This window comes from Gottfriedia sp. ABJ_BB2_2, assembly GCF_055484705.1.
The window spans coordinates 115,344-162,405 of sequence record NZ_JBVFKR010000007.1 but is presented as its reverse complement, the minus strand read 5'-3'; the positions used below and the strand labels follow the sequence as shown (position 1 = coordinate 162,405).

Genomic DNA, 47,062 nt, shown 5'->3' with positions numbered 1-47,062 from the left:
ATCAAGTTTTTTGTTTTTTATTAGAAGTTGAATAAAAGCAAAATTGAAAGTGCTTCATTTAAGTAGTTAAATAAAGCCTTTTAGAGATGATTCGATGTTTTAAAAAAGTAGTATGGAACGGAAGGTTACTCGACTCCTATGGGAAATGCTGGACAGCTGAGACCCCACAGGAGCGTACGTGACGAGGAGGCTCAGCGCCAGCCCCATGGAAAGTGAGCATCCTGCAGTGGAATTCAACACACTTCTTTTTCCAAAACACTATCAAGTTTTTTGTTTTTTATTAGAAGTTGAATAAAAGCAAAATTGAAAGTGCTTCATTTAAGTAGTTAAATAAAGCCTTTTAGAGATGATTCGATGTTTTAAAAAAGTAGTATGGAACGGAAGGTTGCTCGACTCCTATGGGAAATGCTGGACAGCTGAGACCCCACAGGAACGTAAGTGACGAGGAGGCTCAGCGCCAGCCCCATGGAAAGCGAGCATCCTGCAGTGGAAATTCCACACACTTCTTTTTCACCACGTTAAAAAAACAAAAAATGTGCCCACAAATTGTAGGCACATTCATCTATTTATACGTTATGAGCATTGACTCTTTGATTTAACCACACAATTAATTTAGGGAATAATACTAAAGTAAGAATCATAATTAATAATCCTTTTAAAGCATTAAATGGCATAATCGCAGTCACAATAACTTCATTCGGAAGACTAAAGTTCATAAAATACGCATATGCAGGTAGTAAAACAAAATAATTTAAAACACTTAAGATCCCTGTCATCACTACAGTTCCAACGACTAATCCTAATGTTAATCCTTTTATTGAACGATATTTTCTAAAGAAATACGACGCAGGTAAAATATATAATACCCCTGCACAGAAGTTTGCAAATTCACCAATTGGTACACCTGTCATACTTCCAACAATAATATAATGAAGGATGTTTTTAATTAATTCCACTAATACGCCTGCTACAGGTCCAAAAATAATTGCTCCAATTAAAGCTGGTACCTCACTGAAATCAATTTGTAACCATACTGGAAATGCTGGAAGTGGAAAATCTAACAGCATCAATAAATATGAAATACTGCTCAGCATTGCCACCACTACCATTTTTAAAACTTTGTTGTTACGTTGTTGCATAATTACCTCTCTCCTTTTTCCCGATCATACCAAGAAAAATGAAAGGTTCGCTTACTTAGACAAGTGTGATTTTGCGTATTTATTTAATTGTTAATAAAATAAGAATCAATAAAAGTTACATGCCGGCAAAAATCACTTAGAAATTCAAAATCCCCTATACATTTAAATATAGGGGAGAAATTTCAGCACGCCAAATAAGCGTTCAAAAAGGTAAATTTTTTGAACTTGCGAACCTCCATCTTCTCCCATCCAGACTATACTGTCGGCTCTAGAATCGCACTAGATCCTGCCCAAAATACAGGCTCGCGGGCTTATAAGCTAAGCTTAATCACCGCCGGTGGGGAATTTCACCCCGCCCCGAAGATAGATCGAATATTAAATTACAACTTAATGTTACTAAAATAAATACAGTTTGTAAATAAAAAAAGATTTCCCTTTTTTTTCAAATTTTAACTTATCGCATTGGTCAAGTTTTCTTGACAAAATCGTACTAAGTCATCGTCATGATGTTCTTTTGAGAACAATAATAAAATGACAGTTGTGTAGATGGATTTAAATTGTGCAAGCAACTTTGACTCATCTGATATCTGTCCATAAATCTCATAAAAGCACTCTCTTTTGTCACTAGGAATGATACTAAATACAATAGACAAATCTAGTTCACGGTGACCAATATGAGCATCACCCCAATCAATGATACCTTCTAATAGATATTCATTATTCACAATTATGTTTTTAACATGCAAATCACCGTGTACCAAAACCAATGGAGTTTTGGGAATGACTTCTTGTAAATTTTCAATATATTGCTTGATTTTTAATTCAGCCGGGATCAGATTTAGTTTGATTGCTTCTTCTACATATTTTAAAAATTGAGGTTTTCTATATTTAATATCTAGCCGTTTTAACTCATCACCTGGTAAGTTTAAATGAGAAAATGTTGAAAGAGGAATTGAATGTAGTTGTTTTAGTATGTTCGCTAATGGTTCGATCATGTTTATACGTTCTTCCCTGTTTAAACAAATCGGTGGTTTACCTTTTATGAAATTATATCCTAAAAATGGCCAGGTGTATTTTTCAGATGGTCGCCCGAATAAGAACGGGATGGTCGTTTGAAAGCTAATATAATCTTTTAGGAAAGGTAGCAGCTTTTTTTCAGTCTTTAATATTGTTACTGCCACCTCTCTTCTAGGAAATCTTAATAAGATTTCCTTGTTTAGGATAAATACTGTATTATCAAAGCCTTCGCCAATTTGTTCAATACTTTCGATTGATATGTTAGGAAATTGTTCATTTAGTATTTGTATAACAGTATCTTTTTGAATTACTTTTGTTGGATCCCAAATGTTTGCCACATAAATCACCTTCTAATTTTAGTTATTATCATTTTTAAATAATGGCTGATTTTCCCTCAACATAAAAATAGAACTTTTCATATCATACCACTTCTACTAATAATAGCTAAGTGAATGATTCTATGAAAAGTTCCTATAAATAGGCATTTAATTTGAGAATTGTAAATGTGGTTTAAAGTTTTCGAGTTGTAGTTTATAACCAATACCCCAAACAGTTTTTATACTTAAATTCATTTCATATTGCTTTAATTTCTTTCTTAAACGGTTTAAATGAGTATCAACCATTCGATCATCGTCAACATGTTCATAGCTCCAAACAATTTTTACTAATTCAGAACGTGTTACAACAATATCCTGTCTACTAACAAGTAGCCATAATATTGAAAATTCTTTACGCGTAAAACTAAGCTCTCGCTCCTCATAATGAATTTTGTATGTAAGTTTATTCATGACCAAGTTTCCGAATCGAATTGTATCAGCTTCTTTAAATTCATTCACAATATGATGCTTTAAGTGAACTTGTAATTTGCATTTCAGGATGTCCAAATTCATCGGAAAATCAACGATATCATCTGCGCCAGAGGAATAATAATTTATCTTTTGATGATCACTTAGATCCGATGAACAAATAATTAATATTGTGTTCAAACTTTCTCGTAATTGTCTACAAAGTTCAACACTATCTACATTTTGTAATGAAGCACTAAGAATGATAATATTAGGTTTCCAATCAATCGCCTTTACTAAACCTTGTAATCCATTTGGATAGGATTGAATAGTAAACATCTCTTGGAAGTAATTCATAATTTCGATGCTTAATTCATGATTCTCATGAACAACTAACATTCTTTTTTCCACTTCGAACTCCTCCGTCAAATTCAAATGTTCGAATCTACAACGAACATTCTATGCGCAATTTTTAATTTAATTTTAACTTAATTTAACGGATAATGACAAGCCACGTATTGACCTTCTCCCGATTTTGTAAAGATTGGTTCTACTTCTTTACATTTTGCTTGTACGTAAGGACATCTTGTATGGAAACGACAGCCACTTGGTGGATTAATTGGACTAGGTACGTCTCCTTCAAGAATAATCTTTTCTTTATCACGCATTCTTGGGTTTGGAATAGGATTTGCTGATATTAGTGCTTTCGTATATGGATGTTTAGGATTTTCAAAAAGTGTGTCAGCGTCTGCCAACTCTACCATTTTCCCTAAATACATAACTCCAACTCGATTACTAATATGACGAACTATATTTAATCCGTGTGATACGAATAAATAGGTTAATCCAAATTCCTCTTGTAGCTCTTCTAGTAGGTTTACAACCTGCGATTGAATCGAAACATCGAGTGCTGAAACCGGTTCATCTAAAACAATTAATTTTGGATTTAACGCTAGTGCCCTTGCAATTCCGATACGTTGTCTTTGCCCTCCACTAAATTCATGAGGATATCTTCTCATGTGGAATGCACTCAGACCAACTAATTCTAATAATTCTTTTACCCTTTTTTCACGAGCTGCTGCATCATTCATTCCATGGATTTTTAATACTCGAGCAATTGTTTCACCAACACTTAATCTTGGATTTAATGACGAGAATGGATCCTGGAAAATTAATTGCATGTCTCGCCGTTTCTCTCTTAGCTCTTGAGAATTTAGAGAAAATAGGTCAATTCCATCAAATTCTACTGAACCACTAGTAGCTTCGAGTAATCTTAATAAGATTCTACCAGTAGTTGATTTTCCACAACCACTTTCCCCTACTAGGCCAAATGTTTCACCTTTATAAATATCAAACGAAACGCCATCAACCGCTTTAACATGAGCCTGTACTTTACCAAACAATCCACCTTTAATTGGGAAGTGCATTTTGATGTCATCGACTTTTAAAAGAATTTCTTGATCAGTTTTCACATTTGTTTCTTCGATTGTTTCAGTTTTTTCTAAAAAACTATTCACCATTTTTACGCCTCCCAACGATCAGTGTATTTCCAGCAACGTACAACTTCATCGTCACTAAGTGATTGAATATCAGGCATTTCCTCACGACATAAATCCGTTGCGTATTCGCAGCGAGGTGCAAATCGACATCCTTTAGGTAGATTAAGTGGATTTGGAACGACTCCATCAATTGCATATAGCTTTCCACTACGTTTTTCTACACTTGGCATTGATTTTAGTAAACCTTCTGTATATGGATGTTTTGGATTTTCAAATATTGTAAAAATATCACCTTGTTCGACTACTTGACCTGAATACATAACAACAACTCGGTCTGCCATTTCAGCCACTACACCTAAATCATGCGTTATTAACATAATCGACATATTTGTTTCATTTTTTAATTTTTTCATTAATGCTAGTATTTGGTTTTGAATTGTTACATCTAATGCAGTAGTTGGTTCATCCGCAATCAATACTTCTGGATTACATGCAAGTGCAATAGCAATCATTACACGTTGTCTCATCCCACCACTTAGTTCATGTGGATATTGATTAATTCTTCTTTCGGGTTCAGGAATCCCAACTAAATTTAACAAACGAACAACTTCTTTTTTTGCTTCATTTTTTGTAAGCTTTTGATGAAGAATGATTGATTCCATAATTTGATCGCCAATTTTATAAACTGGATTAAGAGAAGTCATTGGCTCTTGGAAAATCATCGAAATTTGATTTCCTCGAATTTGTCGCATTTCTTTTTCAGTTTTTTCTAACAGGCTTTCATTATGAAAGTGAATATCACCATCTTCAATTCTACCTGGAGGACTTGGAATTAATCCCATTATTGATAATGATGTAACGCTTTTTCCACTACCAGATTCTCCTACGATTGCAAGTGTTTCGCCTTTCCTAATTTCAAAGCTTACTCCATCTATTGCTGGTACGACACCATCTTCAGTGTAAAAATATGTTTTTAAATTCTCTACAGATACGATTGTTTCGGTTTTTAAAGTAGTTGTCATCTTGTAATCCTCCTATTGCTTCATGCGTGGATCAAGAGCGTCACGTAATCCATCACCAATAAAATTCACACATAAAACAGTTACAATGATAAAGAATGCTGGTGGAATAATCGTCCAAGTTTGATCAACGATTGATGTTAAATCTTGCGCCGAAGTTAACATATTACCCCAACTTGGTTTTGGTTGTTGAATTCCTAAACCTAGAAAGCTAAGAGATGCTTCAGCTAATATATTTGCAGCAATATCTAATGTTGCAATAACAATAATCGGTGCAACTGCATTCGGAAGAATATGATAAAAGATAATACTGGAGCTATTTTCCCCAGTCGCTCTGGCAGCCTCAATATAATCTCGCCTTTTTAACGATAAAATTTCACCCCGAACAATCCTTGCCATACTAGTCCAACCGACAATACTTAAAACAAATACAGTCGACCATAATGATGGAACTACTAATGAAGCAACAATTAATAGTAGGAAGAAAGTAGGAATCGACTGGATCGCATCAATAATACGCATCATTGTATTATCTACAAATCCGCCAAAAAATCCAGCTATCGCTCCATAAATGACACCTATAGAAACAGTACAAATCATTGCTAAAATTGCAACCGATAATGAGATTCTAGCCCCATAGAATGAGCGAGTCATAACATCCCCACCCATCGCATCTGTACCAAAAGGATATTTCTTACTAGGCTTTAAGCTTGAATCTAAAATATCAAAAACTTCAGGTTTATGTGGAGATAGTAACGGAGCAAATATCGCCATTAAAACAATTAATACAAAAACGATTAAACCGAATACTGCTAATCTATTTTTCTTATATCGTTTCCAGATGACAGCTGCTCTACTTTCAATTTTCATTTCTTTTTCAATATTCTGATTATTTAATGTTGGTTCTATCGCTGGATTTGGTATACTCATCGTCTGCTACTCCTCTCTATTTCTTACCAAAAGTAATTCTTGGATCAATGATTGCATATAGAATGTCTGCTATTAAATTAGCAATTACGACTAATACGGCAGCAATTAAAGTAGTACCCATGATTACTTGATAATCACGAATAAAGATGGCATTAATCGATAATCTACCCATTCCAGGCCAAGCAAATAATTGTTCAATAAACAGTGCTCCACCAAATAAGTTTGGTAGCTGTAAAGCAATGATTGTAATAATCGGAATTAATGCATTACGCAGCGCATGTTTAAAAATTACTTTTCTCTCTGATAGTCCTTTTGCTCTTGCAGTTCGAACATAATCTTGCTTTATAACCTCTAGCATACTAGAACGCATAAATCTCGATTTTGTTGCAATGAGTCCAAAAGCTAAAGTGATCGCTGGTAGTGCTAAGTGATGTAAACGGTCTTTCAAATCAAAATGTTCATACACTTCTCTCATACCAGATACCGGGAACCATCCAAGTTTAATAGAGAAAAATAATATAACTAGAATTGCGATGAAAAATTGCGGTATGGCGATCCCCAAGAAAGCATAAGACGTAAAGAAATAATCTAGCTTAGAATATTGTTTTACTGCCGAATAAACACCAATCGGAATAGCAATCAAAATTGAAAGTACAATTGCTGTACTCATTAAGGTTAGTGTTGCAGGAATTTTATCTACTATTTTCTTTGTTACTGGTTGACCATCTTCAAATGAATAGCCAAGATCACCCTCTGTAACAAATAATTTTAACCATTTATAATATTGGACATATATTGGTTGATCTAGACCTAACTTCTCTTTAATCAATTCTTTTTGAACATTTGACCCAGCATCTGAGGCTTCTGGATTTTCATACATAGCCGTAGGATCTCCTGGAGCTAATGTCATAAGGGCAAAAGAAATTACTGTAATGATAAACAACAAAGGTACTGATTGAAGCGTTCTTTTTACAATATATTGAAACATGTTTACCCCCCTAAAATAACAAAGTAGTTTACTAGAAAGATAGCCGCAAGCGACAGTTAGACGCAAACGGCCATCTCAATTTGAATTTTACTATCTATTATTTACGTTTTTTAGCGTCTTTCCAGTACCAATCGATTAAGCTGAACTTATCGTTAGAGATTGATGGCTCAACTCCACCTAAATCTTCATCATAACCCATTGTTAATTTTGGATGGTAAGTCCAAATTAAGATTTCATGGTCAGACATGTATTTGTGTAATTCTTGGTAAATTTTAATACGTTTCTCACGGTTTTCTTCTTGCTTATATTGCTCTAATAATCTATCAATTGTTTTATCGTCTACACGGTTACGATTTGATAATCCAGGATTCGCTTTTGTTGGAATACCTGAAGAATGGAAGAATTGATAGTGGTCAACGTTTGCATCATATCCAGACCATCCTAATGCGAAGCAATCTAATTCCCCAGCAGCATACTTATCTAAGAAAATAGACCACTCGTAAGCACGTGGCGTTACTTTAATTCCTAATTTAGCCCAGTTTTGTTGAGCTAATAAAGCTACAGCTTCACGAGTTTTATTACCATTGTTATAAGCAAACTCGATTTTTACTGCTTTACCATCTTTATCGTATAATGTATTTCCACGTTTTTCATAACCAATTTCTTTTAACAATGCAGCAGCTTTTTTCACATCATAAGGAAGTGCTTTTACACTGTCATTATTTTGTGGAATTTTTGGATGCATTGGACCACTACCTTGGTAAGCACGGCCTAATTGAATCTTAGAAACAATTGACTTACGATCTAAACCATAAGCTAATGCTTCACGGAATTTTTCGTTATTCCATGGTTTAACTGCTTCGTTAAATCCGATAAAGTCAAAACGACCTTGGTCATAAGACTTAGTTGTTGTATCTTTATCCTTCTTAACTTGTGCTAATAATTTTGGAGTAAGAGACTCTACGTAGTCTACATCCCCTTTAATTAAGTTAAGTGCTTCAACGTTAGCGTCAGGTAAAACTTTTGTAATTACTTCATTTAAATATGGGCGTCCTTCAAAATAGTTTTTGTTAGCCGTAACTACAATACGCTCATTTGATTTCCACTCTTTAAATTTGAATGGGCCTGTACCGATTGGGTTACGATGGATTTTATTATTTTTGTTGTAATCATCTACACCTTTAGGGAATTGGTGTTTAGGCATAATTGGTGCTGATGCCACTGTATTTTCTAAGAATAATACATCCTTTTCCTTTAAAGTAATTTGGAACGAATAATCGTTTACTAGTTTTGTAGATTTTACTGCATCAAATAATGATGCGTAATGGTTCTCAGCTTTTGGATTCATGAACATATCATATGAGAACTTAACATCTTTTGCAGTGAAAGGCTTGCCATCATGCCACTTTACACCTTTACGAATTGTGAAAGTATATGTTAAGCCGCTTTTTTTCCAGCTAGTTGCTAATGCTGGAACTACTGCACCACTCTTATTTAATGTAAGTAGGCCATCAAACACCATACTTGTAATATCAATTGAAGCAGAGTCAGACGAATTAAGTGGCGTTAAACTTACTGCATCAGCGAAAGTTGAAATGACAACTTTCCCACCAACTTTTTTCGAATCGAAACCTTTACGTACAGATGCTGCGTCTGAATGTAATGCCGGTAAGCCAGCTAATACTACTGATGCAGCAAGAGCTGTTGATACGAATTTACTTTTTACGTTTTTCATACCTATTTTCCTCCTCTTATTCGATTAAATTAGTTAATTTGCTGCAGGTTTTTCTGCTTTTACATTTGCAACTGTGATCTTGCCTTCTGGAGAAACTTCAACAGAAGCAGTTAATTTATAACCGTCTGCAATTAGTTTAACTAGATCTGAAGTTGATGAAACGGCAGTTTTACCATCCTTCGTCACATTTACAACAACTGCTTCATCAGCAGTTAATGTTAAGTTTTCAAGTGCACTTTCAGAGAAATCAAATACATAGTCACCAGTTGCAGTAACTGTTAAGCCTTTATCTGTAAGTTTTGCAATTGAAGCATTTAATGCAGTTACTTGGTCATTCGTATAGTTTGTATAAACTGAACCAAAATAACTTACACCAGCAGCTGAATAGCCAGTAAATTCACGGAAAGTGAAATCTTTATCTGGATGACTTGGTAAGTTACTTACAACAAAGTTAAGATCAACTTCTAATGTTGTTGTTCCAACAGTAATTTTACCGTTTGAATAACCAAGATTACCTTCAAAAGAATCAAGACCAGCACCACTTACGAAAGCAACTTTTCCTGTTTTATCAAAAATTACTTCCACTGCAGTTCCAAGTCCTAATGCATCTGTATCAGTAGCTTGATCATCAATGAATAATGAAGCATTAGATGAAATTTTGTAAGTTTTTACACCGCTATCACTTTTTAAAGTAATTGATGTTGGAGTTGAACCTACAACCACTCCATTTAAATCTTTATATACATCTTTAGCTTGTAAGAACTTGTCTACTGCAACTGCAGCAGCTTCTTTCGTTACAACAGCGTTAAGATTTGTATCAATTGATAGTACCCCTTTACGTTCTAAGAAGAATAAGAAATCAACAGGACGGTTTGACCAGCTAGTTTTAAATCCAAGACCACTTGCTAGTACTTTCGATAATTCAGCGTAAGTTAAGCCCTTCTTAGGTAAGAATTCACCTTTTTTTGTTAGTTTGAAGTAACCTTTACTTACTAGCTTTGCAGCATTTGCATTTTTTGTATCTTTAACTTTTACTGATTTAGAAGGAGCTTTTCCAAGATATACTAACTTAGCTGCTAAATCAGCAAATTCTCCTCTTGTAAAACCTTTTTCTGGATTAAAATCAGAACCCTTGTTAACTAAATAACCTAAGGAAACTAATTTCGTAATTGACATTTCACTATCTAAGCCTGAAACATCATCAAACGATGCTGCATATGTAGACACACTACCTAATAAAAGTGTAGAAGCTACCACGCCTGAAACAACCAGTTTGCGTAAATCCTTCATTCTAAATACCTCCCCATTCTCTTAACGATACCGATCATATTGGAACTATAATTATTTGTATATTAGTAGTTTACATACCCCCTCAAGCAGAATAGAAAGAAATATCAGAAAATATAAATATTTCTAACAAATTTATAACACAAAAACAGTATTATGAAACTGACAAAAAACTAACATATTTTTAACAAAATTCAAAATATTATAAAAATAGTCGTTTTTTTCATATTTTTCTACTAATTTTTATAAATTTTTTGTGACAAATAGGTTAATAGTCATAAAAAAAATATGAAAAAAATTACAAAAGTCAGTAATTTCTTTCATATTTCTTAATATTAAATATTAAATTTTAAGATGTTTTTAGGAAAAATAACCAATAAAATATTATATTAAACTAATGATTTAAAGCAGTTTTTATCTCTTTTATACTTTTACCTGCCACAAACTCTTCAAATTTTTCCTTATTGCCACCAATAAACAAAAGTCCAATTGTTAACACAAATACAACAACTAACAAACATCTTCTAAACAAATCCAACATAAAATGTAATCCTCCTAATATAAAAAGTGACGCGCTTCGATACTACCAGATAGTCATCAGAATAAGAAGAACTGGATGCTATCCTTACTTTCAAATGATCAAGTTGCATATATTTTTATGTCAATGACTTATCTTTAGCTTAATCCACGATTTGCAACTTACTAATTTTTGGAACATATAAATAGAATTGCCTCTTTCTAAAGAAATCTTTTCATATGTAATCCTTCAAATTTACATCATACTCAACCATTCTATGTTAGAAAAAAATATTTAATACAAAAAAATAGTTATTAATTAGCGAAACTTTTCTAATTAATAACCATTTTTTCAAACATTATTTTTTATCTGTCCGAAAGACGATTGCGCCTCTTTCATATTCTATATCTTTTATATTCAATCGCGTGTTGATTACTCTAGCTAATGCAAAGAAGTAATCAGATAGGCGATTTAAATATAGGAAAACTGGCACATGAATTGTTTCTTCTTTCATTAATGAAACGACATTACGTTCAGCGCGCCTTGTTACTGCTCTAGCCTGATGAATAATTGCCGCTGCTTTAGAACCACCTGGTAAAATAAATTTTTCAAGTGGTGGCGTTGCATCCATATATTCATCTATCAGTTTTTCAAGATCCTCAACCATTTTTTCAGTTGTTTTGAATGGGATGCCTTCCTTCACAACCGCCAAATCTCCACCACAATCGAATAATTCGTGTTGTATTTTTTGTAAGCTTTCGAACAGGTCTTTTGTATCTTCTGAGTCTAAATAAGTCATAGCATATCCCACGATTGTATTAACCTCATCAATCGTGCCATAAGATTCCACTCTCAAATGATCTTTATCTACTCGTTTTCCTACTAAGCTTGTTTGGCCTTTATCACCCGTTTTTGTATAAATCTTCATGAAAATTTCCTCCTTATCTTATATATTGTTCTTTAATAGAATTTGACTATGTAGCTACTTAATAAGCTTTTCAAATCAATTAGTCTAGTTATTTATTAATCAAAATAAGAAAGCAAAAAATTTAAGTAAAATTACTTTTATAAACAATCACTTTTTTATTCGTATTTGGATTGTTCATAATTTGAAAAGAAGTTCCATAAAGATCTTCAAGTATTTCTTCAGTTAAAACGTCTTCCGTGTTGCCTTCACAGAAAATTGTTCCATCTTTAAGCGCTAATATTCTATCACAATATAAACTCGCTAAATTTAAATCATGAAAAACAGTAATGACTGTTTTTTCTTCTTTTTGTTGTAATTCTTTTAATAAATCTAATATTTTAATCGTATGCATTAAATCTAAATGATTGCTTGGTTCGTCTAAAAATATATAAGGCGTTTCTTGAGCAAAAGCTTGTGCTAAAAATACTCTTTGTCGCTCACCACCGCTTATCTCACTAATAAATTTTTGTTTCATATTGTGTGTACTAGTCATTAATAACGCATTATTAACTGCGTTTTCATCTTGAGTTGTCCAGTTTGGAAATAGTGAGGAAGAATATGCAATTCGTCCAAGTTTAATCGTTTCGTTTACTTCATAAGAAAAAGTATAAGAATTTTGTTGCGATAAGACGGCGATTTTTTTTGCAATGTCTTTATTAGACATCTTTGTTATATATTCTCCGTCGATCATTACATCACCTGTTAACGGTTTCAAGAGTCCGCACAAAATATGTATAAATGTAGACTTTCCGCTTCCGTTCGGTCCGATAATACCTAACCATTCACCTTCATTGACGGAATAAGAAAGATCCTTAATATCTTTTTGAATCCCATTATATGAATAAGAGATTTGATGACAATTGATCATAGTTTCCCTCTATTCCTTTTCATTTGAAGTAAAATAATTGCAAAAATAGGTGCACCAATTAAAGATGTAATCACACCTATTGGTAATTCTCTTGGAGCTAGTATGACTCTAGAAAAAATATCTGAAGCTATTAAAAAGATTGCGCCGTTTATCATTGATAATGGTAGTAGCTTTCTATGTAATGGTCCTACGATTGCTCTCGTAAAGTGTGGAACAACTAATCCAACAAATCCAATTGTGCCAGATACTGCTACAGCTGCACCTGATAAAATACTACCAGTAAATAAAATTAAATAAGTAACCTTTTTTACATCAATCCCTATATGCTTTGCATTTGTACTCCCAAATGTCATTGCATCTAATTGTCTATGTTGGCCATATAGAATGAGAAAGGAAAAAATTAAAAATGGTAATAGTGTGATAGAATACTGTATCCCTCTTCCTCCAATATTCCCCATTAACCACCCGATTACAGATCTCAATTCATTATCAGAAAATGTTATAAATAAAGATAATAAAGCCGAACAAAATGAACTAATAATGATTCCGCCTAATATTAATGTTTCAACATTCAAAGAACGATCTATTTTTCGTACAAATAAAATCAATAGTAAAAGTGTAAAAAATCCAAAAATTATACTGACAACGGGTAATGTAAAATAAGTAACGATTGGTAAGCTAATCTGAAAAAACAAAACAAATACAGCCCCCACAGATGCCCCTGAAGAAACACCTAAAGTAAAAGGATCAGCTAAAGGATTCTTTAATATACCTTGAAAGGCAACTCCTGCTAATGCGAGGCAAGCACCAACTAAACCCGCTAATATTACACGAGGTACTCGTATATTCATGACAATTGTTTGAATATCATCTGGGACAAAATTAGTTTTAAAAAACGCATCTGAAAAGCTTTGAATAATAGAATAAAAGGGGATCGATGTTGATCCTATCGAAACCCCTAAAATAAATAATAACAATAATACAAAAGATGGAATAATAAATATATTCTTATTTAAAAATCTCTGGATAAACCGCCTTTGCAATTTCTTCTACTCCTTCAACAAGTCTTGGACCAGGTCTAGATGTTGTATCAGCATTAATATCAAAAACTCGTTTATTTTTAATTGCATTTACAGTGGTCCAATTTTTTCTTTCTAGTACAGCTTTCTCTAAATCAGGTACATAATCACCATATGTAGTTAATATAACATCTGGGTTTGCTTTTATAGCAGATTCTTCACTATACATTACCCAGCCTTTTTCTTTTTCAGCAACGTTTTTTGCATGAATGATTGAAATCATTTCATTTAGAAATGTTCCATTACCTGCAGTATATATTTCAGGTGGTCCTGAAATTTCTAACCAAACTAATGGGTTCGTGCCAATAGTAGCAGCTTTATCACTAATTTTCTTTAATTTTTCCTTCATATCACTTACAACTTTATTTGACTCATCAACTTTGCCAGTGATCTGACCAACTTCTTTAATTGTATCATATACGTCATTTATTGATTCAGCATTTTTCACAACAAACACTGTAATCCCAGCCTGTTTTAATTGTTCTAAACCATCTGCGGAAATGCCAAGGCTAGACTCATGAGCTAATACTAAATCTGGTTGAAGTGAGATGATTTTCTCAATGTTATAAGTCATATCAGCATTATTTCCACCAACTTTGTCGATTCCTTTAACTTCCTCAGGATAGTTATCAAAATCAGTAACACCGATTACGTTTTTTCCTTTTCCTAATGAGAATAAGATTTCAGTATTACTTGGTATTAGCGAAATAATTTTTTTAGGTTCTTCTTTAATCTCAATCTCTTTTGCTGTTGAATCTTTTACTGTTAATGGAAATTGTGCAGCTTCAGTTTTTGGAACATTTGTTTCTTTTTGCGCCGTTTCGTTATTACACCCAAATAACCCTAAGCATAATAAAACGACTAACAAGCTTGATACGATTTTCTTCATAATTCTCCCCCTAGTATGTTGGAAAGCATAAAAAAACCCCATTCAAATTTATGAAGGGGCTCGAAACAACATAATGATACAAGTAAAACTTGCAACTGCTGCTTCAAATTCTCACTCCCCGAAGAATTGAAAACGGATGAATTTAGCAGGTCTACTGACTTTGCTTCAACCTACTCCGACCTTCCCATTCCGATGGAACAGTGGTTTGTTCGTTTCGTCCACATTACAGTTGCGGGGACAGTTCTGGATTTTACCAGATTCCCTATTAAGCGATTATCGCACTAAATTCATCAATATTTCATTATATTAATCGTAAAGTATAATAAGTGAGAATTCAATTATTTTATTTAATTGTTTTATATGAAACAAGATTACTCTACAACTTTTTCATTTATTCGTATAAAATGTGGTATTTTCACTTTAAATGTCGTACCTTGCCCTATTTCGCTGAATACTTGAATTGAACCACCATGAGCGTTCACGATATTCTTAACGATTGATAAACCAAGACCAGTACCACTCTTACCTCTTGTACGTGCTTTATCGGCTTTATAGAACCTTTCAAACACAAATGGTAAATCTTCGTTGGAAATACCAGCTCCCGAATCTATGAATTCAAATATAGTATCTTCACTATTCTGAGAAACAGAAACAATGATCCTACCATTTTCATTTGAATGTGTAATCGCATTAACGATTAAATTCGTAAAGACTTGTTCCATTCGATCTTCATCAATCAAAATATTAACTTGTGAAATATCATCTAATTCACCAAAAAGTGAAACATTCTTCTCTCTTGCTAGCGCTTTAAATTTTCTAATAATACGATCTACAAATGGAATGACTGCTACGGGTTCACGATTTAATTCAGTAAAACCATTTTCCATTCGTGCTAAATCTAATAAATCATTTACTAATCTACTCATCCTTAATGATTCATCGTATATAATTTGTGATAGCTCTTGCATCTCTTCCTTGGACTCTGCAACGCCATCTACAATCGCTTCACTGTAGCCTTGTAATAATGAGATTGGTGTCCTTAACTCGTGCGATACATTAGCGATAAAATCTTTTCTCATTTTTTCTAAACGTCTTTGTTCTGTTACATCACGAATTACGGCAACAACACCACGAATATTTGTTTGATTATATAATGGTGACATCACTATTTGCCAATTACCTTGATCTAAATTTAGCTCAATAAATTGCTTCTTTTCGCTTTCAACTACTAGTTTATATAAATCTAATAAGTCTTTTGTCAAAACTAGTTCTGAGTCATTCTCAATTTCATCATCATTTAGCATTTTTAAAAATCGAGCAGCCGGTGGATTAGTCGTTACAATACTACCTTCATTATTAATCGATATTACACCGTCAACCATACTCGTAATGATATTTGATACTTTCTCTTTTTCTTGTTTTAACGCATTCATATTAAAGTTTAGCTTCTTACTCATTTTATTAAAAGAATAAGCAAGTTCCCCAATCTCGTCATTCGAGTGAATCGGAACTTTAGCATCAAAATTACCTGATGTCATATCACCGACCACTTCTTTCATTTTTCTAAGTGGTGCAGTAATTTTTGAAGAAAGGAAAAAAGAGAAAAAAGTCGTTAACACAATTCCAATGGAAGCAGCAAGTAATACGAAGTTAGTTGTTTGATGAATCATCCCTTTAACAGGCTGTAACGATTGATACATATATACAGCGCCATGATGATTTTGATCTTTTATCGCTACACCAACTACTAATTTTTCTCTTTCACTATTCTTTCCGTATACAAGTCTTTTACTTACATCTTCCTTGTATTCAATCGTTCTATTTAATACATGATCTTTTAGAATTTCTTCATATGGTAGTTCTTGTATGCCATATTTATTACTTGAGTACCAAGGTTCTTCATCTTCAATAGAAATGATGACTCTCGAATATCGATTCACGATATTATTGGATAAGTACTCAACGTCGGACATTGATTGACCTTTCTCGATCAATCCGGCTATTTTCGTTGCATCATCTTTCATATTTTGCACTTGAAGATCAATATAAAATTTCTCAAAGAATCCTATGAGAACAAATGTTAAAAATGACAATACAAGCGAAACTAGTAATATAATTGTAAGCCATAGCTTACCAACTAAACTTCTTAAAATCATTACTCCTGACCTACCTCAAATTTATAGCCTACACCCCAAACAGTAACGATCATTTTAGCTGCATCTTCTGAACACTTACTAAGTTTTTCACGTAATCGTTTTACATGTGTATCAACAGTACGTAAGTCACCGAAGAAATCATATTGCCATACTGATTTTAGCAATGTCTCACGATCGAACACCTTATCAGGAGATTTTGCTAAGAATAATAACAATTCATATTCTTTTGGCGTTAAGCTAACTTCTTCACCTTCAACAATTACTTTATGGGCATCATTATCAATCGTTAAATGCGAGAAAACAACTACGTCTTTTGCAGAAGAATTGTCTGATGTGAAAACTGGCATATTTGATGAACGTCTTAATAGAGCTTTTACCCTAAGTACAACTTCACGTGGGCTAAACGGTTTTATGATATAGTCATCAGTACCAACTTCAAATCCTTGCACGCGATTTGTTTCTTCACCTTTAGCTGTTAGCATAATGACTGGAGTAGTTTTTACTTTTCGTAGCTCTCTACAAACTTCAATTCCATCTATTTTAGGCATCATTAAATCTAATAAGATAAGTGAGTAATCATTTTTCAACGCTAATTCTAAAGCATCCTCACCATTGTCTGCTTCATCTATCATGTATCCATCACGCTCTAAATACATTTTTAATAAACGTCTAATTCTATCTTCATCATCTACAATTAAAATTTTTATGTTTTGATCCATTTTCATTCAACCCCCTTTACATAATTTTACATAATAAAAATTGTATATTCTAGTCCAATTTGTGAACATTTTTACATAATTCTATGAACTTATTATTTCCATCATTTTCATAAATAAAGCAAAAAAGACAGAATAAAGTAAACTAGCATACTTTATTCTGTCTTTCTTAATTTACATTTAATTTCTGACATAGCTGACCGAGTGCAATTCGCTATTCTTTTAAGCGTAAGAGTGTAGTCCAGCTATGATTAAGTTTACAGCAATTAAGTTGAACATGATGATTGCAAAACCAATTACAGCCAACCATGCTGACTTTTCACCTTGCCAGTTACGTTTAAAACGTAAGTGTAAGAATACCGCATAGAATAACCATGTAATTAATGCCCAGTCCTCTTTAGGATCCCAGCTCCAAAATCTTGTCCAAGCAATTTGAGCCCAAATCATTGCAAAAATTAAGCCGCCTAAAGTAAAGACAGGGAAACCAATCGCTACCGCACGATAACCAATTTCATCTAATAAATCACTATCAACCTTTTGAACGAACGGTTGTAAAAATGCGCCAATACGCTTTCTAATGATTAAACGAATCACAAGATATAGTGCTACTCCTGCAAAAATTGACCAAATAACTGTATTTAGTTTTTTAGCATTGATAAGTGCTGGCATTTCTGCAAGTGCTTCAAATTTACCTTCTGTTGTTAACTCACCTTTATGTGGACCAACAATCGATGGTAAATTGTAAATCATTTCTTCTTTGACATCATCTTTATTTACCCAATTGTATTTCGCTTCGTAACCTGAAGCATTAAATGCAGTTGAAATAAGAATAAATGCTACAACAGTTACTAAGAAGTATAGAACAGCTTCAAGCCAAAAAGTTTTCTTCGTTGACTTTGACTGATCAAGATTTTTAATTAAATAAATTAAACCAGTAATAAAACTAATTGCTAAGATCGCTTCACCTAAAGCAGCTGTTGTTACATGGATATGTAACCAGTAACTTTTTAAAGAAGGAACTAATGGTTTAATCTCATGTGGAAACACAGTTGCATAAGCAATAATGATAATTGCAATTGGTAATGCAAATAATCCAATAATATTTAATCTGTAAATAAAATGGATCAGAATAAACGCTAAAATTAACATCATTCCAAAGAATGTAATAAACTCAAATAGATTACTTACAGGTGCATGGCCTGCTGCAATCCATCGTGTAATAAAATAAATGATTTGTGATAAAAACCCTAAAACAGTTATTGATATTCCTATCGTAGCCCATTTATTAGGTCCATGATCGTTTACTTTTAGCGAGCCACCAAAAAAGAAAGTAGCTACGATATAACATATAAACGAAATAAATAAGAAATTACTACTTAGCTCGTACATATTTTCCCCCTATTAAACACTTTTTTCAGATTGTTGGTCGATTGGCAATTCAATCTTAGTGTCTCCCAACACTTTATTCAACTCTTGTTTTAAACCATAATAGTTTTTATTTGTAAAAGCTGCTATCCAAATTTCCCCATTTTGATTTTGGATCCAAACTCTTCGATGATACCAGTACATACCCTGGATTACGCCAATCATAAAGATTGTTCCACCAATTCCAAGTAACCAAAGTGTTAAATCTTTACGAACTGTTAATCCAGTCGAATCTTTTGTTTCAATACCAGCAAACGTCATTTTATATTTGTTTACACCATCGGGTTCAATGTTTTGCTTAATTGCAACGAATGCAACCTCACCCTTTGGCGTCTTTGGTGTTGTCATTTTAAATACAAATGCTGGATTGTTTGGTTTTCTTGTTTTTGTATCAGGAACACCATCTGAATTGAAATAAAAATCAGGAAAATAGTTTCTAAGCTCTACTTTGTACCCATCTTTTAACTCATAAACTTCTTTCGGATTTTGTAAGTCTACTTTTAATGGACCTAACTTCGTACCAGTTTTTTTATCTTCAAGTGTAAATAAAAATGCACTAAATTCTCCAATTTTATAGTCTACTTGATATAAAGCAAAATTTTGGAATTTTAATGGTTCATTTACTCGAATATTATAATCTTTTACTTTTTTTAGTTTTGGCTCTTCACCAGGAATTAAGTTCCCTTGACGTTTATATAACGTAACGTCTGCTTGATAGTTTTTCGGAATTTTATCATTTCCAAAACGTTCAATTGCTTCTTCGTAAACTTTTCCTTCAGAATTCTTATTATAAGTTTCCATATGGAAGTCATTTAGCTTAAGATAATAATTTTGATTCGTTCCAACGATTGGCTTTAGTTCTCCTTCTTGAACCCATAGCGCTTTATCTAAATACATTCCAGGCACATATCTTAACATTACACCAATTAAGAAAATGATCAATCCAATATGGTTTACATATGGACCCCAACGAGAAAATCTGCCTTTTTCAGCAAGAATATTTCCATTTTCTTCACGAATCTTATATCGTTTCTTAATTAGATTTTTCTTTGCTTTTTCAATTTCAAGAGTGACATTATCCACTTTAGAAGTTCCAAACATTCTTTGTCTTTTTAAAAAGCCTGGATGTCTAGTTACAGTTTGTTTATTCAAAGCTTTATAAAGAGGGACAATACGATCTAAGCTACAAATAACTAGCGATACGCCGATTGAAGCTACTAGTAACATAAACCACCATGAGCTAAATGTATTATCTAATCCAATTAAGTCATAGATTTTACCAAATGTACCATACTCATCTTGGTAATAAGTTGTTGGATCTGCAGTTGGTGGAAGTAAATCTCTTTGAGGAAAAATTGTTCCAAGTGCAGCAGCAATAAGTGTAATAATAATGATGACTACAGCAACTTTTACAGAAGAAAAAAACATCCACACTTTATCAATAAAAGTTTGATTGTTTACGATAGATCGTCTTGCTGTACCCTCATATTTCATATCAAGTAAATCAGTAGCGTTTTCATCCTGCGGCTTACCACAAGATTCACAGATTACTGTACCAACATGATTCAAATGTCCACATTCACATTTAAAAGTATCCATATCTTTTCCCCTAACTCATTTTACAGCATCATTTTGGTAATATTTCTTTAATATAATTTTCAAAAGAAGTTGATGTCATTTGACCAGTCACAATTCTTTTTACTTTTCCATCAGGACTTACAAAAAATGTAGTCGGTAATGGATTCACACCATAAATGTTTAAAATTTCTTGATCTTTATCAATCGCAATCGGGAATGTAAGTTTATAATCGCTTACAAATTTTTTCACGGAAAACTCTGACTCATCTGCATTTAATGCAAATAATTCAATGCCTTGATCTTTATACTTTTGATATAACTCATTCATAAAAGGCATTTCACGTTTACAAGGCTCACACCAAGTACCCCAAAAGTTAATGATAACACCTTTTCCTTTCTGCTCAGAAAGTGTAAATTTTTCTTCAGAATTTAGTTCAGTTAAAGCAAAGTTAGGTGCAGTACTCCCTTTACTTACCACTTCATCCTCTTTGAAGAAATTTATGTAAAAAGTATATCCGATTGCAGCTACCATAATTAAAAGGATTAGTGTACGAATTAACGTTCTATTTTTTTTCATATAAGCAGTTCCTCCCATATGTAAGAATATCATTATTTCCTATTCTTGAATAGAAATATGAAGGTATCAGCTAAAAGACTAAATATTCTAACATCTATTTATCACGATCGTTTTCACGACAAGAAAAAACTCGGCATTGGCCGAGTCTTTTTATTAACGAGGCTTTGCTGAAGCCATCGCTCTTAATTGTTTTACCTCATGTGGTGATAACTCCCTTGCATCACCAGCAGTTAATCCAGATAAATCTAAGAACGCATAACGTTCACGTTTTAACTTCATTACAGGAGTTCCGATCGCCTCAAGCATTCTTTTTACTTGACGGTTTCTACCTTCATGAATGACCAATCTAATGATTGCAGTATTTTTCTTCTTATCAAGTGAAATCATTTTTACCCCGGCTGGAGCTGTTTTTCCATCTTCAAGTACAATTCCACGTTCTAATTTACGCAACTGCTCTTTTGTTGGGATCCCTTTTACTTTAGCAATATACTCTTTATCAATTTCATACTTTGGATGCTGTAGTAAATTCGAGAATTCACCATCATTCGTTAAAAGAATAATTCCTGATGTATCATAATCTAATCTGCCAATTGGAAAAATTCTTTGCGGAATCATAGGAAAGAAATCCGTTACGACTTTTCTTCCTTTGTCATCAGACACACTAGAAATGACACCTGATGGTTTATATAAAATAAAGTATACTGGTTCTTCTTTGTCGATAGGAACTTCATCCACTTCAACTTTATCGTTACTAGTAACCTTTACACCAAGTTCAGTAACAATTTGACCATTTACTTTTACTTTTCCTTCTTTAATTAATTCTTCTGCTTTACGTCGAGAAGCAATCCCGGCTCTAGCAATAACCTTCTGCAATCTTTCCATTCGCTCAATTCACCTCTTCAACCATCATACAGATTTATACGGCTGAATACAAGTTGAAAGTGGAAAAAGCTCATCCTAACACTTTAGGGAATCACTTCAAGTCATTAAACATTGTTTTGTACTATATAAAACAAGCATGTCAGGGATTTTATAAATAAACTAATTTTGAATCAGGTTATCTAAAAAGCTTTGTTTCAACTTAGCCATCCGCGATATTTTACTAAAGAATTCAAAGGTCAGTTTTTCAAATCTATCACTTTACGAATATTTTATGAAAGAACACATATAATTTACTAGATTTGCAGAAATGAGGTATTCAAAATGAATTTAACATTAAAACACCCATCAGCATTTGATCGATCAAAGGTCATTTCCCCTGGTAGTGTTCTAATCACTAAGAAGCATGAAACAGTTTATATGCTTGTATATGAGGAGAATGAAGAGGAATATCCTTATGTACTTGTTTCATTGTCAGATGCTAGATTAGTTCAAAATTACGATATTATGCCTACTTTAGGTGATATAGAAGATTGGATCGGCGAGATTACAATGGTTACTCAGAAAAACAAACTCTCCATAACTATTCAAGCAAATTACTAATTAAAAGTTTATTCAAACAATAAGCTGTCAATACTATATTTATTAACTTAAAAAGGAGAAAACAATATGAATTATTCTTTTAATCCATCCATAAAATATAATTCAGTTGGATCGTTTAAATTAGGCGATGTATTTTTTACTTCTCATAAACCTTCGAAAGCATACAAGCTAATCTATGACTCTACAGAAACTAATTATCCTTATATCTTATTATGTTTAGATGATGCAATTTCAATCCAAAGTTTTGATGAAATACCTACGATTGAAGATATTGAAGATAATATTGGTGAAATCAAGTTTACAGTTCCCAAAGAAAAATTACTGCTTGTTATTAATTAATAACAAACGAAAGTAAAAAACGCCATCAAGAAACTATCTCTTAAATGTTAGTTATGACCAACATTTATTAGAGTAGTTCAAATCTGATGACGTTTTATTTAGTTTTTTTTTACATTCTTATATTCTTATATTATGCAAAGACGCTTGCTAATTTTTCGTCTGTTTGTTCGCTCCAATATTTCAACCACTTTTTAGCGCCTTCAAGATCATGAAGTTTCGCTTGACCACATTGAAGTTCATTTGCTGCTGGTACTTCTTCAACTTGAATTCCTAATTCAGCTGTTTTACGTAATAAAGCAATCACGTCTGAAATTGATGGTTCCCCAGCGATAATTAAATAGAAGCCTGTTTGGCAACCCATAGGTGATAAATCGATAATTTTGAATGGTTCGCCTGCTGGTACCGCTTCTCTAACGTTTAATGCTAATAAATGCTCTAATGTATGAATTGTTGCAGGTTGTAATGCCTGTTTGTTAGGTTGGCAAAAACGAATATCATATTTCGTTACGACACCATCTGAACCAACTTGGTGCGTCCCACAATGTCTAATATACGGTGCTACTACTTTTGTATGATCTAATTCAAAACTTTCTACTGATGGCATATTGATATCCTCCTAAAAAATCTCTCTATTGTTTTGTTGCTTCTACAATCCATACAAAATCATTAAATTGTTGGAAACTGACTGAAAATCCATTTTTTTCAAAATGAGATCGAATAACTGGTATTAATGGGTAATACTCTCTTTTCAAATCATCTCTTAAATCGATGAAATTGGCTTGATCTGCCTTTGTAATTTCATTTTGAAAAGCTTCCTCTGATTGGAACATTGTATCTGCAAAAATAATTTTACCGTTAACTGGTAATAGTGAATGATATAGTTTAATAGCTTCATATTTTTCATCATCTGTTAAATGATGAAATACGTAAGAACTTACAATTGTATCAATTTGTTGAGTTGGCTTTGGAAAATCAATTAAATCCCCATCATGAATGACAACATTTTCACCTAATTTTTTAGATGCGATTAGTCTCATTTCTGGAGATGGTTCAATCGGAAATACTTGTTTTTTAGAATCGAGTAAAAGCTTTGTTAAATTACCAGTACCAATTCCAAATTCAAGTACATTTTCTCCACTACGTTTTACAATTTCATCTAATATTTGATCATATCCTCGGAATACTTCTTTATATTCCGCATCGTGTCCTTGAACGAATGAATCATAACTTTCAGCCCAACCTGTGAATACATCTAAAAATTCTCTACCCATTTATCTCACCCTTGATGTTTCAAATATTAATGCCTGTTCTAAATCTTCTTTTAAATCCTCTAAATCCTCAAGTCCTATTGATAAACGAATTAGTTCATCAGAGATACCAGATGCTAATCGTTTTTCTCTAGGAATCGAAGCATGAGTCATTTTTGAAGGAATTCCTACAAGACTTTCTACTGCTCCTAAGCTTTCAGCTAATGTAAACCATTTTAATTTCCCTACGAATACTTCAGGATCTAAACCTTCTTGTAATTCAAATGATAACATTCCACCAAAACCACTACTTTGTTGTTTTGCTAACTCATGATTTGGATGTGTATCTAAACCTGGATAAAATACTTTATTAACATTTGGATGTGCACTTAATAATTTTGCAATTTCATGAGTATTTCTTTCATGCTCTTCCATTCTAATACCTAACGTTTTAATACCACGTTGTAATAACCAGCTGTCATTTGGACCAAGGACGCCTCCGATTGAATTTTGATAAAATCCAATTTCTTCAGCAAGTTCTACGTTATTTGTCACAACAATACCTGCTACAACATCACTATGGCCACCTAAATATTTCGTTCCACTATGAACGACAATATCAGCTCCAAGTGTTAATGGCTGTTGCCAGTATGGTGTTGCAAATGTGTTATCTACAACAGTTAATACATTATATTCTTTTGCAAGTTTTGATACACCTTTGATATCTGTAATTTTTAACAATGGGTTACTTGGTGATTCAATAAAGATTGCTTTCGTGTTCGGCGAAATAACTTCTTCAACTAGTGCTAAGTTACTTGTATCTACAAATGTTGCTGTAATGCCTAAATTTGATAATACTTTTGTTAATAAGCGATACGTACCACCATATACATCATCACCAACAACAATATGATCACCCGTTTTAAACAAACTAAATACCGTGTGAATTGCCGCCATACCTGAAGCAAATGCAAATCCTGCTACTCCGTGTTCAATATCTTTCATCAATTCTTCAAGCGCATGACGTGTTGGATTGCCTGTTCTGGAATATTCAAAGCCTCTATGCTTACCAACAGCATCTTGCTTATACGTACTCGTTTGATAAATTGGAACACTAACTGCACCTGTTGCTTCATCTCTACTGATTCCTCCATGAATTAACGCTGTCTTTTTCTTCATATTATTCCTCCGCTATATATGTTTTTACTTAAGTATCTTTCACTGCTATCTGGAAAAATTGTTACAATCGTACTTCCCGGTTCAGCTTTTTTTGCTTCCTGTAAACTTGCATAAAGTGCTGCTCCAGAAGAGCTTCCTACGAGTAACCCTTCTTTTCTTGCAATTTCTTTTACTAAATGAAACGCATCTTTATCTAAAACCGTATAGATTTCATCAAATAAATTCGTATCTACAAAGCCTGGAATGAATTCCATTCCTATACCTTCTGTTTCGTGAGAACCGGGCTCGCCTCCATTTAATATAGAACCTTCTGGCTCAACGATGACAGTTTTTACTTTCTTACATTTTTCTTTTAAATACTGGGCTGTTCCAGTAAACGTTCCACCACTACCAGCACCAGCGACGAAAACATCTATTTTGCCTTCCAATTGTTCAACAAGTTCAGGCGCTAACGTTTTATAATAAGTTCTAGGATTTGCTTCATTACTAAATTGAGAAGGTACAAAAGAATTTGGTATTTCTTTTGATAATTCATTTGCTTTTTTTATTGCACCAGTCATACCTTCTGAAGTTGGAGTGTTCACAATTTTTGCGCCAAGCGCTCTCATTAAAGTTTGTTTTTCCAAGCTGAACTTCTCAGGTACAACGAAAATAACATTTACTTCATACTTTAGCGCTGCTAATGCTAAACCAATCCCAGTATTTCCAGCAGTTGGTTCAATTACTGTGCCTTCTTTTTTTAACTTTCCCTCTTTAAACGCACTTTCTAGTAATTCCATCCCTAGTCTATCTTTTACACTTCCACCAGGATTACAATATTCTAGTTTTGCAAATAATCTCGTGCCATTTGGTAATGGAAAAGATGTAATTTCAAGTAATGGTGTTGATCCAATCAGTTCATGTACTGACTTTACAACTTTCATATTTTCAAGCTCCTTTATGCCACAAAAAAAGGTTAGTTTCTTCCAATCCATTATATGCAACATGGGTAAAATTGAACGTTGTCTTAATACCAACTATTCTTATTGGTATTATAAGATATTTATTTTTATCACGCAATAAAAAAGTACTTTTATACCTCGTAAAGGGAATAAAAGTACTTCTCAATTAAGCAAAGAATATCGTTACAAATACGATAGAAAAAATTATGCTAAGTGCATCTGCTAGTAAGCCAACCTTTAAAGCATCACCCATTTTTCGAATTCCAACAGCACCAAAATAAACCGTTAAAACATATAAAGTTGTATCAGTACTACCTTGCATTGTAGAAGCAAGTCGTCCGATAAATGAATCTGGCCCATACGTTTTAATTAGATCAGCTGTAATACTTAAACCTGCGGAACCAGATATTGGTCGAATAATCGCAAGAGGAAACACTTCTGCTGGTATACCAAGAGAGGCTAGTAAAGGGCGGAGAAGTTCAACACAAAATTCTAAGGCACCAGAAGCTCTAAATATTGATATTGAAACTAACATACCTACTAAAAACGGAATTAATTGAACTGCAATAGTAACCCCTTCTTTTCCACCTTCTACAAATGATTCGTATGTAGGAACCTTTTTCAATGTTCCATGTATTAAGATGACTGCAATGATAAAGGGAATGATATATAGCGAGATAGTATTCATAACTCCCATTTATCTTCTCCCCTTCCGATTACGTCTATTTGCAAAAAAGCTGTTAATCAATAAACCACCAATAAATGAAACAACTTGAGCCAGAATCGTAACACCAACGATTTCTGTCGGATTAGCTGAATGATAAGACATTCTAATTCCGATAACAGTAGTTGGGATTAATGTAATGGCACATGTATTTAGTGTGAGAAATGTAATCATATCATCACTTGCTTCTTGGCTATTTTTATTTAATACCTTTAATTGCTCCATTGCTTTAATACCAAGCGGAGTAGCAGCGTTACCTAGACCAAATAAATTCGCAACCATATTTGACATAATATACCCAAGGGCTGGGTGATCTTTTGGAATTCTAGGAAACAGGAACGTTAGAAATGGCTGAAATAACTTCGATAAAATTTTTAATAATCCTGATTCTTCTGCTATTCTCATTAATCCTAACCAAAACACAAGCACACTTACTAAACCAATACAGATGGTGATAGCTTGTTTTCCTCCATCAAACACCGCTTTGTTAACTTCCTCAATTGTCCCATTTACCATCGCAAATACAAATCCAACAATCGTAAGAGCAACCCAAATGATATTAACCATTTGAGTGCTCTCCCATTAAGTTTAGTAACACTTCTTTACTTTGTTCAAAAACCTCTTTTGTAAAAACCTTGACCTTACTTTTACTATAAAATATATTTCTAGTTCCTAATTGTTCACCCTCTAATTCTATAATCGCTTTACCGACAATTTCATCATTCTCAAATCGTTTATCTGTTGGTTTTTCCAATTCAATCGTTACAGTAACTTGTTCCTTCTCTTTTTCATCTAAAGGATAAAAGAAATCATTTTTCAAATAAACATGACCTTTATACAGCTTATTCTTAACTTCTCTAATGCCACCTTTATTCAATACTTTCGTTAAAGGGTAATGATCAAATCCGTATTCAAAGAGTGCCATATGGTCTTGCCAATCTTTACCATCATCTAACGTAACAACGATTAAATCCATTCCGTTTTTCGATGCAGTTGACACGAGGGTTCTTCTAGCTTTCTTTGTGAATCCTGTTTTCCCGCCTGTACTATACTTGTACATAAATGTCAGTAACTTATTTTTATTTTTCCATACATAATCCCAAGACTCGGCTGTATTTTTTGCTCTATGAATTTTTGTTCCAGCTATTTTTGCATAATTTGGATTTTCCATTGCGTATTTGGTAAGAAGTGCCATATCATAAGCTGAAGAATAATGTTCCTTCCCATTTTCATCTAAGCCAGATGGATTACTAAAAAAAGAATTGCTCATTCCAATTTCTTTCGCTTTTTCGTTCATCATATAAACAAAACCTTCGATACTGCCCCCTACCGCTTCTGCTATAGCATTTGCAGCATCATTACCTGACCTAAGCATTAAACCATATACTAAATCTTCAAGTTTAATTTTCTGACCTGGTTTTAAATAAATAGAAGATCCTTCAGTACGTACAGCTCTCGAACTAATCGTAACTGTATTTTGAAGTTTCCCTGACTCTACAGCTAATATTGCTGTCATAATTTTTGTGATACTCGCAATTCGTTCAGGGTCATGCATTGACTTTCCATATAAGATTCTTCCCGTCTTTTGATCCATTAGCACCGCATTTCTAGCACTAACTCCTCCAAATGCTTTTACGTTATTCGTTGGAATTATTATTCCAATAAGAAATAAGCTAATGATTCCTAATATTAGCCATTTTTTCATTTTCGCATCACTCCACAGTTAGTCCTAATTAGTACAAGTTTACGAATTGAAAGATAAAAAAATGACTTTTTTTTAAAAGAAAAATGCCGAATACATTTCCTTAAAAGGTAAAATGTATCCGGCATATTTCATTTTTATTAAAATATGATCATATTTATTGCTGACATTTAGGTAAATGTTCGACTGAGCAGCTCACCACATGCCCCATGGAAAGCGTGCATCCTGGAGTGGAATACAACACACATCTCTTTACATGTAACATTTTCTTAATAAAATGGCTTCCATTTTAATTGGCTTGCATATTCATATCTGTAATTCACATCATCCCAGTTTACAATGTTCCAAAAATTATCAACATATGAGTCTTTATCAAATTTATATTGAAGATAATAGGCATGTTCCCAAACATCTAATACAAGTAAAGGTATTGTATCCCATTGTGTAAAAAATTGATGTTTTTCAGTTTGCAAAATTTCGAGTCGATTTGCTCTTGGAACCCATACTAAAATAGCCCAACCTACACCTTCAACTTTTTTAGCTGCTTGTGTAAAGTGCTCTTTAAAATCCTCATAACTTCCAAAATCATCTTCAATTTGTTTTAACAGCTCAGCTTGAGGCTTACCCCCACCTGCTTTACTTAAATTGTTCCAAAAAATAGTGTGTAAATAATGACCCGAACCATGAAATGCTAATTCCCGCTCCCAATGCTTTAAAAGATCATATTGATTATTCTTTCTCGCTTTTTCCAGTTCTATTTCTGCCTTATTTAAACCGTCTACGTAGCTTTTATGATGCTTATCATGATGAAGAATCATAATTTCTTTTGAAATATATGGTTCTAATGCATTATACGGATAAGGCAGTGGAGGTAATTCATGTTTACCAATTTCGATTTTTTCTTCCACTTCCATAACTCGATATGCATAACTATCATCATATTCTTCTTCATTTAATAATGAAATTAATCTTTCTTGAATATCGTCTACATCCATTGAGATTTCATCTAGAAATGAATTTTGGTCCACATAATAACTCGTTGTACCCATTCGGTTTAGTAATAATTGTACTTTATATTCTAATAGTTCCTTTTCCTGTAGTTGATCAAATCTTTCTGCAAGTAATTGCAAGACATTTCCACACCAATCCTCAACTTCTTGAAAGTAAGTTATAAGTTCAGATTGATTTACCATATTCCACCTCCACAGAGAAAATTCATTCTCTTCTACTTTCAATTGTATGATGGTTATGATAACGGTATTACCGGTAAGAAATATCGACTTATGATTAGAATGACTATTTTATTCTGTCTCGAGTACGGTACGATGTTCAGCATAGAACTCCAGTTTTAAAGTAATGACTTTTTCAAGCTCGTAAACAACCTTCATTAAATTTGCTCTTGTTTCAAACTCATCTCTAGTTTTAGGTAAAGGCATTCTTTTGAATTCTTGCATCATATGATTAAATTCTCCTAATAATTCAATACCTGTTGACTTTTCCTTCAAATAAACACCAGTATCCTCAAAAAATTCTGCAATTATTTTTGAATGCTCGAAGTTTATATCAATTTGTTTTAAGATTGGAATGATGTGATTCGTTATGATTTCAAATTGTCTTTCTCGCATTTCAAAATAGGTTAAGTAATATACATTTGTTTTAATAAAACTATTTTCAACTTGCCTAAATGCTAATGATTTTGCTTTTTGTAATAAGTTATTTGTTTCAATTATGTATTCTTCTAAATCCTCATCTTTACCCTTCATTTTTAATGAAATTCCTAACAATAACATTTTAAAATTTTGTTCAATTTTCTTTTGTGTCTCAACCATTTTCTTTTCAATACTTGGCATATATGTATTCATAATCAGTGCAATTCCAATTCCGATTGCAAGAATCAATACTTGATTATATAAAAAGCCAATTGACTTATCAGTACTGACATAAATTTGCAGTACAATGACCGAACTAGGGATGATACCTTCTTGAAGCTTTAATGTAACTAATAAAGGGATTGTTAATAAGAAATATATAACAACTGTTAGAGGATGATAACTTAAATATTCAAATAACATCCAACCAAAAAACATTGCGATAACTGAAGCTATAAATCTTTGAATTGCTACAAAAAATGATTTTCGCTTTGTATTTTGAATACTTAATAAAGTGACGACAGCAGCTGTACTATAATTTTGCAAATGCAATGCTTCTGCGATTATGAGTGATATCCCGCTTCCAATTGCGGTTTTGATTGTTCGTTGTCCTATTGAAAACATAGATTTCATTTTTCTTCCTCTTCTCATTCAAAACAATTTCTAAAGTATTGTAACGTAACTGATAAGAAAAAGACTAGAAATTTACTCTAGTCTTTTTCTTTTATATATATTTTACAATTTATGAATGAATCATTACTGTTTATATTGTTGCATCTTTTTCGTTGTATAATCAGTTTCATAATACTCAAGTTCTTCTCTCATTTGTTGAAAAACTTTTTCTAATTTTGTAAACAATGCTTGAATCGAATGGGGTACTTCTTTATAAAAAGTAATCGCCTGATTTCCTGTATATGCAGCACGACTATTTTCAAACCATGCATCATTCTTTGGAGAGAAAAACTCCGCAATACATCTGTGATAAATTTTATGTAATGTTTCTTCTGCAGTTGCCTTATGGAACCCACCACTTAAAATCTTTTCACAAACCTCTCTTGCATCCTCACTATAAACCGAAATTCTGCGTAATGATGTAAGAATACTTTCCATATACGCTTGATTTATTGATGAATTTTCCTGTTGAAATGATGGTAAAGAATGTTTATTTAAAAACATATTACACTCTAATCCCACAATACCTAATTGATGACCAACTATTTTTAATTGATGCTCTACCATCTTATTCGACATTGTATTCCCTCCATAAAATTAGATCGTTACTTCAACTCTTTTACTTGTACTTTGTTTAATTCCTCTTGCATATCCAACTAATTGTTCAAAATCTACACCTTTAAGCTCGTTAACGAACTCATTTATTTCATTTATATAAATTCGTTTACGACCACGAAAAGATGGATTATTAATAATGAAAGCAAGTGCAACTAAATCGCGGAAATAAATTGACTCTTCTCCATTATCATAAAGTACAGTTGTTTTCACTTCACTCATTTCTGGAAGCTGATCTTCAAAAAATCTTACATATAGTACTGAAGTTACATATTTTTGACCATTATATTCATATTCAACTTCAGAACGATTAAAAAAGTCTTCTGAAGTGTTTGACTGAGCTTTTACTAATTCATATCCATGACAATTATAAATATACAATTCTTTCACCCTCCAAAGATTTCCATAGTTTTAGTGTAACATAGGATAGATAGATAATTGCAGAATTTTTTAACTAATCTTCTTTTTCAAATTTACTAAAAAATAAATCAGCTTCTTCCTCAATTTCTTCCATTTTTAAATCCTGTGGTAGTGGTGGTAGTTCTTTAATGTTTTTTAAACCAAAATAATCTAAGAACTCAGATGTAGTTCCATATAAAATAGCTCGTCCAGTACCTTCAGCACGACCGACTTCTTTAATCAAATATTTTGAGACGAGTGTTTGAATCGGTTTTTCCGTTTTTACGCCACGTATATCTTCAATTTCTGTACGAGTAATCGGCTGTTGATACGCAACAATTGCCAATGTTTCAAGTGCTGCTTGAGATAAAGATGAATTTGATGGGCTTTCAATTAGCTTTTTAAAAAATTCTCCATGCTCTCTTTTTGATGTTAGTTTATAGCGATTGGCTAATATTCTTACCTGTAATCCTCTTGTTGACTTTTCATATTCTGACTTTAAATTCTCAATTAATTCTAACACTTCAGTTTGAGTGCATTCTAATGTATCCGATAATTCTAAAATTGAAATCCCTTCATCTCCAGCTACGAATAATAGGCCCTCAAGTACACCTATTAATTTTTGTTCATTCTCCATTACGAGTACACCTCATCTTGCTTTTTTTCGAATATTTCTCGTGAAGTTAGAAAAATTTCCGAAAAATTTTGTTCTTGCTCAACAATAATTTCTTTTGTTTTCATTAACTCTAAAATTGCTAAAAATGTAACAACTATACTTTCCTTGTCATGATATGGGAATAAACTAATAAAATTAGTCCGTTTCTTAAGTTGTTTTAAATAGTCAACTATTTCACCCATTCTTTTTTCAATAGAAATTTCTTCTCGGACGATCTTGGTTTGCAATGGTTCTTGAAGTTTTTTACGTTTAAACAGCTTTTGCAATGCACCTAACATATCATAAATCGTTACATCAGTTGGCATTGTAATATCCTCAGGTCCTGGGCCATACTCAGATAAGTCAGTAGGATTACGCGTAAAAATCATTGCACGCTCAGATTCTCTATCCTGAAAAACGTTTGCTGCTTCCTTAAATTGTTTATATACTAACAATCGATTCATTAATTCTTCTCTTGGATCTTCTTCAAAAACAGCATCCCAGTCAGCTTGTTCTTCATGGTTAGGGAGGATACTTTTACTCTTCATTGCTAACAACTCAGCAGCCATTACTAAATATTCACTTGCAATATCTAACTCTAATTCTTTCATTGTATGAATATATAAAACGTATTGATCGGTAATTTCTGATACAGGTATATCATATATATCAATTTCAAAACGTTGAATTAAATGAAGTAATAAATCCAACGGTCCTTCAAATGCATCAATTTTAACTTCATATTGCTTCACAAACTTTTCACCAACTTACTAATATGATTGCTTTGGTTAAACATGATTGTTGATTTCCACTATAAGTAGCTACTTTTTATATAAGTACGGTTAGCCTCTTTATGACATACGTCGATATATTCTGTCATGTCCCGTTTCTTTTACAAAAGACTAACACCTCTCGTATCAATCAACTTCTTATTTTATCGTTTATTTATTTTCATTTTTTTACTTATTAATAATAAACAGTAACAAAGCCTTTTTTAAAATTATATTCTTTAACAGTATAAAGGATAATTGAACAAAACTGTATAGTGAAAAGGATTTTTTAGATTTGAAATCACTTTTGTTTAAAAAATCTTTAGATATTCGCCTATACCATTTTTATATAAATTCATAATATATAAATGCAAGAAGAATTATTTGCAGTAAGGAGGGTTAATCATGAGTAGAGGCGGCAATATTTCTCCAGATTTCAGACATGGTAATAGCTTTGCTTTAATTGTAGTATTATTTATCTTATTAATCATCGTAGGATGTGCTTTTATCTGTTAGTTTAACTTGTGAATAAAGAAAATGTGAAAGCCTAGAAATTGTTCTGGGCTTTCTTCTTTTTTATCACTTTTTCTGTTACATTTATTATCAAAGAGGTGAAGAAGGTTGGTACATTACAATCAAAACGAACGCTACATAAAATATTTATGTCATTTCCATTATGACCATGATTTCTTTGAATGCCATGAAGTTCTTGAAGAACAATGGAAACTAGAGCTCAATAATGAATACAAAAAAGTATGGTTAGGTCTCATCCGACTAGCTGTTGTGCTATATCACTATCGTAGGGGGAATTATGCCGGTGCGAAAAAATTAATGCGTCATGTTCATGCATATGCAAATGACCCTACACTTACTAAAATGGCCGGACTTGATCATGAGACCTTTAAAGAAATAGTAAATAATTTACAATCTGATATAAACGACCACAAACAATACAAACACTTTCAATTGCCAATCAAGGATCAAACATTATATCAACGATTTATTAAACAAAAACATAACTATACTTCATTCACTGAGGATTTGATTCACAAACATAGTACAAGGGACAGATCAGATGTAATTTCTGAGCGAAATAAGCAACTTGAAATAAGAAAAAATCAATGATTAAAAAACAAAAAAGTGTTCGACAATGATGTCGAACACTTTTTCTATAAAACTTTCAAACTAATTTTACAATGTTCAATAAATGAAGCTATTTCTTCAGTTGTAATAATCGTATAATCTACATACTGATTTCGGATCGCATCATATAAAGAGGTTGCAATACCTTGATTTCGGAATGAAGGGTTTACACTTAGATGTTTAATCATAAGAACTTTATCTGGTAAAAGTTGAATTCCAATAATTCCAACAATATCGTCTAATTTCCAAAGGAATAAATGATTATCTTCATTTGTTTCATAGTCTTTTATTGTATTAACTAAGCTTTTCACATTCTTTTCATTCGGCATAAACGATAGCAGGCCCATTGCAATTTTTTCATATGTTTTCTTATACCTAATTAACATGTTTACCCCTCTTAAAAATTAATAAAACTCTTAATCTTTCTAATAAAGCATTCAAAATATATGCTTTATTACCTTACTATATTACGAAAAATCTAAAAATACGTTCCATATATATCAATATTTCAAATATATAATTTACACATTTTTCTGTCAAGACCCGAAAAGTGGAAGCGCCTACGTTCTGCCCCGACAAGCATAAGACAAGGACAGATAAAGATTGCTCTTTAATCTTTATTTGGCATTGGCTTATGACCTCGAGGGGCTAGGCGCTGGAACTAGACAAACCGAAAAGTGGAGGCAACTCGCTCTGACCCGACAAGCATAAGACAAAGAACACTGAAAGTTGCTTTTTAACTTTCATGGGTTTTGACTTATGACTCGAGGGTCAAGTTGCCGGAACTAGACAAACCGAAAAGTGGAGGCAACTCGCTCTGACCCGACAAGCATAAGACAAAGAACACTGAAAGTTGCTTTTTAACTTTCATGGGCTTTGGCTTATGACTCGAGGGTCAAGTTGCCGGAACTAGACAATTCGAAATGTGGAACAAGTTGGTTCAGCTCTGAGAGGAATATCTCCATTCACCTGTAGAAGTGGGGATTTTCCACTTCAAAGGGGGATGGAATATTACCGAAGAGCTAACTTGTGGAACTAGACAAATCGAAAAGTGGAAGCGCCTACGTTCTGCCCCGACAAGCATAAGACAAGGACAGATAAAGATTGCTCTTTAATCTTTATTTGGCATTGGCTTATGACCTCGAGGGGCTAGGCGCAGGAACTAGACAAACCGAAAAGTGGAGGCGCCTACGTTCAGCCCAAAATGGAACCATTCGCCCACTACTTGAATACATTAGACCTTAATTAAATGAAATTGCTAAAGGAATGGTGAAAATGAGATTGGATTTGGATTACGCTTCACCTTCAACCCAATTTAGTTTTGATTTAAATACAAATACATCCTTCAAAAAAGACAATAATAATTACATCAATAGCTTGAGTATTCATCAATTAAATACACTTGATAATCTTTCGTTATTGGATATATATCTGAGTACAAATAATGTAGTCGAGCCTCACTATCATCAGAATTCTTCTGAGTTAGTTTACTGTATTTCAGGGTCAGCTATTGTTTCAATTTTCAACCCTTATACAAGACAGCTTCATAACTACCCTATTACACCAGGTCAAGTTGCAAATGTTCCACAAGGTTGGTGGCATTATGAAGTTGCTACAACTGATCAAACACATTTATTGGCTATTTTTAATGCACCTACACCGGATGTGATTTTATTCTCAGATTTATTAAAGTTCACACCATCAAATCTTGTAGCCCATACTTACTGTCTTGATGAAAATCAATGGAACCAAACTCTTGCACCACTTCAACCTTCTACTTTTATTGGTCCACCAATTACTTGTCAAAAAGACAATGGAAGCCAAGGAATGCCAGCACAAAATCATCAAACCTATTCTCCAATCGCTTATCAGCCATATTATCAACAACCACGGTATTGGTAAGGTAAAGATAAAAACAAAAAACTCTTTTCTGTTAAACAGAAAAGAGTTTTTTTTAGATTATTGTTCGTCCCAAACTTTAACTTCTTTCATAACGTCACCGTTACGCATTCTTAAAACAGTATCCATTCCTTCAGTAACTTGACCAAATACAGTATGTACACCATCTAAATGTGGTTGTGGCTCATGTACGATGAAGAATTGACTTCCACCAGTATCACGACCAGCATGAGCCATTGATAAAGCACCTGCTTTATGTTTATGAGGATTTCCTGCAGTTTCACATTTAATTGTGTAACCAGGACCACCTGTACCATTTCCATTAGGATCTCCACCTTGAGATACAAATCCTGGGATAACGCGGTGGAATGTTAATCCATCATAAAATCCTTTTTTTGCTAAGCTTTCAAAATTTTCAACTGTTGCTGGAGCATGCTCAGCAAACAAGTCGATTAAAATTTGCTCACCATTCTCAAATGTAATACTTGCCTTTTTCATAAAAAATTCCTCCTTATGTATTACAAACATCTAAGACTATATTGTCCTATTATTACCATTACTTAAATAAACTAGTAACGCTTTTATAATCATACAAAAAACGAAAAGTAATGACAAGTTTTCGAAAACTACTATAATAGTGTTATAAGATTTTTAATTTGTATTAACTTATAAAGGGAGTGTTTCTTTGTTGAAACAAAAAATTTTAGCATTCACCTTATCAATGGGATTAGTCGCTATGCCGTTATCAGTACTAGCAGATTCTGTTCCTGGTGAAACAATCGTTACTCTTGGTCAAAACTTAACTGAAACTCAGAAAAAAGCATTATTATCAGAAATGGGTGCACCTGCTGATGCTAGAACTGTTACAGTTTCAAATCAAGAGGAACATAAATATTTAGATGGAACAGTGCCTAAAGCTCAAATCGGAACTCGCGCACTGTCATCAGCGATGATTACAATTGGTGAAAAAAATACAGGGATTATTGTTCAAACAAACAACATCTCATGGGTTAGTAATGCAATGTATACAAATGCATTAATTACAGCAGGTTTGAAGGATGCAAATATTGTGATTACAGCACCTTTTGAAGTTTCTGGTACTGCAGCTTTAACTGGTATTATGAAAGCTTATGAGCTAAGCTCTGGCGAAGCAATTCCAGAAGAAGTTAAAAAAGTAGCAAACGAAGAAATGGTGAAAACTGCTAAACTAGCAGACACAGTTGGAAATGAAAAAGCTGTACAACTTGTTGCTCAAGTAAAAGAAGAAATTGCTAAAAATCCAAATATGACAACTGATGAATTAAAAGACTTAGTTAACAGCTTAGCTGGTGAATTAGGTATTAATTTAACATCAGATCAAATGGCTAGCTTAATGGCTTTATTTGAAAAAATGAAGGATTTAAATATTAATTGGGATCAAGTAGGCGATCAATTAACACAAGCAAAAGAGCAAATTTCTGATTTCTTAAATTCAGAACAAGGACAATCTTTTATTCAAAAGTTAAAAGATTTCTTTTCTGCTTTATTTGATGCTATCCTATCATTCTTTAAGTAATATAAGATGAAAAAGCAAAATAAAACCTAGATAATCTTACCGGATTATCTAGGTTTTTTCATTTTATAATGTTGCATCTCCGATTGTTTTTCCACCTTTTTTATGCTCACTTTCACTTGCTTTCGTACGAATAATTAAGTGCAGGAATGCTCGTCCATCAAATGGGATGAACGGCCAAAAATAAGGTGTATTTAACGTATTTAAGCTTGCTAAAAATAATATAAATAATGTTGAACCAATCATAAAGCCTTTTATTCCTAAAAATGCAGTAAGAATTAAAATAACAAATTTGGCTAGTTTGTTTGCTAGCGCTAATTCATAGCTTGGTGTAGCATACGAACCAATCATAGAAACCGCTGTATATAGTACTACCTCAGGTTGGAATAGCCCAACATCAATTGCAACTTGACCGATTAATACTGCTGCTATAATACCCATTGAGGTTGAGACAGCATTTGGTGTATGTATACTGGCCATCCTTAAAAACTCAATCCCCATGTCTGCGATTATTAATTGTAAGTAAATCGGAATATTACTTGTCTCTTTCGGACCGATATAGCTTAAATTTTCTGGTAAGATCTCAGGTACATTACATAATAATAGCCAAAACGGTAATAAAAACACACTCATAAATATACCAACATATCGTATCCATCTTAGGAATGTACCAACAGTTGGAGTTTGACGAAATTCTTCAGCATGCTGCATATGATGATAATATGTAGCCGGCGTAATGATTACACTAGGAGATGTATCAACAATAATGATGACATGACCTTCAATAATGTGATTTGCAACTACATCTGGTCTTTCTGAATACCTTACTAATGGAAAAGGATTATAGCCTTGCTTTAAGATAAATTCCTCAAGCTTTTTATCGGCCATAGACATCCCGTCTACATTAATTTTTTTAATTCGATCGATAATTTCCTTGACTAAACCTTCATTCGCTAGACCCTTAATATATGTAACACATACATCAGTTTTTGAACTATCGCCTACTTGCATGATTTCATTCCGCAAATTTTCATCGCGAATTCTTCTGCGAATTAAGCCTGTATTATTGATTATGTTTTCTGTAAATCCATCCCTTGAACCTCGTACTACCCTTTCTGTATCAGGTTCAGTTGGTCCTCGACCTGGATAACTTCTTACGTCTACTGCTAATGCTTTTGCTTCTCCATCAACTAATACAACAATTAAACCCGATAAAACATTTTTTATGACTTCCTCAATTGTTAATATAGCTGTTACTGATTGATGGACAATTGTTTCTTCTACTTCTTTAAACACTGATTTATTTTTATCTTCTACTTTTAAGCCAATTAAATCATCTAAAATCATTTGAATAAAACCAGTATCTGTTAAGCCATTTACATAATATAATTGTACCTCAACTTTATTTACATAAATAATCCGTTGACCTAAGTCGAAGCTTTTTCCAAATCCTAATCGATCTTTAATAATATTTGCATTCGTGACTAACTTAGGTGATAAATCAGTTGTTTTCGTTTCTGTTGTCAAGGATTTCACTCCTTTCTAAGATGTATTCAATTGCTTTTCTTGTAATCGGAGAACCTTTTTCAATATCATCACGGCCTCCCATTTTACCTATGTCTCCAATACCAATTACTAAAGGAATATTTAACTGATCTAAATTATACACAGTGTCTCCATTAATTCTACCTAGTTCTATATCAGGTACACCGAATTTATCTACACCATATTCAGTTAGATTCCCTTCATTATCAATACTGACATCGACCCTCGTCCATTCTTGATGATGCGTATTTGATGCAACCGCTAAGGCAGCTATTACTTCTATATGTTTATCATTAGCAACATATTTCAATGCTTTTTCTCCTGGTCCTTCTCCCATAAAACCACTATCATCAAATAGTACAAATATTGGTTCCTTTTGGGCTTGCATGATAATTTCTACCATTTTTTTACCAGAGAATTTCGTCGGATTTCCTTGCGACTGGGAAATAGTGCACCCACCAAATTGTTTTGCTAAATGTTCAATACTCCTATGAGCATAAACATCTCCATCAGTTATAATAATGACTTTTTTAGTCTTCATATGTTAGCCTTTTGGCTTAAATAGTAAGGCAATAATGAATGAAAACAAAATTGCTGCTGAGATCCCAGAAGATGTGAGTGAAAAGATTCCCATACCAATACCGACAAAACCATGTTGATTCGCTTCTGCCATAGCACCATGTAATAAAGAATGTCCGAAACTTGTAATCGGAACCGTCGCACCAGCTCCTGCAAACTCAATTAGTTTGTCATAAATTCCAAATCCATCTAATATAGAACCGGCTACAACAAATATACACATGACATGACCAGGAGTTAATTTTGTAAACTCAAAAAGTAACTGTCCAACAACGCAAATGAGTCCACCAACAATAAATGCATAAACAAATTCCATCTTTACACCTCCTAACAGCTTTCGAAGACAACAGCATGTGAAATGGTTGGGATCGATTCTTTTTGTTGAATCATTGTCGGACTTAATAGTGCACCAGTAGCAGCAACTAAAATTCTCTTATATGTTCCTTTTTTCATTTCTTGGAATAAGTGACTATATGTTACAACTGCAGAACATGCACATCCACTTCCACCTGCAAAAACTTCTTGATTTTCTCTATCATAAATGAGGAGTCCACAGTCATTATATTTCCCTGACATATCGTAGCCCTCTTCCTTTACAAGTTGTTCACAAATTGGTGCACCTACAACTGATAAATCTCCTGTAACAATCAAATCGTAATCATTTGGTGTTGTATTTGTATCCTTAAAATGCTGAACAATCGTATAGGCAGCAGCAGGAGCCATTGCAGAACCCATATCGAACGGATTTTTTAGTCCTAAATCTTGAACGGTACCAATTGTTGCACATTTTACTTTTATCCGACTTTTCTTACTTGATAACAAAATACTTCCTGCTCCAGTTACTGTAAATGTAGCTGAGTCAGGTTTTTGACCCCCATACTCGGTCGGATAGCGGTATTGTCTCTCTGCTGTGGCATTATGACTACTAGTCCCTGCTAATGCTAATTTTGCATAGCCACTATCAATTAATTGTGCACCTAATGCGGCAGTTTCCATTGATGTCGAGCAAGCCCCAAACATACATAGGAATGGTAATTGTAGTTCCCTTGCGATAAAATTTGCAGTGACATTTTGATTTAATAAGTCGCCTGCTAAAAATACATCGATATCTTCTACATTTTTATTTGCTTTTTTTAAAGTAATAGAAATGGCGTTTCTCAATAAAGCACGTTCAGCTAATTCCCAATTATCCTCATTACAATGTAAATCTTCATAAGCATAATCATATGTTCCTTTTAATAGACCTAGATTTTCTCTAGGACCAACTGCAGTACCTGAGGCCTGTACATATACACCATTTTTAAATTCCCATGTTTGTTTACCAAGAAGTCCCACAAATTTCACCTCCTAAAAAAGTACTTTGAATGCATATCGAATCATACCAACAATATAAGCCGATACAACTCCGTAAACAATGACACAACCTGCTAATTTGAACATATTTGTTGCTACACCTAAAACAAGTCCTTCACTTCGATGTTCCATCGCTGCACTTGTCATGGAGTTAGCAAACCCAGTTACTGGAACTGCTGAACCCGCTCCGGCAAATTGCCCAATTTTATCATAGATCCCTAATCCAGTTAGTAAACTTGAAATTAAAACTAGCGTTGCGACAGTAGGGTCACCAGCATTTTTATCAGTAAATCCAAAATAATTTATATAGATTTCAGAAATAGCTTCGCCTAAAAAACAAATAAATCCACCTACAAGAAAAGCTCTGATACAATTTCGTAACACATGTTTTTTAGGTTGATATTGTTTAATGCCTTCTTGATAATTTGCTTTTAATTTTCCACTCATTACCTTCATCCTTTACTCAATAAAATAGATCCAATGAAATAATGAACCAAATACTTTTCCAAGAGCAATTGCCATCAAAAGAAAGACTATTTTTTTTTGAATGCCGATTCGTTTGGCTAAGATTGGAAACACATTTAGTACTTCTGTTAATGCTGCTGCAAGCATGCCGATGAACATACCTGCTAAAAGTCCAATCGGGACAGAAACATATCTTGGCATGAAAAATACCGTATCCCTCAGACTAATCCAGCAACCAAATAGTGCGCCAACTACGACTGCAAATTCATACGCTCTTATTTTTTTGATTGTTTTCGTTAATTGCGTTAGTCTTGGAATAATCCCAATAACAGATAAGAATGCAACAAAACCAGTTCCAACTGCAATGCCACCTGAAAAACCAATAAAAGCTACAAATAAATCATGGATCATCTTCATTCACACTTTTCGTTGGTTTTTTATTTTCATTTACTAATACATACTCATCCATTGACCTTTGATATTGAAACATTTCCACTTCTAAAGGACTTGGCTCCTCATTTAAACGGGTCTTAAACCACTGATTAAAAAATAAAACCATACCAATACCTAATCCTAATGAATAAGGCACTTGTAATAGTAAAGGCTTATGATGATATTCTCCAGTTATTAAATAGTAAATTCTTTGTTGTACTTGTTGCATACTAACGTCCTCATGAAAATATATGATTGCAAGTGATGACCCTGCAAAAAGTAATATCCAAACAAACAAAAATAATAAGATATTTTCTTTTTTCACTGCATTCTCTAGCTCTAAAATACACATTGTCACACCAATTAATTCAAATGAAACATCTGGATCAACTTTTTGAATGAGTGGCAAGAGCTCTAAAATGTCAATAACAGTATGCGTACCATCCTCCTTTTTTGCTTCGTGTACGATAATATTTTTAATATCATTTAACTGAATGTTTATACCTTGTAGTCTCGCTATATCACCTAGTCGTACACTCTTACCTACTTGAACTACTACTCGGTTTAGTAATTTAATGTATAAGACCTTTTTCATACTTTCCCCTCGGTTTCAAAGCAATAAGTATTCGATTACAACTAGTATGTGAAAACTTCTCAAAAATAGTCATAACAACTAAAACTACTTCAAATTTATGTACATAAAAAGAGGAAGAAAAGTAGCAATTTTCTACTTTTCTTCCTCTTCTAAGGAATCAATTATTTAATTTTATCTTTCATTTGTTGGAGAATTTTTTTCTCGAGTCTCGAAACTTGTACTTGCGATATTCCTAACCGTTCGGCAACTTCAGATTGAGTTTGGTCTTTATAATATCTTAAGTAGACAATTAATCTTTCTCGGTCATCGAGCTGCTTAATAGCTTCTTTTAATGCAAATTTCTCAAACCAATTTGTTTCATGGTTATCGGCAATTTGATCTAACAATGTTATTGGATCGCCATCATTTTCATACACCGTTTCATGAATCGATGAAGGTGCTCGACTTGCTTCCTGGGCAAGAACAACATCCTCAGGTGTTATTTCCATATATGTAGCAATCTCATTAATTGTAGGCATTCTACCAAGTGACTTACTCAATTCTTCTTTTGCTTTACGAATTTTATTATTTGTTTCTTTTAATGACCTACTTACTTTTACTGTTCCATCATCTCGGATAAATCGTTGGATTTCGCCGATAATCATCGGAACAGCATAGGTTGAAAATCGTACATCATATGATAAATCAAATTTATCTACGGATTTTAGTAATCCAATACAACCAATTTGAAATAAATCATCTGGTTCATAACCACGGTTAATAAAGCGCTGAACAACTGACCAAACAAGTCTCATGTTGTGCCCGACGATGTTGTCTCTAGCCAATTGATCTCCAGCCTGACTACGCTTAATTAACTCTTTTAATTCACTATCCTTTAACTGCGTACGGGGTTGATCTTGCTTGACTTCTACGTCCATAGGCGATTCTCCTTAATTACATAGAGCATTGCTATTTGATAAGTACTTTTTAACAGTAATAGTCGTACCAACGTTTTCAGTAGAAACAACTTCACAGTGATCCATAAAGTTTTCCATAATTGTAAAGCCCATTCCTGATCTTTCTAAATCTGGTTTTGATGTAAATAATGGTTCCATTGCTTCATCTAAGTTAGCAATACCAATACCTTCATCTCTAATTGTTAATGTAACAGACTGATCTTCTAAGACAACTGAAATATACACAATACCTTCTGGATTGTTTTCATATCCATGGATGATCGAATTTGTTACAGCTTCGGAAACGACAGTTTTAATTTCTGTCAGCTCATCTAATGTTGGATCTAGCTGGGTAATAAATGCTGCAACAGTTACCCTTGCAAAAGATTCATTTTGACTCAACGCCGAAAATTGAAGGTTCATTTCATTACGCATTACGCCACCCCCAAAACAGTCAGTCCATTAGACTCGTCTTCTGCCAAATGTACAATTTTAAACAAACCAGACATATCAAATAATCGTTTGATTGATGGTGAAATAGAACATACGACCATTTCTCCACCTTTGTTTCGAATGACCTTATATCTTCCTAAAATAACACCTAATCCAGAACTATCCATAAAAGATAAGTGTTCAAGATTTAATAAAATATGTTGTATTGGCTGTGTTTCTAATACTTCATTCACCTGTAAACGTAAATCTTCGGCAGTGTGATGATCAAGTTCACCTGCAAGTCTTACACAAAGGATTGCATTTTTCACTTCTAGTTCGATATTAAGACTCACTTTCAATAACCTCCTTATTGTGACGGTTAAATGAAAGTTTCGTTATCTTCTCGTGAAATTCCTTCATGGTGACAAAACTAGTGTAAATACGTCAAAAGTCTACGTTATCAAATGGAATGAGATTAATTAAAACCATCGATTGTTCGTTTAAATAAGTCATACCATTTTGCTTTAGGAATGTTGTTCCTAGCAACTAAATCGGTGGTTGATAAAACTCGATCCCCTTGCTTCAATACTAATTTCCCTACTACCTGGCCCTTTTTAATTGGCGCTTGTAGATCTTTTTTCAATTTAATGTCTTTTGTTACTTTATTTAAAGCTTCACCTTTTTTCATAACGACTGAAACTGGTGATTTTGTCACTACATTTACATTTTTTGTTTTCCCTTTGCTAATTGATAACTGGTCAACATTGTCGCCTTGTTTAATGAGTTGCTTTACTTGATACTGATTAAATGCGTAATCAAGCAGTTTGGACATTTGTGCATTTCTTTCCTTCGAAGTAGGTGCACCCATAATTACACTAACGACTCTCATGTTATTTTTCTTTGCAGTTGCTGTTAAGCAGTATCTTGCTTCTTGCGTAAATCCAGTTTTTAAACCATCAGCTCCAGGATAAAATCGAACTAATTTATTTGTGTTTACTAACCAAAATTGTTTTTCAGTATTTTGACGTAAATAGTCCTCATAAGTGCCTGTATACTTTGTTATAAGTGGATGCTTTAATAGCTCTCTACCCATAATCGCCATATCATATGCAGAAGAATAATGATCAGCTGCTGGTAATCCTGTTGGATTTTTAAAATGTGTATCTTTTAAACCAAGAGATTTTGCTTTATTATTCATTAAATTAACAAATGCCTCTTCAGTACCTGCAATTTTTTCTGCCATAGCAACAGAAGCATCATTTCCTGAAGCAATCGCAATCCCTTTTAACATTTCATTAACTGTCATTTCTTCGCCAGGCTCTAAAAAGATTTGTGAACCACCCATTGATGCAGCATATTCACTAGTCATTACTTTATCATCTAGCTTTAAATTTCCTTTATCAATTTCTTCCATAATAATTAGCATTGTCATAATCTTCGTCATACTTGCTGGTGGAAGCTTCTTTCTTGCATCTTTTTCATATAAAACTTCACCTGTATCTTGCTCAATAATAACGGAAGATAATGCATTTTTAGCTAATTCAACGTCTACGGCTCTTGTCTCTCTTGCATTTACGGTAGGCAGTGATAATGAGAAGATCATTGCACTACTAATAAGTGTAAAAACTACCTTTTTCATTTATAACCCTCCATTCTATTCATACATATTTTTTCCAAATATAAGTAGTTTAATCAAACTGAACAGAAAATATTAGATTGAATGGAACTATTTACTACACTCATTGCATATGATATAAATAAAGTGTATTAATCATACTCATACACTCAGTACACTTAATACACCAAATTATGTAAGGTGGTGATTATTTGATTATTGTCTTAGATGCTAGAAGTCATTTACCAATATGGGAACAAATTGTACTTCAAGTTAAAGAACAAATCTTAAGGAACGTTTTATCAAATGGAGATAAGCTTCCATCTGTTAGAGAGTTAGCAACTACACTACTAATTAATCCAAATACAGTTAGTAGAGCCTATCAAGAATTAGAGCGTAGTGGAATAATTGAAACCATTCGTGGTAAGGGAACTTTTGTGATTGGGCTAACAAAGGAATCCGTTTCAGAACAAACCCTTCTAAAATTTCAAACTAAATTTTCAAACCTTTTAATTGAAGGGTTGATGGAAGGTATTGATGAAAAAGTGATAATAAATTGGGTAAAAGATGTTTATTCAAATAAGGGAGTTGAATAATGTGTTAAAAATTCATCAACTAAGTAAGAAACTTGATGAAACTGAAATTTTAAAAAATCTATCATTTGATATAGAAAAAGGAACAATTACTGGATTAATAGGACGAAACGGTGCTGGAAAAACGACTTTGCTTCGTACAATTGTAGGAATTCTATCACCTGATGAAGGTGCTATTTTAATCGATAACAAAGATATTACGATTGAACCAAATACACGAAATCAAATCGCCTATATGAGTGATACAACAAATTTTATTAAACAGTTTACTGTAAAGGAACTCATTACAATCTATGAAAATGCTTATCCAAAATTTGAGAAAGAAAAGTTTCTAGATTCACTTCATAAATATAAATTACCGCATGGATCACTTCGTAAA

General features: G+C 33.2%; 54 protein-coding genes and 2 riboswitches (1 of these 56 running past the window's edge). Of the genes, 8 read left to right on the top strand and 46 right to left on the bottom strand.

Annotated elements, in window-relative coordinates; genetic code table 11:
* Positions 1 to 566 precede the first annotated feature (566 nt).
* The 20 genes from ACX6U0_RS15995 to rluB all read right to left on the bottom strand — a co-directional run bounded on the left by ACX6U0_RS15995 (position 567) and on the right by rluB (position 22,053).
* Entirely contained in the window at positions 567 to 1,139 is a 573-nt protein-coding gene (locus ACX6U0_RS15995; protein WP_464960881.1) for an ECF transporter S component, read from the bottom strand.
* Between the two features lie 233 nt (positions 1,140 to 1,372).
* Positions 1,373 to 1,508: riboswitch (FMN riboswitch) on the bottom strand.
* 80 nt (positions 1,509 to 1,588) lie between these two features.
* Positions 1,589 to 2,494: a phosphotransferase gene (locus ACX6U0_RS15990; protein WP_464960880.1), complete on the bottom strand. Its 906-nt coding sequence runs from the start codon at positions 2,492 to 2,494 to the stop codon at positions 1,589 to 1,591.
* Positions 2,495 to 2,641: 147 nt separating this feature from the next.
* Entirely contained in the window at positions 2,642 to 3,352 is a 711-nt protein-coding gene (locus ACX6U0_RS15985; protein ID WP_464960879.1) for a response regulator transcription factor, read from the bottom strand.
* Between the two features lie 77 nt (positions 3,353 to 3,429).
* Complete coding sequence (locus ACX6U0_RS15980; protein ID WP_464960884.1) at positions 3,430 to 4,368, bottom strand: ABC transporter ATP-binding protein; 939 nt, start codon at positions 4,366 to 4,368, stop codon at positions 3,430 to 3,432.
* 95 nt (positions 4,369 to 4,463) lie between these two features.
* The gene (locus tag ACX6U0_RS15975) at positions 4,464 to 5,462 is read right to left on the bottom strand and encodes an ABC transporter ATP-binding protein (RefSeq protein WP_464960878.1); all 999 of its coding nucleotides are present in this window, start codon (positions 5,460 to 5,462) and stop codon (positions 4,464 to 4,466) included.
* A 12-nt stretch (positions 5,463 to 5,474) separates the two neighbouring features.
* Entirely contained in the window at positions 5,475 to 6,389 is a 915-nt protein-coding gene (gene opp4C / locus ACX6U0_RS15970) for an oligopeptide ABC transporter permease (protein WP_464960877.1), read from the bottom strand.
* A gap of 16 nt (positions 6,390 to 6,405) precedes the next feature.
* Positions 6,406 to 7,377, bottom strand: a complete 972-nt coding sequence (locus tag ACX6U0_RS15965) for an ABC transporter permease (protein ID WP_464960876.1) — start codon at positions 7,375 to 7,377, stop codon at positions 6,406 to 6,408.
* A 97-nt stretch (positions 7,378 to 7,474) separates the two neighbouring features.
* Positions 7,475 to 9,112: an ABC transporter substrate-binding protein gene (locus ACX6U0_RS15960; RefSeq protein WP_464960875.1), complete on the bottom strand. Its 1,638-nt coding sequence runs from the start codon at positions 9,110 to 9,112 to the stop codon at positions 7,475 to 7,477.
* 33 nt (positions 9,113 to 9,145) lie between these two features.
* Entirely contained in the window at positions 9,146 to 10,402 is a 1,257-nt protein-coding gene (locus ACX6U0_RS15955; protein WP_464960874.1) for an S-layer homology domain-containing protein, read from the bottom strand.
* A gap of 391 nt (positions 10,403 to 10,793) precedes the next feature.
* Positions 10,794 to 10,940, bottom strand: coding sequence for a hypothetical protein (locus ACX6U0_RS15950; RefSeq protein ID WP_464960873.1), 147 nt, complete (start codon positions 10,938 to 10,940; stop codon positions 10,794 to 10,796).
* 334 nt (positions 10,941 to 11,274) lie between these two features.
* The gene (locus ACX6U0_RS15945) at positions 11,275 to 11,844 is read right to left on the bottom strand and encodes a cob(I)yrinic acid a,c-diamide adenosyltransferase (protein WP_464960872.1); all 570 of its coding nucleotides are present in this window, start codon (positions 11,842 to 11,844) and stop codon (positions 11,275 to 11,277) included.
* Between the two features lie 121 nt (positions 11,845 to 11,965).
* Positions 11,966 to 12,751, bottom strand: coding sequence for an ABC transporter ATP-binding protein (locus tag ACX6U0_RS15940; protein WP_464960871.1), 786 nt, complete (start codon positions 12,749 to 12,751; stop codon positions 11,966 to 11,968).
* Positions 12,748 to 13,794 carry a FecCD family ABC transporter permease gene (locus ACX6U0_RS15935; protein WP_464960870.1) on the bottom strand — a complete coding sequence of 349 codons (1,047 nt, stop codon included), beginning with the start codon at positions 13,792 to 13,794 and terminating at the stop codon, positions 12,748 to 12,750. The genes ACX6U0_RS15940 and ACX6U0_RS15935 overlap by 4 nt, the downstream gene beginning before the upstream one ends.
* Complete coding sequence (locus ACX6U0_RS15930) at positions 13,760 to 14,719, bottom strand: ABC transporter substrate-binding protein (protein ID WP_464960869.1); 960 nt, start codon at positions 14,717 to 14,719, stop codon at positions 13,760 to 13,762. Before ACX6U0_RS15930 ends, ACX6U0_RS15935 begins: the two co-directional genes overlap by 35 nt.
* Before the next feature lie 127 nt (positions 14,720 to 14,846).
* Positions 14,847 to 15,020, bottom strand: a riboswitch (cobalamin riboswitch).
* Positions 15,021 to 15,090: 70 nt separating this feature from the next.
* Positions 15,091 to 16,875: an ATP-binding protein gene (locus tag ACX6U0_RS15925; protein ID WP_464960868.1), complete on the bottom strand. Its 1,785-nt coding sequence runs from the start codon at positions 16,873 to 16,875 to the stop codon at positions 15,091 to 15,093.
* Positions 16,875 to 17,594, bottom strand: coding sequence for a response regulator transcription factor (locus ACX6U0_RS15920; protein ID WP_464960867.1), 720 nt, complete (start codon positions 17,592 to 17,594; stop codon positions 16,875 to 16,877). Before ACX6U0_RS15920 ends, ACX6U0_RS15925 begins: the two co-directional genes overlap by 1 nt.
* Before the next feature lie 219 nt (positions 17,595 to 17,813).
* Positions 17,814 to 18,980, bottom strand: a complete 1,167-nt coding sequence (ccsB, locus tag ACX6U0_RS15915; RefSeq protein ID WP_464960866.1) for a c-type cytochrome biogenesis protein CcsB — start codon at positions 18,978 to 18,980, stop codon at positions 17,814 to 17,816.
* Positions 18,981 to 18,992: 12 nt separating this feature from the next.
* Positions 18,993 to 20,615 carry a cytochrome c biogenesis protein ResB gene (gene resB, locus ACX6U0_RS15910; protein ID WP_464960865.1) on the bottom strand — a complete coding sequence of 541 codons (1,623 nt, stop codon included), beginning with the start codon at positions 20,613 to 20,615 and terminating at the stop codon, positions 18,993 to 18,995.
* Between the two features lie 28 nt (positions 20,616 to 20,643).
* Positions 20,644 to 21,171 (bottom strand): thiol-disulfide oxidoreductase ResA, encoded by a 528-nt coding sequence (gene resA, locus ACX6U0_RS15905; RefSeq protein ID WP_464960864.1) that lies wholly within the window; start codon positions 21,169 to 21,171, stop codon positions 20,644 to 20,646.
* A gap of 153 nt (positions 21,172 to 21,324) precedes the next feature.
* Entirely contained in the window at positions 21,325 to 22,053 is a 729-nt protein-coding gene (rluB, locus tag ACX6U0_RS15900; protein ID WP_464960863.1) for a 23S rRNA pseudouridine(2605) synthase RluB, read from the bottom strand.
* 321 nt (positions 22,054 to 22,374) lie between these two features.
* Here rluB and ACX6U0_RS15895 point away from each other — a divergent pair, with 321 nt between their 5' ends.
* Together ACX6U0_RS15895 and ACX6U0_RS15890 are read left to right on the top strand one after the other, a co-directional pair.
* Positions 22,375 to 22,653, top strand: a complete 279-nt coding sequence (locus ACX6U0_RS15895; protein ID WP_464960862.1) for a hypothetical protein — start codon at positions 22,375 to 22,377, stop codon at positions 22,651 to 22,653.
* Between the two features lie 66 nt (positions 22,654 to 22,719).
* Positions 22,720 to 22,992: a hypothetical protein gene (locus ACX6U0_RS15890; RefSeq protein ID WP_464960861.1), complete on the top strand. Its 273-nt coding sequence runs from the start codon at positions 22,720 to 22,722 to the stop codon at positions 22,990 to 22,992.
* Between the two features lie 130 nt (positions 22,993 to 23,122).
* On the opposite strand, the gene ACX6U0_RS15885 is transcribed toward ACX6U0_RS15890, so the two are convergent.
* The 13 genes from ACX6U0_RS15885 to ACX6U0_RS15825 form a co-directional block, all read right to left on the bottom strand.
* Positions 23,123 to 23,596, bottom strand: coding sequence for an S-ribosylhomocysteine lyase (locus tag ACX6U0_RS15885; RefSeq protein ID WP_464960860.1), 474 nt, complete (start codon positions 23,594 to 23,596; stop codon positions 23,123 to 23,125).
* Positions 23,597 to 23,621: 25 nt separating this feature from the next.
* Positions 23,622 to 24,263: a class I SAM-dependent methyltransferase gene (locus tag ACX6U0_RS15880; protein WP_464960859.1), complete on the bottom strand. Its 642-nt coding sequence runs from the start codon at positions 24,261 to 24,263 to the stop codon at positions 23,622 to 23,624.
* Positions 24,264 to 25,418, bottom strand: coding sequence for a bifunctional cystathionine gamma-lyase/homocysteine desulfhydrase (locus ACX6U0_RS15875; protein WP_464960858.1), 1,155 nt, complete (start codon positions 25,416 to 25,418; stop codon positions 24,264 to 24,266).
* Positions 25,415 to 26,341, bottom strand: a complete 927-nt coding sequence (locus ACX6U0_RS15870) for a PLP-dependent cysteine synthase family protein (protein WP_464960857.1) — start codon at positions 26,339 to 26,341, stop codon at positions 25,415 to 25,417. The genes ACX6U0_RS15875 and ACX6U0_RS15870 overlap by 4 nt, the downstream gene beginning before the upstream one ends.
* 184 nt (positions 26,342 to 26,525) lie before the next feature.
* Complete coding sequence (locus ACX6U0_RS15865) at positions 26,526 to 27,056, bottom strand: spore maturation protein (protein ID WP_464960856.1); 531 nt, start codon at positions 27,054 to 27,056, stop codon at positions 26,526 to 26,528.
* Positions 27,057 to 27,650 (bottom strand): nucleoside recognition domain-containing protein, encoded by a 594-nt coding sequence (locus ACX6U0_RS15860; RefSeq protein ID WP_464960855.1) that lies wholly within the window; start codon positions 27,648 to 27,650, stop codon positions 27,057 to 27,059.
* Positions 27,643 to 28,788 carry a D-alanyl-D-alanine carboxypeptidase family protein gene (locus tag ACX6U0_RS15855; RefSeq protein ID WP_464960854.1) on the bottom strand — a complete coding sequence of 382 codons (1,146 nt, stop codon included), beginning with the start codon at positions 28,786 to 28,788 and terminating at the stop codon, positions 27,643 to 27,645. Before ACX6U0_RS15855 ends, ACX6U0_RS15860 begins: the two co-directional genes overlap by 8 nt.
* 266 nt (positions 28,789 to 29,054) lie before the next feature.
* Positions 29,055 to 29,978: a superoxide dismutase gene (locus tag ACX6U0_RS15850; RefSeq protein ID WP_464960853.1), complete on the bottom strand. Its 924-nt coding sequence runs from the start codon at positions 29,976 to 29,978 to the stop codon at positions 29,055 to 29,057.
* A gap of 108 nt (positions 29,979 to 30,086) precedes the next feature.
* A complete protein-coding gene (locus ACX6U0_RS15845) occupies positions 30,087 to 31,067 on the bottom strand; it encodes an aromatic acid exporter family protein (RefSeq protein WP_464960852.1) in 981 nt (326 codons plus the stop codon).
* A gap of 123 nt (positions 31,068 to 31,190) precedes the next feature.
* Positions 31,191 to 31,685, bottom strand: a complete 495-nt coding sequence (locus ACX6U0_RS15840; RefSeq protein ID WP_464960851.1) for a DUF3907 family protein — start codon at positions 31,683 to 31,685, stop codon at positions 31,191 to 31,193.
* Between the two features lie 18 nt (positions 31,686 to 31,703).
* Positions 31,704 to 32,102, bottom strand: coding sequence for a hypothetical protein (locus ACX6U0_RS15835; protein ID WP_464960850.1), 399 nt, complete (start codon positions 32,100 to 32,102; stop codon positions 31,704 to 31,706).
* A 73-nt stretch (positions 32,103 to 32,175) separates the two neighbouring features.
* Positions 32,176 to 32,757: an SMC-Scp complex subunit ScpB gene (scpB, locus tag ACX6U0_RS15830; RefSeq protein WP_464960849.1), complete on the bottom strand. Its 582-nt coding sequence runs from the start codon at positions 32,755 to 32,757 to the stop codon at positions 32,176 to 32,178.
* Positions 32,757 to 33,527, bottom strand: coding sequence for a segregation/condensation protein A (locus ACX6U0_RS15825; RefSeq protein WP_464960848.1), 771 nt, complete (start codon positions 33,525 to 33,527; stop codon positions 32,757 to 32,759). The genes scpB and ACX6U0_RS15825 overlap by 1 nt, the downstream gene beginning before the upstream one ends.
* 423 nt (positions 33,528 to 33,950) lie before the next feature.
* Between ACX6U0_RS15825 and ACX6U0_RS15820 the strand changes: the two genes are divergently transcribed.
* Both ACX6U0_RS15820 and ACX6U0_RS15815 read left to right on the top strand, forming a co-directional pair.
* On the top strand, positions 33,951 to 34,061 hold the full coding sequence (locus ACX6U0_RS15820) for a YjcZ family sporulation protein (RefSeq protein ID WP_464960847.1): 111 nt from the start codon (positions 33,951 to 33,953) through the stop codon (positions 34,059 to 34,061).
* A gap of 105 nt (positions 34,062 to 34,166) precedes the next feature.
* Positions 34,167 to 34,670 (top strand): DUF309 domain-containing protein, encoded by a 504-nt coding sequence (locus tag ACX6U0_RS15815; protein ID WP_464960846.1) that lies wholly within the window; start codon positions 34,167 to 34,169, stop codon positions 34,668 to 34,670.
* 44 nt (positions 34,671 to 34,714) lie between these two features.
* Here the strand turns inward: ACX6U0_RS15815 and ACX6U0_RS15810 are convergent, their stop codons facing one another.
* Positions 34,715 to 35,074: a GNAT family N-acetyltransferase gene (locus tag ACX6U0_RS15810; RefSeq protein WP_464960845.1), complete on the bottom strand. Its 360-nt coding sequence runs from the start codon at positions 35,072 to 35,074 to the stop codon at positions 34,715 to 34,717.
* A gap of 889 nt (positions 35,075 to 35,963) precedes the next feature.
* Between ACX6U0_RS15810 and ACX6U0_RS15805 the strand changes: the two genes are divergently transcribed.
* Positions 35,964 to 36,590, top strand: coding sequence for a cupin domain-containing protein (locus ACX6U0_RS15805; protein ID WP_464960844.1), 627 nt, complete (start codon positions 35,964 to 35,966; stop codon positions 36,588 to 36,590).
* A gap of 57 nt (positions 36,591 to 36,647) precedes the next feature.
* Here ACX6U0_RS15805 and ACX6U0_RS15800 read toward each other — a convergent pair whose 3' ends face one another.
* The gene (locus ACX6U0_RS15800; RefSeq protein WP_087999344.1) at positions 36,648 to 37,085 is read right to left on the bottom strand and encodes a peptidylprolyl isomerase; all 438 of its coding nucleotides are present in this window, start codon (positions 37,083 to 37,085) and stop codon (positions 36,648 to 36,650) included.
* Between the two features lie 190 nt (positions 37,086 to 37,275).
* On the opposite strand from ACX6U0_RS15800, the gene ACX6U0_RS15795 reads away from it, so the two are divergent.
* The gene (locus ACX6U0_RS15795) at positions 37,276 to 38,142 is read left to right on the top strand and encodes a DUF1002 domain-containing protein (protein WP_464960843.1); all 867 of its coding nucleotides are present in this window, start codon (positions 37,276 to 37,278) and stop codon (positions 38,140 to 38,142) included.
* 63 nt (positions 38,143 to 38,205) lie between these two features.
* Here the strand turns inward: ACX6U0_RS15795 and ACX6U0_RS15790 are convergent, their stop codons facing one another.
* The 11 genes from ACX6U0_RS15790 to ACX6U0_RS15740 form a co-directional block, all read right to left on the bottom strand.
* Positions 38,206 to 39,666 (bottom strand): spore germination protein, encoded by a 1,461-nt coding sequence (locus ACX6U0_RS15790; protein WP_464960842.1) that lies wholly within the window; start codon positions 39,664 to 39,666, stop codon positions 38,206 to 38,208.
* Positions 39,641 to 40,225 carry a stage V sporulation protein SpoVABEA gene (gene spoVAEA, locus ACX6U0_RS15785; RefSeq protein ID WP_464960841.1) on the bottom strand — a complete coding sequence of 195 codons (585 nt, stop codon included), beginning with the start codon at positions 40,223 to 40,225 and terminating at the stop codon, positions 39,641 to 39,643. Before spoVAEA ends, ACX6U0_RS15790 begins: the two co-directional genes overlap by 26 nt.
* 3 nt (positions 40,226 to 40,228) lie before the next feature.
* Complete coding sequence (gene spoVAE / locus ACX6U0_RS15780; protein ID WP_464960840.1) at positions 40,229 to 40,579, bottom strand: stage V sporulation protein AE; 351 nt, start codon at positions 40,577 to 40,579, stop codon at positions 40,229 to 40,231.
* Between the two features lie 11 nt (positions 40,580 to 40,590).
* Complete coding sequence (spoVAD, locus tag ACX6U0_RS15775) at positions 40,591 to 41,598, bottom strand: stage V sporulation protein AD (protein WP_464960839.1); 1,008 nt, start codon at positions 41,596 to 41,598, stop codon at positions 40,591 to 40,593.
* Between the two features lie 12 nt (positions 41,599 to 41,610).
* The gene (gene spoVAC, locus ACX6U0_RS15770; RefSeq protein WP_464960838.1) at positions 41,611 to 42,063 is read right to left on the bottom strand and encodes a stage V sporulation protein AC; all 453 of its coding nucleotides are present in this window, start codon (positions 42,061 to 42,063) and stop codon (positions 41,611 to 41,613) included.
* A gap of 12 nt (positions 42,064 to 42,075) precedes the next feature.
* Positions 42,076 to 42,492, bottom strand: a complete 417-nt coding sequence (locus ACX6U0_RS15765; protein ID WP_464960837.1) for a stage V sporulation protein AB — start codon at positions 42,490 to 42,492, stop codon at positions 42,076 to 42,078.
* The gene (locus tag ACX6U0_RS15760; RefSeq protein WP_464960836.1) at positions 42,482 to 43,108 is read right to left on the bottom strand and encodes a stage V sporulation protein AA; all 627 of its coding nucleotides are present in this window, start codon (positions 43,106 to 43,108) and stop codon (positions 42,482 to 42,484) included. The genes ACX6U0_RS15765 and ACX6U0_RS15760 overlap by 11 nt, the downstream gene beginning before the upstream one ends.
* A 161-nt stretch (positions 43,109 to 43,269) precedes the next feature.
* Positions 43,270 to 44,025 (bottom strand): RNA polymerase sporulation sigma factor SigF, encoded by a 756-nt coding sequence (gene sigF, locus ACX6U0_RS15755; protein WP_464960835.1) that lies wholly within the window; start codon positions 44,023 to 44,025, stop codon positions 43,270 to 43,272.
* Positions 44,026 to 44,037: 12 nt separating this feature from the next.
* The gene (spoIIAB, locus tag ACX6U0_RS15750; protein WP_464960834.1) at positions 44,038 to 44,478 is read right to left on the bottom strand and encodes an anti-sigma F factor; all 441 of its coding nucleotides are present in this window, start codon (positions 44,476 to 44,478) and stop codon (positions 44,038 to 44,040) included.
* The gene (gene spoIIAA / locus ACX6U0_RS15745) at positions 44,478 to 44,828 is read right to left on the bottom strand and encodes an anti-sigma F factor antagonist (protein WP_087999334.1); all 351 of its coding nucleotides are present in this window, start codon (positions 44,826 to 44,828) and stop codon (positions 44,478 to 44,480) included. Before spoIIAA ends, spoIIAB begins: the two co-directional genes overlap by 1 nt.
* Positions 44,829 to 44,950: 122 nt before the next feature.
* Positions 44,951 to 46,114, bottom strand: coding sequence for a D-alanyl-D-alanine carboxypeptidase family protein (locus tag ACX6U0_RS15740; protein ID WP_464960833.1), 1,164 nt, complete (start codon positions 46,112 to 46,114; stop codon positions 44,951 to 44,953).
* 188 nt (positions 46,115 to 46,302) lie between these two features.
* Here ACX6U0_RS15740 and ACX6U0_RS15735 point away from each other — a divergent pair, with 188 nt between their 5' ends.
* Both ACX6U0_RS15735 and ACX6U0_RS15730 read left to right on the top strand, forming a co-directional pair.
* Complete coding sequence (locus ACX6U0_RS15735) at positions 46,303 to 46,686, top strand: GntR family transcriptional regulator (protein ID WP_464960832.1); 384 nt, start codon at positions 46,303 to 46,305, stop codon at positions 46,684 to 46,686.
* 1 nt (position 46,687) lies between these two features.
* On the top strand, positions 46,688 to 47,062 hold the 5' portion of the coding sequence (locus tag ACX6U0_RS15730) for an ABC transporter ATP-binding protein (RefSeq protein ID WP_464960831.1). Its footprint extends 504 nt past the window's final position; 375 of the gene's 879 nt are visible here — the first part of the coding sequence; it begins with the start codon at positions 46,688 to 46,690; the stop codon falls past the right edge of the window.

What these genes read in the sequence shown, in the direction of transcription:
- ACX6U0_RS15995 (WP_464960881.1), bottom strand. Translation starts at nt 1,139, where the DNA reads ATGCAACAACGTAACAACAAAGTTTTAAAAATGGTAGTGGTGGCAATG.
- ACX6U0_RS15980 (WP_464960884.1), bottom strand. Translation starts at nt 4,368, where the DNA reads ATGCACTTCCCAATTAAAGGTGGATTGTTTGGTAAAGTACAGGCTCAT.
- ACX6U0_RS15975 (WP_464960878.1), bottom strand. Translation starts at nt 5,462, where the DNA reads ATGACAACTACTTTAAAAACCGAAACAATCGTATCTGTAGAGAATTTA.
- opp4C (WP_464960877.1), bottom strand. Translation starts at nt 6,389, where the DNA reads ATGAGTATACCAAATCCAGCGATAGAACCAACATTAAATAATCAGAAT.
- ACX6U0_RS15965 (WP_464960876.1), bottom strand. Translation starts at nt 7,377, where the DNA reads ATGTTTCAATATATTGTAAAAAGAACGCTTCAATCAGTACCTTTGTTG.
- ACX6U0_RS15960 (WP_464960875.1), bottom strand. Translation starts at nt 9,112, where the DNA reads ATGAAAAACGTAAAAAGTAAATTCGTATCAACAGCTCTTGCTGCATCA.
- ACX6U0_RS15955 (WP_464960874.1), bottom strand. Translation starts at nt 10,402, where the DNA reads ATGAAGGATTTACGCAAACTGGTTGTTTCAGGCGTGGTAGCTTCTACA.
- ACX6U0_RS15950 (WP_464960873.1), bottom strand. Translation starts at nt 10,940, where the DNA reads ATGTTGGATTTGTTTAGAAGATGTTTGTTAGTTGTTGTATTTGTGTTA.
- ACX6U0_RS15945 (WP_464960872.1), bottom strand. Translation starts at nt 11,844, where the DNA reads ATGAAGATTTATACAAAAACGGGTGATAAAGGCCAAACAAGCTTAGTA.
- ACX6U0_RS15940 (WP_464960871.1), bottom strand. Translation starts at nt 12,751, where the DNA reads ATGATCAATTGTCATCAAATCTCTTATTCATATAATGGGATTCAAAAA.
- ACX6U0_RS15930 (WP_464960869.1), bottom strand. Translation starts at nt 14,719, where the DNA reads ATGAAGAAAATCGTATCAAGCTTGTTAGTCGTTTTATTATGCTTAGGG.
- ACX6U0_RS15925 (WP_464960868.1), bottom strand. Translation starts at nt 16,875, where the DNA reads ATGATTTTAAGAAGTTTAGTTGGTAAGCTATGGCTTACAATTATATTA.
- ACX6U0_RS15920 (WP_464960867.1), bottom strand. Translation starts at nt 17,594, where the DNA reads ATGGATCAAAACATAAAAATTTTAATTGTAGATGATGAAGATAGAATT.
- ccsB (WP_464960866.1), bottom strand. Translation starts at nt 18,980, where the DNA reads ATGTACGAGCTAAGTAGTAATTTCTTATTTATTTCGTTTATATGTTAT.
- resB (WP_464960865.1), bottom strand. Translation starts at nt 20,615, where the DNA reads ATGGATACTTTTAAATGTGAATGTGGACATTTGAATCATGTTGGTACA.
- resA (WP_464960864.1), bottom strand. Translation starts at nt 21,171, where the DNA reads ATGAAAAAAAATAGAACGTTAATTCGTACACTAATCCTTTTAATTATG.
- rluB (WP_464960863.1), bottom strand. Translation starts at nt 22,053, where the DNA reads ATGGAAAGATTGCAGAAGGTTATTGCTAGAGCCGGGATTGCTTCTCGA.
- ACX6U0_RS15895 (WP_464960862.1), top strand. Translation starts at nt 22,375, where the DNA reads ATGAATTTAACATTAAAACACCCATCAGCATTTGATCGATCAAAGGTC.
- ACX6U0_RS15890 (WP_464960861.1), top strand. Translation starts at nt 22,720, where the DNA reads ATGAATTATTCTTTTAATCCATCCATAAAATATAATTCAGTTGGATCG.
- ACX6U0_RS15885 (WP_464960860.1), bottom strand. Translation starts at nt 23,596, where the DNA reads ATGCCATCAGTAGAAAGTTTTGAATTAGATCATACAAAAGTAGTAGCA.
- ACX6U0_RS15880 (WP_464960859.1), bottom strand. Translation starts at nt 24,263, where the DNA reads ATGGGTAGAGAATTTTTAGATGTATTCACAGGTTGGGCTGAAAGTTAT.
- ACX6U0_RS15875 (WP_464960858.1), bottom strand. Translation starts at nt 25,418, where the DNA reads ATGAAGAAAAAGACAGCGTTAATTCATGGAGGAATCAGTAGAGATGAA.
- ACX6U0_RS15870 (WP_464960857.1), bottom strand. Translation starts at nt 26,341, where the DNA reads ATGAAAGTTGTAAAGTCAGTACATGAACTGATTGGATCAACACCATTA.
- ACX6U0_RS15865 (WP_464960856.1), bottom strand. Translation starts at nt 27,056, where the DNA reads ATGGGAGTTATGAATACTATCTCGCTATATATCATTCCCTTTATCATT.
- ACX6U0_RS15860 (WP_464960855.1), bottom strand. Translation starts at nt 27,650, where the DNA reads ATGGTTAATATCATTTGGGTTGCTCTTACGATTGTTGGATTTGTATTT.
- ACX6U0_RS15855 (WP_464960854.1), bottom strand. Translation starts at nt 28,788, where the DNA reads ATGAAAAAATGGCTAATATTAGGAATCATTAGCTTATTTCTTATTGGA.
- ACX6U0_RS15850 (WP_464960853.1), bottom strand. Translation starts at nt 29,978, where the DNA reads ATGGTAAATCAATCTGAACTTATAACTTACTTTCAAGAAGTTGAGGAT.
- ACX6U0_RS15845 (WP_464960852.1), bottom strand. Translation starts at nt 31,067, where the DNA reads ATGAAATCTATGTTTTCAATAGGACAACGAACAATCAAAACCGCAATT.
- ACX6U0_RS15840 (WP_464960851.1), bottom strand. Translation starts at nt 31,685, where the DNA reads ATGTCGAATAAGATGGTAGAGCATCAATTAAAAATAGTTGGTCATCAA.
- scpB (WP_464960849.1), bottom strand. Translation starts at nt 32,757, where the DNA reads ATGGAGAATGAACAAAAATTAATAGGTGTACTTGAGGGCCTATTATTC.
- ACX6U0_RS15820 (WP_464960847.1), top strand. Translation starts at nt 33,951, where the DNA reads ATGAGTAGAGGCGGCAATATTTCTCCAGATTTCAGACATGGTAATAGC.
- ACX6U0_RS15810 (WP_464960845.1), bottom strand. Translation starts at nt 35,074, where the DNA reads ATGTTAATTAGGTATAAGAAAACATATGAAAAAATTGCAATGGGCCTG.
- ACX6U0_RS15805 (WP_464960844.1), top strand. Translation starts at nt 35,964, where the DNA reads ATGAGATTGGATTTGGATTACGCTTCACCTTCAACCCAATTTAGTTTT.
- ACX6U0_RS15800 (WP_087999344.1), bottom strand. Translation starts at nt 37,085, where the DNA reads ATGAAAAAGGCAAGTATTACATTTGAGAATGGTGAGCAAATTTTAATC.
- spoVAEA (WP_464960841.1), bottom strand. Translation starts at nt 40,225, where the DNA reads ATGAAGACTAAAAAAGTCATTATTATAACTGATGGAGATGTTTATGCT.
- spoVAE (WP_464960840.1), bottom strand. Translation starts at nt 40,579, where the DNA reads ATGGAATTTGTTTATGCATTTATTGTTGGTGGACTCATTTGCGTTGTT.
- spoVAC (WP_464960838.1), bottom strand. Translation starts at nt 42,063, where the DNA reads ATGAGTGGAAAATTAAAAGCAAATTATCAAGAAGGCATTAAACAATAT.
- ACX6U0_RS15765 (WP_464960837.1), bottom strand. Translation starts at nt 42,492, where the DNA reads ATGATCCATGATTTATTTGTAGCTTTTATTGGTTTTTCAGGTGGCATT.
- ACX6U0_RS15760 (WP_464960836.1), bottom strand. Translation starts at nt 43,108, where the DNA reads ATGAAAAAGGTCTTATACATTAAATTACTAAACCGAGTAGTAGTTCAA.
- sigF (WP_464960835.1), bottom strand. Translation starts at nt 44,025, where the DNA reads ATGGACGTAGAAGTCAAGCAAGATCAACCCCGTACGCAGTTAAAGGAT.
- spoIIAB (WP_464960834.1), bottom strand. Translation starts at nt 44,478, where the DNA reads ATGCGTAATGAAATGAACCTTCAATTTTCGGCGTTGAGTCAAAATGAA.
- ACX6U0_RS15740 (WP_464960833.1), bottom strand. Translation starts at nt 46,114, where the DNA reads ATGAAAAAGGTAGTTTTTACACTTATTAGTAGTGCAATGATCTTCTCA.